Here is a 56,567-nt window from a genome sequence, read left to right on the forward strand (position 1 = left end):
TCGCGTCCGGCGAGGTGCCGAGGATGGGAATGCCGGCCTTCTCGAGGGCGTCGGCAAGCTTCAGCGGCGTCTGGCCGCCGAACTGCACGATGACCCCGTGCAACGTCCCCCTGGCCTGTTCGATCTTCAGGATCTCCAGCACGTCCTCGGCCGTCAGCGGCTCGAAATACAGCCGGTCCGACGTGTCGTAATCGGTCGAGACGGTCTCGGGATTGCAGTTGATCATGATCGCCTCGAAGCCCGCGTCCTTGAGGGCGAAGGCCGCGTGGCAGCAGCAGTAGTCGAACTCGATGCCCTGGCCGATCCGGTTCGGACCACCGCCGAGGATGACCACCTTCTTGGCGTCGCTGACCTGGGCCTCGGATCGCAAAGCGCCGGCGAAGGGCCGCTCGTAGGTCGAGTACATGTAGGGGGTCGGGGAGGCGAACTCGGCCGCGCAGGTGTCGATCCGCTTGTAGACCGGATGAATGTCGAGCCGGTCCCGCAAGGCGGCGACATCGGCCTCATCCTGACCGACGAGCTTTGCCAGCCGGGCGTCGGAAAAGCCGACCGACTTCAAGAAGCGCAGATTGTCCGCGTCCTTGGGCAGGCCGTGCTCGCGGACCCGCGCCTCGAGGTCGACGATCGCCTTGATGCGGGCGATGAACCACGGGTCGATCCTGCAGGATTGATGAACCTGCTCCGGACTGGTGCCCATGCGCAGCGCCTGCGCCACCATCAGCAGACGGTCGGGCGTCGGCGTGCCGAGCGCGGCGCGGATCGCGTTCTTGTCGTCGCCTTCGCCGATGCCGGGAATTTCGATTTCGTCGAGTCCGTCGAGCCCGGTTTCCAGGCCCCTGAGCGCCTTCTGCAGGGATTCCTCGAAAGTCCGGCCGATCGCCATGACCTCGCCGACCGACTTCATCGCCGTGGTCAGATACGGTTCGGCGCCGGGGAACTTTTCGAAGGCGAAACGCGGGATCTTGGTGACGACATAGTCGATCGAGGGCTCGAAGGAGGCCGGCGTCGCACCGCCGGTAATGTCGTTGTCGAGCTCGTCGAGCGTGTAGCCGACGGCGAGCTTCGCCGCGATCTTGGCAATCGGAAAGCCGGTCGCCTTGGAGGCCAGCGCCGAGGAGCGGGAGACGCGCGGGTTCATCTCGATGACGACGAGGCGGCCGTTTTCCGGGTTCACCGCGAACTGCACGTTCGAGCCGCCGGTCTCTACCCCGATCTCGCGCAACACCGCGATCGAGGCGTTGCGCATGATCTGGTATTCCTTGTCGGTCAGCGTCAGCGCCGGGGCGACGGTGATGGAATCCCCGGTGTGGACGCCCATCGGGTCGATGTTCTCGATCGAGCAGACGATGATGCAATTGTCCGCCTTGTCGCGAACGACCTCCATCTCGTACTCTTTCCAGCCGAGCACGCTCTCCTCGACCAGCACCTCGGTGGTCGGGGAGGCGTCGAGTCCGCCCTCGACGATCTCGAAGAATTCCGAGCGGTTGTAGGCGATGCCACCGCCGGTGCCGCCGAGGGTGAAGGACGGGCGTATGATCGCCGGCAGACCGACCGCGTCGAGCGCCTCCGCCGCGGCCGCCAACGCCCGCGTCATGTAGCGCTGCTTGCGGTCGGCTTCGCCGAGCTGCCATTCGTCCTCGAGCGCGGTCAGCGCCGCGTCACGCGCCTCCGGGTCGGCGGTCGTGCGGATGATCTCGGCCTTCTTGTCGTCATGGATGCGCCGATCGGCGGCCTTGGCGTCGGTGGCGTTGGCCAGCACCGAGCGCGGCGTCTCCAGGCCGATCTTGGCCATCGCCTGGCGAAAGAGCGCGCGGTCCTCGGCCTTGTCGATGGCGTTGGCGTCGGCGCCGATCATCTCGACGCCGTATTTTTCCAGGACCCCCATGCGCCGCAGCGACAGCGCCGTGTTCAGCGCCGTCTGCCCGCCCATCGTCGGCAGGATCGCGTCCGGCCGTTCCCTGGCGACGATCTTGGCGACCACCTCCGGCGTGATCGGCTCGACATAAGTGGCATCGGCGAGATCGGGATCGGTCATGATCGTCGCCGGGTTCGAATTGACCAGGACGATCCGGTAGCCTTCGGCCTTCAGCGCCTTGCAGGCCTGGGTGCCGGAATAGTCGAATTCACAGGCCTGGCCGATGATGATCGGACCCGCACCAATGATGAGGATCGTCTTGATGTCGGTGCGTTTGGGCATGGGAAACTGTCGTCCGGTCTGGTTGCGCGCCAAAATTCCGCCCGCGGGCAAGGCTGCGGCCGGTCGCTACTGGTTCTGTCGAGGCTGAGGCCGGCTTATAGGCAAGCCGAGCGAAATCCGAAAGGGCCGGCGGCGCGGAATCTCGCGACTTGCCGCAAATTCAGGTGGTCGAGCCCGCGGCGGCGGGATGACCGCCGCCGGCGCTCCCTTACGATCGCGCGTCCTTCGTCCGGGCCTGGCCGATCTCGTGGCCGTCATAGCTGTCATAGCCGAGCGACAAGGCGAGGCAGGCGAGTTCGACGGTCTTGGGGATTTCCACCGCCTTGCCGTCGCGGTGACCCTTTTCGTAATACTGGATGACCCGCTTTTTCAGCCCGAGCCGATCGGCGGCGTCCTTCTGCTTCAGCCCGAGCGACTTGCGCCAGATTCGAAAAGCCTCCGGCTTCATCGGAACTCTCCTTCCTACAGTCACGTCCCGCGGCAACGATGCCGGTGACCAGCTTCGGCAAAGCCGGGTCTGCTTAGATCGTTGGCTTGGCAAAGTCGATTCAACGGGCGCGCCGCACTCGCGAACCGGCCGGAACGGCATCGGCAAAAAATGCACATCGTGCGCAATATGGTCTTGACTTACCGCACGGAGTGCGCATTATCAGATGGATTGCAATCATGCGGCGATCCTTCCCTCCGGTTGAAATTAACCGCATGGAAGTCTTCTGTCGCTAGATTCTCACCTTCGAACGAGGAGCGCGAACATGTTAGCGGATATCATCGTCGGCCGCTCTTCCTATGGCGGCGACCGGGGCAGGGACGATCTGCACCGCCACGCCACCTTCAGCTGCGGCTTCCGCAGCTGGATGAAGCGGCTCTTGGTTCGGTTCCGCGCGGCGTAGGCCGCGGGCGGGCCAACCAACCTAAGGAAGACAGCACGAAGGCGCCGGAGCGATCCGGCGCCTTCGTGCGTTCGGGCTTTGAGGGCGAGCGGCCGCGGCGCTCAGGCGGCGATCCTGCCGGCCTTGTGATCGTCGATCATCCGGAAGAACCGCTGGAACAGATAGTGCGAATCCTGCGGGCCGGGCGAGGCTTCGGGATGATGCTGCACCGAGAACACCGGCTTGCCGGCAACGCGCAGTCCGCAATTGGAGCCGTCGAACAGCGAGCGATGGGTCTCCTCGACGCCATCGGGCAGGGAATCGGCGGCGACCGCGAAGCCGTGGTTCATCGACACGATCTCGACCTTGCCGGTGGTGAAATCCTTGACCGGATGGTTGGCGCCGTGATGGCCCTGATGCATCTTCTCAGTCCGCCCGCCGAGCGCCAGCGCCAGCATCTGGTGGCCGAGGCAGATGCCGAAGACCGGCACGCCCTTGTCGATCAGAGTCTTGATCGTCGGCACGGCGTAATCGCCGGTCGCGGCCGGATCGCCGGGACCGTTCGACAGGAACACCCCATCCGGCTGGTGGGCGAGAATCTCCTCGGCGCTCGCCGTCGGTGGCACCAGAACCACCCTGGCGCCCTGGCCGGCCATCAGCCGCAGGATGTTGCGCTTGGTGCCGTAGTCGATCGCGACGATCGTGTAGCGCGGCGCGGCCTCGGCCGCGTAGCCCTGGTTCCACACCCACGGCTTTTCGTCCCAGACCGCGCTCTGACCCGTGCCGATCTCCTTGGCCAGATCGAGCCCGACGATGCCGCCCCAGGCGGCGGCGCGGGCCTTCAGCGCGTCGATGTCGAAATTACCGTCCGGATCGTGGGCGATCACCGCGTTGGGCATGCCGGTCTCGCGGATCAGCGCCGTCAGGGCGCGGGTGTCGACGCCCGACAGCGCGATGACGCCGCGCTCCTTCAGCCAGGCGTCGAGATGGCCCGACGAGCGATAGTTCGACGGCTCGGAAATATCGGCCCGGAAGATCGCGCCGACCGCGCCGGCGGCCCGTTCCGGGGTCAGGTCTTCCTGGTCCTCGGCATTGGCGCCGACATTGCCGATATGCGGGAAGGTGAAGGTGACGATCTGGCGGCTGTAGGAGGGGTCGGTGAGGATTTCCTGATAGCCGGTCAAGGCGGTGTTGAAGCACACCTCGCCCTCGATCGCGCCGGTCGCGCCGAGGCCGAAGCCCTCGATCACGGTGCCGTCCGCGAGCACGAGAAGCGCGGTCGTCTTGCGCGTCGTCCAGCCGTCGGTCATGCTCTCACCTTTCAGTCGTCGGATAGGGCGGCATTGCCTGGGTCGCGGGGCGATCCGCCAGACATTGCCTCGGTTCGCCATGATATCGGCGCATGGCAGCCTTGGCGCAACCGCCCTTGCGCGCCGCCCGGCAATTCTCTACATCCGCGCCGCATTGCACTGCAAGAGGCGGCGTCGGCATTGGCGGACGGTCGCCGGTGCGGGAAATCCGGGCGCCACGTCCGATGCAAACGAGAGACAGGCCCGGTCAAGATCGAAGCCCGCCCCGGCTTGCAGGGGCCAGGGGGCTTTACCTACGTGAAGAACAGGTGTCGATTACGCCCCACGCTGGCCGGTTCCGGTCCGCGCGGGGGGATTGACGAAACGCGAAAGTCACGACCATGCGCGAGCATCTCGCGGACGCTCTGAACACGGCGACCCAAAACCAGGACAAACGCCGCATCTCGACCCTGCGGCTGATCAAGGCGGCGATCAAGGATCGCGACGTCGCCAATCGCAATGCCGGGCGCGACCCGGTGAGCGACGACGAAGTGCTGCACATCCTCGCCAAGATGATCAAGCAGCGGATCGAATCGGCCAAGGACTACGAAGACAGGGGCCGGCTGGAACTGGCCGAACAGGAGCGCGAGGAAATCGCGGTGATCCGCGATCTGTTGCCGCCGCAGCTCGACTCCGGCGAGATGGAACAGGCCTGCCGCCAGGTCGTCGAGGAGACCGACTCCAAGGGCCTGCGCGATGTCGGCCGCTGCATGAACGCCCTCAAGGAGCGATTCCCCGGCACCCTCGACATCGGCAAGGCCTCGACCGTGGTGAAAGGTCTGCTGCGGTAGGGAGCGGGGCGTTTCCGACTTCTGTAAGACGTTTAACGCTTTCGGCACCAAACCCAAAAGCTGTTATTCTTTCACGTATTTTAGCGTCAGCATTGCTGAACGTCACGGTTATTTAGCCTTTGGCTGGAATGTCTGCGGCTGACGCGTCGTGACACGTCACACCAAATGATTGATCCGAGCCTATTAAGGCCCCCCTTACTCCTCCTCCAGCTTGGCCTTGTGTTCCGCCGCATGCTCCCGAAGGGTCTTCTTCTTATCCATCCTTTGGGAGAGGCGCGCCAGTTCCAGTTTACCAGCAGTGTTGCGGCCCGTCCTCCAGCTCCGCCTCGTCCAATAAGTTCCTCCAGCCTTGGAATGGTCTTCGGCCGTGAGAGCCAAATCGGCTGCGCCGAGGTGTATCTCTTCGTCTGTTGCCGCGTGGTTCGGCGTTTGCTGCTCATAGACGTAAGATAGGTGAATTTGGCCGGTGTGCTGATGACGCCAAGGCTTCGCGGTGATCGAGTGGGACTCTCCGCCCGTAGAGCTCAGGCTAGCGCAGATACGCAAGGTGAAGAGCGAGTTCGTTATCCGGACAGCTATCGCATCACGCTGCTCTGGGAGGTGATGTAGTTCCTTCTCTGTCGTCTTGTCGTGGGATTGCGCAGTCTCAATCAACTTTTTGATCGTGGGCCAGTTTGAGTTCGTGCTCCCCACCCACACTCCGTTCAGGTCCGGGAACCAGCCGTTCAGCGTAGGAAACATGCGCCAAACGAATCGCCACGGCGCCCAGAAGCTCGTGGGTCCGAAGAAGCCACTGAACAGCGTGAGCAGGATCACGGGCAGAAGGCGAACCACTAAGCCGTCTGGAATCTCCACGTCGAACCAGCCGAACAGATCGTCCGCGTAAACGGCGCCGGCGACCGCCGCCGCAAGCAGCGAGGTGAGCCACTTCCAACGCAGCAATGGGTACACGATTCTGCTCCGATCCGATTTCTGGTTCATAACCCTTGAATAGACAGGCCCGAACCACAACATTTAGACATTATCTCGAGCGGGGATGCTACATGTATAATTTTGGGAAGCAGATTGCGACGTTCCACGAAGACCATGTGCGGCTTACTAACGCCCAGCGGGCAAACATGCGGAATCGGCGCCAGACGAACTTGGAGCGTATCGATAAGGGGCTGGAAGAACTCGACAAGCCAGCCGTCATCGAGACAATCAATCAAGGTGGCTACGCCCAAAAGACCATGACCCAGCCTCCAGAGGCAGACCAAGAGAGCCGATACGATATCGACCTCGGCGTGGTGTTCGAGGAGGAAGACGCGGCGGGGCCGAGAACGACGCGTGGTTGGGTGCGTGACGCCATCGCCCGTAAGGCTACAAACCTGAAAAACGCGCCCGAGACCAAGAAGAAGTGTGTCCGGGTCATTTACGCGGATGGCTACCAGTGCGACTTTCCCGTGTTTCGTCGGCGCTGGACCGAGTCGGGCTGGTCATACGAGTTGTCCTCCGGCGATGAATGGATAGTTTCTGCCCCCCGATCGATGAATACATGGATCGATCAGCAGGTCTCAGTGACGAGCCCCGAGACTTCTGGGAGCTACCAGCTCCGGCGCGTGATCCGCATGGGTAAGTTCTTTGCCAAGATCCACGCGAACAGACTGAACCGCAAGTTTCCAAGTGGATTGGTCGCAACCGCGTTGTTCATCGAGGCGTACGTAGTCATTGACGGCCGCGACGACGAGGCGTTCAGGGAGACACTTCGGGCAATTTCCTGCCGCTCCAAGTACAGCCCAGTCTATGCGAACGGCGTGCAGGTCTCGGACGACAAGGATATAGACCGTATCGACAGGCTCATCGTCGAGGCTAAGACGTCTTTGGAGGAGCTCGACAAGCTCGATGATGACGACGCGACAGAGTCCGACGCGCGCAAAGCGTGGAAGAAGGTCTTCCGTCATAGCTTCTTCGACGCGGTGGTCAAGGAGACCGCCAACAGCGTATTCGCTCCTTTGGAGAAGAAGAGCGTGCTAGGGGGCCTGGGGCTCGCGGCCCCCTTTGTCGCATCGCAGGCCGCGGCGGCTCTGTCGGACGGGGAGAGAGCGGAACGGATGGAGTCGGCCGTCCGTGCCCGCAACGAGAGCGGAGGCGGCGGTAAGCCTTGGTCGCACTGACCGTATCGGAAGATCTTCTCGCGGACGTCCAGCAGGCGGTGGCTGCATATCAGCCTGAGTTGAATGTCACTACCACTAAGGACATCATCATCTTGGACGGGCTGTTCGTGGTCTCTGGGCCGCAAGGGCCGTTCGACTGGTACCAGGTGAGAGTCGGCATCACAGCTGGATTTCCTTGGGAGGAGCCGTGCGTAGTCGAAACCGGTGACAGGATTCCCAAGGTGGTGGACAGACACGTCTTCCCAGATCACGGTGACTGTTGTCTCGGGGTCTGGGAGGAGTGGTTGATTACTGCATCCGACCACACATTCGAAGCTTTTATGACGGGTGTCATGCACGACTACTTCGTCAGCCAGACATACTTTGAGGCCAAGGGCGAGTGGCCGTTCGGAGAGAGGTCCCATGGCGATGCCGGGGTCGTGGAAAGTTTTGCCGACCTGTTGGGTGTCGGGAACGACAAGGCTATAATCGTGGAATACTTGAGGCTCATGTCCTGGAAGCACGTAAAGGGGCACGCCTCATGTCCCTGCGGCAGCGGCAGGAGGCTGCGCCAATGCCACAGGGACAAAGTGGACCAGCTGAAGAAACGGATACCTCTAGCGCTGGCCAGACGTATGTTCAACCGCGTCAGGGGTTAAGAAGCAAAGAGAGGCGGCCTGCAGCTCGTTGTTCGTTTGGCCTGGGCCTGTTGCCAGTGCCGCACTCCGCCCCATCAAAACAGCAGCGCCCAGATCAGCGGCAGGATGATCGCGGTCGCCAGCGCGTTGAGGCCCATGGCAAGGCCGGAAAACGCCCCCGCCACCTCGCTTTCCTGCAGCGCCCGCGCCGTGCCGATGCCGTGCGAGGCCGTGCCCAGGGCAAAGCCGCGCGCCGCCGGATCGCGAATGCCGAGCGCATCGAGCAGCACCGGCCCGAGCGACGCGCCCAATATGCCGGTGGCGATGACCAGCACCGCGGTCAGCGAGGGCAGGCCGCCGAGCTTTTCGGCAATGCCCATGGCGACCGGCGCGGTCGCCGATTTCGGCGCCAGCGCGATCAGGCTGATCGGGTCGGCGCGCAACAAGAGGCCGAGGCCGACCGCCGAGATGATCGCCGTCAACGAGCCGGTGAGAAGGCTGGCGGCGATGGCGGCGGCGCTATGGCGGACCTTGTCGAACTGGCGGTAGAGCGGAATGGCCAGCGCCACCGTCGCCGGGCCGAGCAGAAAGTGGATGAACTGCGCCCCCTCGAAATAGGTCTGGTAGCTCGTCCCGGTCAGCGTCAACGCCGCGACGACGAGGATCACCGTCACCAGCACCGGATTGAGCAGCGCCGTCGATCCGACCTTGCGATAGACGAAGCTCGCGCCCTGATAGGCGATCAGCGTCATGGTCAGCGACAAGAGCGGGCTCGCCGCCAGATAGACCCAGACGTCGGTCAGCCGCTCAGGCATCGTTCGGCCCCCTGCGGCCGGGACCGAGGCGGTTCATCACGACAGCGGTGACGGCGATGGTCAACAAGGTCGAGACGATCAGCGTGGCGCTTATCGCCAGCGCTTCGCCTTCCAGCCGGGCGAGATGCACCATGATGCCGGCGCCGGCCGGCACGAACAGGAGCGAGAGATTGGCCAAAAGCCCGTCGCCGACCGCGCCGAGGCTTTGCGGCACATTGCGCCTGATCAGCAGCGCGGCGAACAGGATCGCCATGCCGATGACCGGGCCGGGCAGCGGCAGGCCGGTGGCGACGCTGATCGCCTCGCCGGCGAGCTGGCAGACGAAAATGGCGGTGAGGGCTTGCAGCATGGCGGGCTCCCGGCTTTGCGGACGCCAAGCTATCGCCGAATTGCGCGTCCATCCGCAAGCGCGACCGAATGGCGACGCGATTGCTGACGGACGTCCGCAATGGGGGCTATGATCGGGGACGAGTCCGACCTATCAGGCAATCCATGCGCTTTCCGCCTTCCTTCCTCGACGACATTCGCGACCGGGTTCCGATCTCGGAGGTGATCGGCCGCCGTGTCACCTTCGACCGCCGCAAGTCGCAGCCGGGGCGGGGGGACTACTGGGCCTGCTGCCCGTTCCACGGCGAGAAGACGCCGTCCTTCCACTGCGAGGACCAGAAGGGCCGCTACCATTGTTTCGGCTGCGGCGTCTCGGGCGACCATTTCCGTTTCCTGACCGAGCTCGAGGGCCTGTCCTTTCCCGAGGCGGTGGAGCGGCTCGCCGGGGAGGCGGGGCTGGCCATGCCCGACCGCGACCCGGCGGCGGAGCGGCGCGAGGAGGCGCGCGCGACCATCCTCGACGCCATGCGCCACGCCGCGGCGTTCTTCCAGACGACGCTGCATGAATCCGACGGCGCCAGGGCGCGGGCATACTTGCGTGATCGCGGCCTCCATCCGCAGACCCAGAAGCAGTTCGGCCTCGGCTACGCGCCGAATTCGCGCAACCGGCTGAAGGAGCATCTGGCCGCCAGGGGTGTCGGCAAGGCCGAGATCGAGGCCGCCGGGCTCGTCGTCCACGGCGAGGGGATCGCCGTTTCCTACGACCGTTTTCGCGACCGGATCATGTTCCCGATCACCGATCTGCGCGAGGCCGTCATCGCCTTCGGCGGCCGGGCGATGGCGGCGGACGCCCAGGCGAAATACCTGAACTCGCCGGAATCGGAGGTCTTCCACAAGGGCCAGGTGCTGTTCAATCACGCCAGCGCCCGGCGCGCGGCGCGGGCCGCCGAAACCCTCGTCGTGGTCGAGGGCTATATGGACGTGATCATGCTCGCCCAGGCCGGCATCGAGCACGCGGTCGCCCCGCTCGGCACGGCGCTGACCGAACGCCAGCTCGACCTGTTGTGGCGGACCACCGGTGAGCCGATCCTGTGTTTCGACGGCGACGCGGCGGGGCTGAAGGCAGCGCACCGCGCCGCCGAGCTGGCGCTGCCCGCACTGAAGCCCGGTCGTTCGTTGCGTTTCGCGCTGCTGCCCGAGGGCAAGGACCCTGACGATCTGGTGCGCGAGGGTGGTCCGGACGCGGTGCGCGACCTGCTCGGCGCGGCGCGGCCGCTCGCCGATCTGTTGTGGATGCGCGAGACCGCCAGCGGGTTGTTCGACACGCCCGAGCGCCGCGCCGATCTGGAACATCGGCTGAAGAGCCTGCTGCGCCAGGTGGGCGACGAGAGCGTGCGCCGGCATTATCTGCAGGACGCCGACGAGCGGCTGCGCTCGTTTTTCGCGGGCAGCGGCGCTCATGGCGGCGGTAGGGAACGGGGCACTACGCGTGGCCGCCGCGAGGACCGCACCGCTCCGTCGGGCCGCGGCGCGGCGGGGGGAGGGCGGCGTTCGGCGATCTCGGACCGGCTGGCGCGCTCCAGCCTGACCAGGCCGCGGCGCGTGCCGGAGCCCTCGCTGCGCGAGATCGCGATCGTCCTCGGCTTCGTGAACCATCCGGTCCTGATCCACGAGGCGTTCGATTATTTCGCCGATCTGGACTTGCCGGAGGGCGATCTCGACCGCCTGCGGTCCTCGGTCCTCGACGTCTATGCCGAAGCGCCGCCCGCCGATCGCGAGGCGCTGCTGGCGGAACTGGCCCGGCGCGGCACGCGCGAAATTTTCGATGTCCATGAAGCCAAGGCCCGGCAGGTCCGGCTCTGGCCGTTCCTTGCCGATGCCGCCGCCGAGGATGCGCGCGAAGCGGTACGCCAGGCGCTGCACTTGCAACACCGCTCGCGATCCCTAAGTCTGGAGTTGAAGAATGCCGAGGAGGCGCTCGGCCACGATTCCTCGGAGGCGTCCTTCGCCCATCTGCTCGAGGTGAAGCGCGAGATCGAGCGGGTTGACGGCACCGAGGCTCTGATTGATGGGTTTGGAACCTTGTCCGGGCGCCCCGCCAAGGCGATCTGACGACGATCGCGAGAACTCTCTCGAACCCCGTCCCGGGGCTCGCTGGGCGGCGAACCATTGCCTTCAAGCCATTGACGTATCATATGACGGCGATCGGTCGGGTCGCTCCGTGATCCCGGAACTTGAATTTCTTGCTACGCGCCCCTTTTTGAGGGCGCCGGGTCGCCGAGCTGGCGTCATGTCGGGCCCGGTCCGGACATGGTTAAGCGAACGTTTACGGCTGCTGCCGCATAAGGGTAGCCAAGATGACCGCAGCGTCGACGGTCCGCGTGGAGCGGTGCGTCCCCGGCTTGCGAACTGGAGAAGATAACGCATGGCGACCAAGGCCAAAGAAAGCGAGGCGCCGGTCGAGGAGCGGCCAGATGCCGTTGCAGCCGACGGCCCTTTGCTCGATCTGTCCGACGATGCCGTCAAGAAGATGATCAAGGCCGCGAAAAAACGCGGCTTCGTGACCATGGACAAGCTGAATTCGATGCTGTCGGCCGACGACGTTACGTCGGAGCAGATCGAGGACATGATGTCGATGCTCAGCGACATGGGCATCAATGTGGTGGAGAGCGACGAGGACGGGGAAGCCGAGGACAACGCCGAGTCTTCCGAATCGACTGAGGTCGCCGGCACCGGACGCACCCAGGTCGCGACCACCACCAAGAAGGAAGCGGGCGACCGCACCGACGATCCCGTGCGGATGTATCTGCGCGAGATGGGCTCGGTCGAACTGTTGTCGCGCGAGGGCGAGATCGCCATCGCCAAGCGCATCGAGGCCGGCCGCGAGACGATGATCGCCGGACTTTGCGAAAGCCCGCTCTCGTTCCAGGCGATCATCATCTGGCGCGACGAACTCAACGACGGCAACATCATGCTGCGCGAGATCGTCGATCTCGAGGCGACCTATGCCGGGCCCGAGGCCAAGACCCCGACACCGCCGCCGCCTTCGGCCGACGGCACCACGCCGCAGCCGGTGCGCACGCCCCAGCCCGGCGCCCGGCCCCCCGGCGAGGAGGAGGAAGAAGAGGACGACGACCTCGACAACACTCTCTCGCTCGCCGCCATGGAAGCCGAGATCCGGCCGCAGGTCATGGAGATCTTCGACCAGATCGCCGACGCCTATCGCCGGCTGCGCAAGCTGCAGGACCAGCAGGTCGAGAACCGTCTCGCCGCGCAGGGCACCCTGTCGCCCAGCCAGGAGCGCTCCTACAAGAAGCTGAAGGAAGAGCTGATCACGGCGGTCAAGAGCTTGTCGCTCAACCAGAACCGCATCGACGCGCTGGTCGCCCAGCTTTACGACATCAACAAGCGGCTGGTCGGCAACGAGGGCCGGCTGCTGCGCCTTGCCGAATCGCACGGCGTCAAGCGCGACGAGTTCCTGCGCGAGTATCAGGGCTCGGAGCTCGATCCCAACTGGACCCGCCACATCGCGAATCTCTCCGGCAAGGGCTGGCTCAAGCTGGTCCAATCGGAGAAGGACCAGATCAAGGCGCTACGTCAGGAGATCCAGAATCTCGCCACCGAGACCGGCCTCGAGATCACCGAGTTCCGCCGCATCGTTCACATGGTGCAGAAGGGCGAGCGCGAGGCCCGCCAGGCCAAGAAGGAAATGGTCGAGGCGAATCTGCGCCTGGTCATTTCGATCGCGAAGAAATACACGAACCGCGGCCTGCAATTCCTTGATCTCATTCAGGAAGGCAATATCGGCCTGATGAAGGCGGTGGACAAGTTCGAGTACCGGCGCGGCTACAAGTTCTCGACCTACGCGACCTGGTGGATCAGGCAGGCGATCACCCGCTCGATCGCCGATCAGGCCCGCACCATCCGCATCCCGGTGCACATGATCGAGACGATCAACAAGATCGTCCGCACCTCGCGCCAGATGCTGCACGAGATCGGCCGCGAGCCGACCCCGGAGGAGCTGGCCGAAAAGCTCGCCATGCCGCTCGAAAAGGTGCGCAAGGTCCTCAAGATCGCCAAGGAGCCGATCTCCCTCGAAACGCCGGTCGGCGACGAGGAAGATTCCCATCTCGGCGATTTCATCGAGGACAAGAACGCGGTGCTGCCGATCGACGCCGCGATCCAGGGCAATCTGCGCGAGACGACCACCCGCGTCCTTGCCTCGCTCACTCCGCGCGAGGAGCGCGTCCTGCGCATGCGCTTCGGCATCGGCATGAATACCGACCACACGCTGGAAGAGGTCGGCCAGCAGTTCTCGGTGACCCGCGAGCGCATTCGCCAGATCGAGGCCAAGGCGCTCAGGAAGCTCAAGCACCCCAGCCGCTCGCGCAAGCTGAGGAGCTTCCTCGACAGCTGACGCCGGGGCTTGGCCGTGCTAGGATCGACGCGATGACCGTGCACCACCGTCAGTTGCTCGACGATCCGCCCGAACCGCGCACGACACAGGCCGCCGAGGGCCTGCGTCGGCGGCCGTTCACGGTCGCCGAGATCGAGGCCTTCGTGGCCGCCGGGGTGATCGACCCGCGTGAGCGGTTCGAGCTGATCGGCGGGGAGGTCGTGCCGATGTCGCCCAAGGGAATCCGCCACGAGCGGCTGAAGACCTTCGTGATGATGGAACTGGCCCGCCAGCTGCCCGATGACCTCGCCTTTACGCCCGAGACGACTTTCCGGCTGTCCTCCGACACCTTCCTTGAGCCCGACTTCGTCGTCTACGACAAGTCGGTCGGCCTCGAGGGGCTGAACGGCACAACCTGTCTCCTGGCAATCGAGATTGCCGACACGAGTCTGCCCTGGGATCGGGGCCGCAAGGCGGGCATCTACGCCGCCTTTGGCATCGAGGAGCTCTGGGTCGTCGACGCCGTGCGGCTCGAAACCCGCGTCCACCGCCAGCCGACGCCGACCGGCTACCGCCTCGTCAGCGATCATGCCGCCGCGTCCGCGCTACAGGCGCTCCACGTCCCGCGGCTTCGCCTCGACCTGTCCGGCCATGTCTGATCGACCGGCGCGCAAGCGGCCGGTTCGCCCGCTATCCACGCCGCTCTCCCGAAAACGGAACCCCAGCCGATGTCCTTCCTGAAGAAGCTTTTCGGCGGCGGCTCCGCCGAGCCGGCGGCGCCGCGTGTCGCGGCCGAGGAAACCTATGAAGGGTTCGCCATCGCCGCGACCCCGATGGCCGAGGGCGGGCAGTACCGGCTGGCCGCGACGATCACCAAGGAGATCGGCGGCGAGACGAAGACCCACCGGCTGATCCGCGCCGATCTGTTTCCCTCCGAGGAGGAGGCCGCGCGCTTTGCGCTGATCAAGGCGCGCCAGGTCATCGACGAGCAGGGCGACAAGCTGTTCGGCTGAGGGGCGCATCGTCTCCTTGCGGGGGCAATCGCCGCGCACGCCCAATCGGGCGGCGATCAAATCCGCCGACGCGCCAAAGGAGTATGGGCACCCCGACTCCTGGCCGAAGATCACCCGCGACGCGCTAGAACTGGCGTGTGCGGACCGCGGCCAATCAACCTGCATGAGCTGCCGCCGGCTCGCCGGCTCGCCGGCTCAGGGCTGGCTGGCAGCGCGGTCATTGTCAGGCCGACCTGCAGCGCGACGGCGAGATGCCCTGCCAGGGCGACCGGACCCACGCGGCCGATCTCGCCGTCGTCGGCATGTTCGCCTTTCTCCTCCACCTGATCCGGCACTGGTGGGAAGACTGAACCTTGGATGAACGCCGGGTTCCGGGGGCATTCAGTCGCCGGCTCCTAGGATCTTCCCATTCACCGGCGAAGTGTTGGCGAATGATCGCCGGACCGGCTCGACCGGCGGCGATCGCCCCCCCGCGAAACCGTGGTCCGCGACAGACGAAATCGCGTCGACCCGAATGGAGACGAAGCCATGTTCCAATCCCTGACCCGCTCGATCGTCGTCGTGGTCGCGCTTGCCACTGGCGGCGTCGCCACCACCGCCGCGCCGGCCGCCGCCGATGGTTTCCGCTTCGGCATCACCATCGGCGAGCGCGCCCAGCCGGTTCACGGCCGCGGATATCGCGATTATCGCGGATACCGTGAATATCGGCCGACCTGCGCGCCCCGCCGGGCGGTGCGCAAGGCCCGCCGCATGGGCGTCCACCGCGCCCGCGTGATCCGCGCCAACCGCCGCGCCGTCGTCGTCGCCGGCCGCTCGCGCGGCGATCGCGCCATCGTGCGCTTCGCCCGCGAGCCGGGCTGTCCGGTGCTGACCTTCCGCCGCCGCTGAGCCCTGGGCCCGGCAAGGGCGTCCGCAGGCGAATTTCCCCCGTCGCCCGGACGCCCACGCCGCCTCAGTCGCTGATGTCGTAGACCATCCGGACGCTGGCGCTGAAGGTGCTCTCGCCGGTTTCGACGGGAACGACGCTCGGTGCCGCTTCCGCCGCCATCATCTTCATCGACCGGTTGAGCGGCATCGGCGGCAGAACCGCGACATCCTCGCTGATTTCGCGCACCGGGCCGAGCGTCACGCCAGCCGCCTCGGCCAGAACGCTCGCCGTTGCGATCGCATCGGCGACGGCCTTTTTGCGGGCCGCGTCGCGGGCTTGACGCGGTTCGGCGACGTCAAAACTGATCTCGCCGCCCTGATTGACGCCGAGCGTGACGGCCCGGTCGAGGATCTGGCCGAGCGCGGCGATGTCGCGGACCCTGACCGTCAGCGTGTTGCGGACCTCGTAGCCGACGATCGCCGGCGGGTTCTGCGTGCCGTCCTGGCGGTCGTTGTCGTAGCGATATTGCGGCGCGATGGAAAAGCCGGAGGTCTGCAGGTCGCGGTCCTCGACGCCGAGCTGCCGCATCCCGGCGGTGACCTCGCGCATTGCCGCGTTGGCCTGATCGAGCGCCGCACGTGCCGTCTTGGCAGAGCGCAGCACCGTGAAGGACGCGATGGCGAGGTCGGGTTTCATCGTCGCCTCGCCAGTGCCGATGACGACCAATGTCCGCGGCGCCGGCGTGGCGGGCTCCTGCGCGGCGGCGAAGACCGGTGTCGCCAGGATCAGGAGGGCGGCGATCAGATGGCGGTAATGGCTGCGCATGGGGGCGGAACTCCGGTTCGAAGGGTGTCGCCGATCTTGCTAGGTCGCCATTGCGGCGTCAAAGCGGAGATTGCGAGAAAAGCCGGAGCCGCGGCGTCAAGCGCCTTGAGGCGCCGCGGCGTATGCGCTAGGGCAGGGCGCGTGGGGCCTGTAGCTCAATTGGTTAGAGCCGGCGGCTCATAACCGCTTGGTTGCAGGTTCGAGTCCTGCCGGGCCCACCAACATCTCAGCGCACCATCCTGCTCGCCGGTAAGGCGTGGGCCAGGCAAACGCACATTGCCTGGCCACCTTGACTAAGGCGGAGGGCTGGAACGCACGACGCATGGGATCGCTCGCCCGCGCCGCTCAGCCCTTGCGGGCCGTGGCGATCGCCGCTTTCATGTCGTTCGGCGCGACCACGCCCGGATAGATGGCGGTTCCGATGACGTAGGCGGGCGTTCCAGGAAAGCCGAAGGTTTCGGCCTGCGTGCTATTGCGCTGCAGCAATGAATTGATCCGGTCCTTGTCCCGATCATAGGCGGCGTTGAGCTTGGGCACCGAAAAGCCGGCCTTGGTCAGGATCGTTTCGATCATGTCGGGCGTCAGCTTGCCCTTGGTCGCCATCAAGGCGGCCATTGCCTTGGCGTGGCCCGTGCCCGCGGCGAGCGTCAGACGCGCCGCGTAGAGCGAGGGCGGCCCGAAGATCGGCCAGTCCTTCATGACGAAGCGGACATTGCCGTCTTCATTGACCACCCGCATGTCGTCCGGATGGGCCTTTTTGCAGTAGGGGCACTGGTAATCGAAATATTCGACGATCGTCACGTCGCCCTTCGGGTTGCCGAGGACGGGAGCCTGCGGATCGAACAGCACGGCCTGCTTCGACATCGGGTCGGCCTCGGCAAAGGCGGTCCGGGACAGGAAAGGCGTGCCGGCGAGGACGGCCGAGGCGACGATCAGCCGGCGTCGGGAGATGGATGGGGCAGTCATGAGGGGTGTTCCTTTCTGGTTGGGCAATCAGATCACGACGATTCGGGTATCCTTCGGGACACGGCTGTTGAGATCGATAACGTCCTGGTTGAGCATCCGGATGCAGCCGGACGAGACGGCCTTGCCGATCGACCATTCCTGGTTGGTCCCGTGGATGCGGTACAGCGTGTCTCTGCCGTCCTTGTAGAGATACAGGGCCCGGGCTCCGAGAGGGTTGTCGATGCCGCCATCCATGCCGTCGCGCAGGGCGCCGCCGTATTTGTCGGGCTCGCGCTTGATCATGTCCTGGGTCGGCGTCCAGTGCGGCCATGCCGCCTTGCGCCTGATGACGCCGCTGCCGGTGAATTCCAGGCCCGCCTTGCCGACGCCGACGCCGTAGCGCATGGCCTTGCCATTCTCCATGACGAGGTAGAGGAAGCGGGCGCGGGGATCGACGACGATCGTTCCCGCCGGCTCCTTGGTTTCGTAGTCGACCACCTGGCGAATGTTGCGCGGGTCCATGTTCTTCGGATCGACAGCCGGAATCTGCCAGCCATCGTCGGTCACCGCGCCATACATCCGGGCGACGCGCGGGTCGACGGGCGGCTTGGGCGCGGCATAGGCCAGTTGCTGGGTCGGCTGCGACGATGTCGAGCAGGCGGCCAGCGTGAGCGTCGCCAGCGCAATGGCGCCGATGCGCAGAAGAGTTGCAGACAAATCGAAAGACCTTTTGGTTGGCATGGGTGATCGGCTTTGACGCGCCGCCGGTGGTGGTGGAGCGGCATCCGACGCCGCAATTCGCGGCTGGGGCGCTGCTGCGTGTGCTGGGGCTGGCAGGTTGATTACACGGACCCCGGAGTCTCGCTTCCGTCGAGCACCACGACGCGGGTGCCGACCGGAGTCCTCTGTTCAAGGTCGATGACATCCTGGTTGACCATCCGGATGCAGCCCGACGACACGGATTGACCGATCGTCCAGGGCTCGTTGGTCCCGTGGACGCGGTAGAGCGTGTCGCGGCCGTTCCGGTAAAGATACATCGCCCTCGCGCCGAGCGGATTTTTGAGACCGCCAGAAACACCGCGCGCATGCGGGCCATATCGCTCGGGATCGCGCCGGATCATGTTGGCCGTCGGCGTCCATCCCGGCCAGCTCGCCTTCCGGGCGATGGTGGCCGTGCCGGAAAAGGCATAGCCCGCCTTGCCGACGCCGACGCCGTAGCGCATGGCCTTGCCGTCCTCCATCACCAGATAGAGAAAGTGGTTCTTTGGATCGACGACGATGGTGCCGGCCGGTTCCTTGGTCTCGAAATCGACCACCTGACGGATATTGCGCTGCTCTACCAGGTCCGGCTGGATCGCCGGAATCTCCCGGCCTTGATCGATAACGCTGCCGTAGTAGCGCGAGATGCGCGGATCGCCGTCGGAGCCGCCTGCATAACCGAGGGCGAGGCGCGAAGGATCGCTCGTCGTCGAGCACGCGGACAAAAGCGCCGCCGCGCCGAGGAGGCTTCCTCGAATGGCGATCGTCCAACCGGGCATGTCAGTCATCCTTCTGTGCGATGTCGGAAAGGGTCGAGGCCAGGATTTCCCGCGAGATTTCCCCGAAATGCATCGTTCGAAGGGTTCCCGTCTCGTCCAGAAACAGGGTCGCGGGATAGCCGGCAACGCTGTAGTGGCGGGCGAAACTGTTGGCCTGGTCGAGGAGGACGTTGTCGATCTGCACCCCGGTCTGTTCGAGATAGCGGCGGACCGTATCCGCGCCTTCGCCCTGATTGGCGAAGACGAAGAACGCATCGCCGCGCTCCTTGGCCATTTGCGCCATCATCGGCATTTCCCGGCGGCAGGGCGGACACCAGCTGGCCCAGAGATTGAGCACCACGGGTTTGCCCTCGAAGTCGGACAGGCGCGCCTCGCCGCCATCGAGCGTGGCGAAGGCGGCCATCGGAGCGGCGACCGCGCTGGTCGTGGCGGTCAATTGCCAGGCGGTGTTCCAGATGACGAACGCGATCGCCAGCGTTCCGAACGACCAGGCGCGCAGTTTGGCGCCGCGGCAGGCGTAGAGGGTGTAAAGGGCCGCGGCCGCGATGGCGGCGATCCAGGAAAATCCACCCTCCTGAACTGAGAGAATCCGCAAAGGTTCGTCGGCGAAGCTTTCCCAGTTCGCGGCGACATGGCCGAGGCGCGCCGCGACGAAGCCGACGACCACCACGGCCAGCGACCAGTTGCCGATACGCGGGTCGACCCGGCCGGCCACGATCGCCGCGATCACGAGAAAGGCGACGATGGCGAGGATCGCGGCCAGCCGGTCGCCGGCGAAGACGAGGGGGCCGAGGCTGATGGCCGTCATATCAGCTACCCTCGGCCAGACGGGCCGCGGCGAGAAAGCCGCTGGCCGTGATATCGCCGATCAGCCGGGAACCGGGCACCTCGCGCGCTTGGTTGTCGACGAAGAGCATGGTGGGCGGGCCGACGACATCCAGCTCGCGCATCAGTTCGGTTCGGGCCGGATCGTCCTCGGTGAGGTCCAGTTCGAGCAGCTGAAATCCGGCAAGCTCGGCTTGGACGGTCGGATCGCCGAAGACGTTCCGTTCGATGACCTTGCAGGTCACGCACCATTCGGCGGTGGTGTAGACGAGCGAGGGGCGGTCGGCGGCGCGAACCAACGCTGCCATGTCCGCCGAGTCCCGGACCTTGCGGAAGACCGGCTTTTGGCTTGGCGCAGCTGGCCCGGCTGTGGCCAGACTTGCCAGCGGCCGCAGCGGATCGTCCGCCCCGGCGGCGGCGCCGACGGCCAGAATCGCGCCATAGAGCATCGCGGCGAGGCCGCCGGCCTTGGCCAACCGCCGCGGAACCCCGGCTTCGCTGCCGAGGACGTCCAATGCCCCGAGGAACACGCCGGCACCCAGAAGCAGCGCCGACCAGAGCCCGAGCGTGGCGGTCGGCGGCAGGATCCGCGACATCATCCAGATCGCCATGCCGAGGAAGGCAAAGCCGAAGGCTCGCGTGACCAGCACCATCCAGCGGCCGGCTTTCGGCAGCGCTTTTGACCCGATCGTGCCGAAGATGATCAGGGGAATGCCCTGGCCGAGTCCGAGCGCGGTGAGGGCGATCGCGCCGAGGCCGACATCGCCCGTCTGGGCGATGTAAAGAAGACCGCCGGCGAGGGGGGCCGTCACGCAAGGGCCGACGATGAGCGCCGAGGTGAAGCCGAGCGCGGCGCTGGACGACAGGCTTCCGCGCGATCCCGGCGCCTTTCGGGCGATGGCGTTTGTCCAGACGGCGGGAAGCCGCAGTTCGAACAGCCCGAACATCGACAGCGCCAGGACAACGAAGATCGCCGAGACGAACAGGATCGCGGCCTTTGATTGCAGCGCGATCTGCAGATTCTGGCCGGACCACGCAGCGGCAACGCCGAGAAGCCCGAACGCGGCTGCCATGGCTCCGACATAGATGGCGGAGACCACAAAGCCGCGACCGGCCGACAGCCGCTCGCCGCCACGGCTGAGCTGTCCCGCCAGAATCGGATACATGGGCAGGACGCAGGGCGTGAACGCCAGTCCGAGACCGAGGACGAAGAACATCGCCACCACCCAAGCCGCGCCGCCATCGGCAAGCAGGTCGGCGACGAGGCCGCGGTCCGACCGGTCGATCGTGAAGCCGGGTGTGGCCGCGGTGGCTTGCGGAAGGTTGCTGATCGTCTTGGCCGCCGGCGTTCCGGCCTGCGGGCCGGAGGTGTCGGCGCCATCGACGGCGGCAACGCTCGCCGCGTCACCCGCCGCAGGCACCGACGAACGCTTCCAGACGCTGTCGCCCTGGACAAGGCGGTTCAGCGCGTCCTCGGCCTTGCCGGGTGTCGTCCCTTGCGCCGACAGCGCCGCGAGGTCGAGCGTCTTCGTCTGTGGCCGGTAGCAGATGCCGTCGTCCTGGCAGCCTTGGTAGCTGACGGTCAAGGCCGGCGCATCACCGAGATCGGCGAGGACGGCGGGCTCGGCGGAGGCCTCGGCCGAGCGGTGATACACCTCCATTCGCCCGAAATAGGGATCGTCCTTCGGCTCTCCGGCCGGCGTCGTCATCGGTAGATCGCGGCCGTCGACCGTTTGCGCCGCGATGCGATCACGATAGAGATAATAGCCGTCGGCGATCTCCCACCGCAGCTCGAGCCCGCCGGACGGAGTCTTGCTGGCGAAAAACGCGAACGCACTGTCCGCCGGCAGCGGCGTCGTCTGGGCCAGAGCCGATGCCAGAGGCAGGAAAAGCCAAAGCGAAAAGAAGATCGTCATCGATCTCATGGGCGACCCCTCATTGCGTCGTTTCGGCGGTGAGATCGGTCGCCCAGCTTAAGGCAGCCTTAAGCTGGGCAGGCGAGCAGGAAAAACGACGCTCCGTTCAGCACGAGAAGGACGACGCATGCGCATTCTGATCGTCGAGGACGACGAGATCCTCGGTAACGGCCTCACGGTCGGCCTCCAGATGAACGGGTTCACCGCCGATCTGGCGACATGCCGCGAGGAAGCGGATGCAGCGCTGCTCTCCGGCGGCTTCGATGCGGTCGTCCTCGATGTCATGCTGCCGGACGGGTCCGGCCATGAATTGCTGGCGACGAGGCGCGGGCGCGGCGACGCGACGCCCGTTCTCCTGCTGACGGCGCTCGATACCGTGGCCGACCGCGTCGAGGGACTTGATGGCGGGGCCGACGACCATCTCGGCAAGCCGTTCGATCTCGACGAGGTCGCGGCCCGGTTGCGTGCGCTGGTGCGACGCGCGGCGAACCGCCCGACGGCCTATCTGGAGTGGAACGGCGTACGCCTTGATCCAGCCAGGATGCTCGCCATGCGCGGCGGCGAGGACATCCGTTTGTCGCGCCGCGAATTCAAGCTTATGCATGCCCTCATGGAGCGGCCCGGCACGATCCTGTCCAAGGCCCAGCTCGAAGAAAAGCTCTACGGCTTTCAGGAAGGCGTCGAAAGCAACGCCGTCGAGGTTCATATCCACAATCTGAGGGCCAAGTTTGGCAGAAGCGTCGTCGAGACGGTACGGGGCGTCGGTTACCGGCTGAGCGAGGCCGGCCGATGATGCGATCTCTCAAGGGCCGGCTGTTCATCATCCTGGTCGCGATGACGGGGCTCGTCTGGCTGTCCGCGACGGCGTGGATCTATCTCAACACGCGCGCCGAAGTGGAGCGGGTTCTGGATGCCAGGCTCATGGAGGCCGCGCGGATGGTGTCCTCGCTGATCGACAGCCAGGAGATCGATGTCGCGATCGCCACCCTCGATCCTCCCACGATCGCCGCCGATCCGCACAGCCCTTACGAGCGGCAATTGACCTGTCAGATCTGGTCGCTGACCGGTTCGCTGATCGGGCGTTCCGACGGCGCACCGAACCAGCGTCTCTCCGATCATGCCGATGGCTTCGCCGAACGGGTCATCGATGGGCGGGCTTGGCGCGTCTATGCGGTCACCAACACCAAGCTTGGCGTGCAGGTGCTAGTCGGCGATAATCTCGACATAAGGGCACGACTGGTCCGTGACGTGGTCAAGGGTCTGCTGCTGCCGATGGTGCCGATCGTACCGGCCCTTGCCGCGCTGATATGGTTCGGCGTCGGTCGCGGCATGCGCCCCCTCGACCAGCTGGCCGAGGGGCTGGAGCGACGCGAGGCGGAGGATCTGCATCCCATCGCCGCCGATCACGCGGCGTCGGAAATCCGCCCGGTCGCCGCCGCGCTCAACGGCCTATTCGGGCGCGTCCAGGAGGCACGGGAGCGCGAGCGGCACTTTTTGACCTATGCAGCCCATGAATTGCGCACGCCGCTCGCGGGGCTGAAGACGCAAGCGGAAATTTCGCTGAAGACCGATCAGGAAACGGTTCGGACCGCCGCGCTGAAGCAGATCGTCACGGCGGTGGAACGGACCTCGCGTCTGGTCCGGCAGTTGCTTGACACGGCGGAGGCCGAGGCTGCCGCAGCCGGTGCGCGTTCGGGGACGGTTCATTTGTCGAGCTTCCTGCGCGATACGGTCGCCGATCAAGCGGGGCGGCTTGAGGCGACGGGCGGCCGGCTGGTCTTCGACGCGTCGCTCGACGGCGTCGAGATCGTCTCGAAGGAGATTTTACTGGCCCTGGCGGTGCGCAATCTGGTTGAAAACGCCATCAATCATTCGCCGAAAGGCGGCGTCGTTGTTCTGCGGTGGTCGCCCGAGAACGCCATTGTGGTCGAGGACGAGGGGGCCGGAATGCCGCCCGGCGAGATCGAACGGGCCACCGATCGGTTCTTTCGCGGCTCCAATCGCTCCCCTGTCGGCAGCGGCCTTGGTCTGTCGATCGCAAAGCTCTGCGCGGAACGGCTCGGTGGTGCGCTCGAACTCGCCAGCCGGGCGCCGCGCGGTTTTCGCGCGTCGCTGCGGTTGGCGTAGATCGCGCAGACTTGCCGGAGGCGTTCACGCTTTTCGGGTTCTGAATCGCTCGCGAGATGACCATCGCATCGATGCTGCGCCAGCCACCGAAGTCGTCCGGACAGACGAAGAGGATGTGCTGCCGCTAATCGGCTTGCGATGGCCGATCTCTCCGCCCGATCGTATAGGCCTCGTCGAACCAATATTCCTCGAGATTCGCCCCGTCCCCGATCCGATCGACGACGGCGAAGAGGCCGGGCTCATGGAGCGGGGTCAGGACGCCGTGCCAGGTGCCGCGGTGAAAATTGACGCCCTGGCCGGACCGCGTGACGAACGCGCGCGGGCGTCCCGGCCGGCCGCCGTCGTCCGCCGCGACGATGACCAGGAACGGGTGCTCGGACATCGGCAGGAACGCCTGCGAGCCGTCCGGATGCCGCTCGACCATTTCCAGCGAATAGGGCAAGGCGCGAGGCTCGGCCTTGAACAGGCTGATGCCGGCACGGCCATCCGAGAAATCCAGCCGGGCGCGGTCGTGCCAGCGGCCGCAAAGCCCCTGGTTGATCAGCCTGTCCGGCTCGCCGGACGCCTCCAGCACGTCGCCGAAGGGCGCGAAGACGTCCGCCGCCAACGGCTCGATCGCGATTCGCCGGCTCATCGGCGCTGTCCGCCCAATCCATCAGGCAGGCCGAGTCGCGCGTGGCGGTTGACGTCCTTGTAGAGCAAATAGCGGAACGGTCCGGGCCCACCCGCATAACAGGCTTGCGGGCAGAAGGCGCGCAGCCACATGAAGTCGCCCGCCTGGACCTCGACCCAGTCCCGGTTCAGCCGGTAGACGGCCTTGCCTTCCAGCACATAGAGCCCGTGCTCCATCACATGCGTCTCGGCGAACGGGATCAGCCCGCCGGGCTGGAAGGTAACGATGGTCACATGCATGTCGTGGCGCATGTCGGTTGGGTCGACGAAGCGGGTCGTGGCCCAGGCGCCGTCGGTGTCCGGCATCGGCGTCGGGGGGATCGCCGTTTCGTTGGTGACGAAGGCCTCGGGCGCCGCGAGGCCATCGACCGGCTCATAGGCCTTGCGGATCCAGTGGAAGCGGACGGCGGAATCGCCGCGGTTTTGCGCCTTCCAATCGCTTGCGGGCGGAAGGTAGGCGTATCCGCCCGGCTCCATCACATGCTCGGTGCCGTCGAGCGTCAGCGTCAGTTGTCCCTCGACGACGAAGATCACGGCTTCGGCCCCGGCGTCGGGTTCCGGCCGGTCGCTGCCGCCCCCCGGCGCGACCTCAACGATGCATTGGGAGAAGGTCTCGGCGAAACCGGACAGCGGCCGCGCCAGCACCCAGGCCCGCGTGCCGTTCCAGAACGGCAGATAGCTGGTGACGATGTCGCGCATCGTGCCGCGCGGGATCACCGCATAGGCCTCGGTGAAGACCGCGCGGTCGGTCATCAGCTCGGTCTGCTTCGGCAGGCCGCCTTGCGGCGCGTAGTAGCTGCGTTCGGCCAAGGGCCTCTCCTTCATTCGGGTAGCATGGTCGAAAGGCGAAGGCGGGCGATGCGCTCGACCTGCCGGCACGCCTCGGCGAATTCGGTGTCGCGGTCATTGTCGACGCGCCGCTCGAAAGCGGCAAGGATGCCCGCCTTGTCGTAATCCCGCACGGCGATGATGAACGGGAAGCCGAATTTTTCGACATAGCGCCGGTTCATTTGCGTGAAGGTTTCGCGCTCGGCATCGGTCAGGGCGTCGAGGCCGGCCGAGGCCTGCTCGGCGGTGGATTCGGCGGTCAGCCGCTTCGCCTCGGCCAATTTTCCGGCGAGATCGGGGTGGGCCTTGAGAACGGCCAGACGTCGGTCTGGCTCGGCGGCGCGGAACACACGGGCGAGGGCATTGTGCAGCCCGCTTGCGCTGTCATGCGCGGGCCCGAGTTCCAGCGCGTGCGCGCCCTCGGCGATCCAGGGCGAATGCTCGAACACGCCGCCGAAGGCCGTAACGAAGGCCTTGCGATCCATCTCGGACGGCCGCTCGAAGGAAACGGGTGGGTGATGCTGCGCCCAATGCCGGGCGATGTCGATGCGGCGGGCGAACCAGACATCGGCATGGCCGGCGGCGTAGTCGAGGAAGCGCTTCAGCGCCATCACCCGGCCCGGTCGCCCGACCAGGCGGCAATGCAGCCCGATCGACAGCATCTTGGCGCTGCCGGCCTCGCCCTCGGCATAGAGCGCGTCGAAGCTGTCTTTCAGATAGGCAAAGAACTGATCGCCCGAATTGAAGCCCTGGGGCGTCGCGAAGCGCATGTCGTTGGCGTCGAGCGTGTAGGGCACGATCAACTGCTCGCGCCCGCCGGTACGCAGCCAGTAGGGCAGGTCGTCGGCGTAGCTGTCGGCGACGTAGTCGAAGCCGCCTTCCTCCGCCGCGAGCCGCACGGTGTTCACCGAGCAGCGGCCGGTGTACCAGCCGCGCGGCCGCTCGCCGGTCACTTCGGTGTGGAGACGGATCGCCGCGTCCATGTGGGCGCGCTCGTCCTCGGGGCTAAAATCCTTGTACTCGATCCATTTGAGGCCGTGCGAGGCGATCTCCCAGCCGGCTTCCTGCATCGCGGCGACCTGGTGCGGCGAGCGCGCCAAAGCGGTCGCGACGCCGTAGACGGTCAGCGGAATATCCATGCCCGTAAACAGCCGGTGCAGCCGCCAGAAACCGGCCCGCGCGCCATATTCGTAGATCGATTCCATGTTCCAGTGGCGCTGGCCCGGCCAGGCGGCCGCACCGACGATCTCGGACAGGAAGGCCTCGGAGGCCGCGTCGCCGTGCAGGACGTTGTTCTCGCCGCCCTCCTCGTAATTGAGGACGATCTGCACGGCGATCCTGGCGCCGTTCGGCCAGCGCGGGTCGGGCGGCGTCGGCCCGTAACCGGCCATGTCGCGGGGGTAACGTATCAAAGGCGGCTCCTTGGCTCGGTCGCGATTTCCATCCTTATGCCGAAACCGCGGGGCGTATCCTCAAATAATCCACGCAACAGCCTACGCATACGCCGCACGCCGCGGCCGCTCGTTCGTTGCCACGCCTCAATCGCTCTCTAAAGCCGGCGCCCGGCCGCCGATCTTGGCGGTGACCTCGTCCGCCGCGCGTTTCACCACGGGCCCGATTTCGGCGATCTTGCCATCGGGAAACCTGACCGTGGGGCCGGACACGGAGATTCCGGCGATGGCCTCGCCGAAGCCGTTGAAGACCGGTGCCGCGATGCAGCGCATTCCGAGATAGCGTTCCTCGTCGTCGAAGGACCAGCCGCGCGCGTGCGTCGCTGCGAGATTGGCATAAAGCGCATTCGGAGAGGTGAGGGTCTTCGGGGTGAATTCGGGCAGGCCTCGTCTTTGCAGGATCGTCTCGACCTCGTCGCGGCCCATGTTGGCGAGCAGCGCCTTGCCGATGCCGGATGCGTGCAAATGGCCGCGGGTACCCGGCCGGAAGAAGGCCCGGATCGGATTATGCGATTCCACCTGGCTGAGAAACACCACCTCGCCATTGTCGGCAATGGCGAGGTTGGCGGTCTCCCCGGTCTCGTCCATCAGCCGCCGCATGAACTCGCGCGCCGCCTCGAGTAAATTGGTCCCCACCAGGTACGCGTTGCCGACCCGGAAGGCCTCGATGCCGACCGACCACTCCTGGGCGGAGCCATCGAATTCGGCAAATCCATGTTTCTGCAAGGTCGCCAGGATCCGATGCGCGGAGGAGGGCGGCATGCCGAGCCGCAGCGCGATATCGGTCAGCGTCAGGCCGCTGTCCTTCGCCAATGTCCGCAACACCGTCAGCCCCCGGTCCAGGGCCTGAACCGGAGCGGCCTGCTCGTCGATCGGCTGGGTTCGCGGCCGCCCGCGCGAGCGTCGTGGGAGGTCATCGGCCTTGCTCATGATCGCTTCCTTGCCGCCCACCTTCCGTAATCCACCCCCATCCTGCCATGAAAAAAATTTCCGGCAAAAATAATTCTGCTACGGATGAAAAAATGTAAAGCGCTGATAGATATATGAAAAAATCAATAAATTGGCATTAACGGAAATAATTTTCAGAAAAATTGCAAATTCGGCAGGCGTCGCTACCTTGTGGTAAGCCGATTATCAGGGAGAGAAATATGACCGGTCAAAACCCCGTTTTCATACCCGGTCCGACCAATATTCCGGATCGCCTGCGGTTCGCGCTGTCGGGTCAGACCGAGGATCATCGATCGCCGGATTTCGTCGGCATTCTCGCCCCTGTCCTGAGCGACCTGAAGAAGGTCTTCAAGACCACGAGCGGCACGATCATCACCTTTCCCGCCAGCGGCACGGGCGGGTGGGAAGCGGCCGTCACCAACACGCTGTCGCCCGGTGACAAGGTTCTCGCGGCCCGGCACGGGATGTTCTCACACCGCTGGATCGATCTGTGCCAGCGTCACGGGCTCGACGTCGAGATCATCGAATGCGAATGGGGCGAAGGCGCGCCCGCCGATCTTATCGGTCAGCGTCTCGCCGCCGACACGCGCAAGGAGATCAAGGCGGTGCTCGTCACCCATAACGAGACCGCGACCGGCGTCGTCAGCGATGTCGGGGCGGTTCGCCGGGCGATGGACGACGCGGCGCATCCGGCCATGCTTTATGTCGATGCCGTTTCGTCACTGGCCTCGATGGATTTCCGTATGGACGAATGGGGTGTCGATCTCGCCGTCTCGGGTTCGCAGAAGGGGTTCATGCTGCCGACCGGCATGGCGATCGTCGGCGTCAGCAGGAAGGCCATGGAGGCCGTCGCGGACGCCCAGTGTCCGCGCTGCTTCTTCGACTTCCGCGACATGGCGGGCGCCAACGCCAAGGGCGGATTTCCCTACACTCCGCCGGTGCAGTTGATCCAGGGATTGCGCAAGAGCCTCGACATGCTGCTCGAGGAAGGGCTGGAGAACGTGTTCGCCCGCCATGCCCGCATTGCCGAGGGCGTGCGCCGGGCGGTCGACGCCTGGGGACTGCAGGTCTGCGCCAAGGAGCCGAGGCTTTATTCCGATACGGTCACGGCGGTGCTGGTTCCCGCCGGCTTCAACAGCGACACGCTGACCAATCATGCCTACGATGCCTACGACGTCTCTTTCGGCGTCGGTCTCGGGCAGATGGCCGGCAAGGCGTTCCGGATTGGACATCTGGGCTCGCTGACCGAGGTCATGGCGCTGTCGGGGCTTGCCACGCTGGAAATGGCGATGAAGGATCTCGACTACCCGATCAAGCTCGGCTCGGGCGTCGCCGCGGCGCAGGAATATTATCGGTCGACGAAGAGCGCCGCGCTCTCCAAGGCGGCGTGAGGACAGGCGATGGACATGAAAACGGACACTCAAGAGATCGACATTCCGACATTCGACGACGTCAAGAAGGCCCGGGAGCGGATCGCGCCCTATGTCCACCGTACGCCGGTGCTGACCTCGAGCTATTTCAATGAGCTGAGCGGCGCCGAGCTGTTCTTCAAATGCGAGAATTTCCAGAAGGCCGGGGCCTTCAAGGCGCGCGGCGCGTCGAATGCGGTGTTCAGCCTGTCGGAAGCCCAGGCGGAAAAAGGCGTTGCCACGCACTCGTCCGGCAATCATGCCCTGTCGCTCTCCTATGCTGCCGGCCGGCGCGGCATCAAGGCGATCGCCGTCATGCCGCGCACCGCGCCCGAGGCCAAGAAGGCCGCCGTGCGCGGGTATGGCGGCGAGGTGCGCGAATGCGAACCTTCGACGGCGGCGCGCGAGGCGATGCTGGAGGAGGTCGTGGCCAGCACCGGGGCGGACTTCGTGCACCCTTACAACGACGCCCGGGTGATCGCCGGGCAGGGCACCTGTTCGCTGGAACTCAACGAGGATGTCGGACCGCTCGACGCGGTGGTCGCGCCGATCGGCGGCGGCGGCATGATCTCCGGGACGTGTCTCACCATGTCCCACATGTCGCCATCGACCAAGATCTACGCGGCCGAGCCGAAGAACGCCGACGACGCCTATCGCTCGTTCCATGCCGGCGAGATCATCGAGGACGACGCGCCGCAGACGGTGGCCGACGGGCTGAAAGTGAGCCTTCGCCCGCGGACCTGGCATTTCGTCTCGAATTACGTCACCGACGTGCTATTGGCCACCGAGGAAGAGATCATCGAGGCCATGTATCTGACGTGGCAGCGCATGAAGATCGTCATCGAACCGAGTTGCGCCGTGCCGCTGGCGACGATCCTGAAGAACCGGGACGTGTTCGCCGGCAAGCGGGTCGGGGTTATCCTGACCGGCGGCAATGTCGATTTGAAGAAGCTGCCCTGGATGCAGAGCTGAGGGAGAGAAGCCATGAACGCACCGATCAAGATCGACGACTTCGAGGTCGGCTACAACATTCCGGCGGCGGTCGGAATGTCCGAGAACGAGATCCAGACGCCCTGCCTGATTCTTGATCTCGACGCGCTGGAGCGCAACGTCGAGAAGATGGGCAAATTCGCCAGGGACATGGGCGTGCGCCATCGCAGCCACGGCAAGATGCACAAGTCCGTCGACGTACAAAAGCTGCAGGAGAGCCTCGGCGGCTCCTGCGGCGTGTGCTGTCAGAAGGTGAGCGAGGCCGAGGCTTTCGCCCGCGGCGGCATCAAGGACGTGCTGGTGTCGAACCAGGTTCGCGACCCGGCCAAGATCGATCGCCTCGCCCGCATCCCGAAGCTCGGCGCGCGCACGATCGTCTGCGTCGATGACGTCGCCAATGTCGCCGATCTCTCGGCGGCGGCGCAAAAGCACGGCACGACGATCGAGTGCCTCGTCGAGATCGATTGCGGCGCCGGCCGCTGCGGCGTCACCAAAACCGAGGATGTGGTCAAGATCGCCAAGGCGATCGACGCGGCGCCCGGCCTGAAGTTCAGCGGCATTCAGGCCTATCAGGGCGCGATGCAGCACATGGACAAATACGAGGACCGCAAGGCCAAGATCGACATCGCCGTGGCGATGGTGAAGGACGCCGTCGACGCGCTGAAGGCCGAAGGACTCGAGTGCGACATCGTCGGCGGTGGCGGCACCGGCAGCTATTATTTCGAAGGCAATTCCGGCGTCTACAACGAGCTGCAGTGCGGCTCCTACGCCTTCATGGACGCCGATTACGGCCGCATCCTCGACAAGGACGGCAACCGGATCGACCACGGCGAATGGGAGAACGCGCTGTTCCTCCTCACCTCGGTGATGAGCCACGCCAAGGCGGACAAGGCGATCTGCGACGCCGGGCTGAAGGCGCAGTCGGTCGACAGCGGACTGCCGTTCATCTACGGGCGCGGCGACGTCAAATACGTCAAATGCTCGGACGAGCATGGCGTCATCGAGGACCCGAACGGCGTGCTGAAGGTCAACGAGAAGCTGCGTCTCGTGCCGGGCCATTGCGACCCGACCTGCAACGTCCACGACTGGTATGTCGGCGTGCGCAACGGCAAGGTCGAGACCCTGTGGCCGGTCACCGCCCGCGGCCTGGCGTACTGAGGACGAGGCATGTTCATCGTTTCGGAGGACACCTGCAAGAAACTGGTCGGCCGCGCCGATGCCTTCAAGGCGGTCGAAGCGGTGTTCGCCGCGATGGCCAAGGGCGACGCATATAACTTCCCGGTCATCCGCGAGGCGATCGGCCATGCTGACGCGCTTTATGGCTTCAAGTCGGGTTTCGACCGCTCCGGCCTCGTGCTCGGCCTGAAATCCGGCGGCTATTGGCCGGGGAATGCCGCCAAGGGACTGACCAATCACCAGTCGACGGTCTTCCTGTTCGACGCCGATACCGGTCAGCTCAAGGCGCTGGTCGGCGGCAACTATCTGACGGCGGTTCGAACGGCGGCGGCGAGCGCGGTTTCAATCGCCCATCTCGCGCGCCGCGACGCCAAGGTGCTGGGCATGGTGGGAGCGGGGCACCAGGCCGCCTTCCAGCTGCGTGCCGCGGCCGAACAGCGGTCGTTCGAGAAGGTGGTCGCGTGGAACTTCCACCCAGAGATGCTGCCAGGGCTGGCCGGCGTCGCCGAAGAGATCGGCCTGCCCTTCGAGGCGGTGGAGCGCGAACGGCTCGGCGCCGAGGCCGACGTCATCGTCAGCATCACCTCCGCCCATGAGCCGTTGATGATGCGGGAGTGGGTGAAGCCGGGCACGCATATCGCCTGCATGGGCACCGACACCAAGGGCAAGCAGGAGCTCGATCCGGCGCTGGTGGCGGCGGCCACGCTTTTCACCGACGAGATCGCCCAATCGGTGACGATCGGCGAGTTGCAGCACGCTATTGCCGCCTGCCTCGTCAGGGAGGAGGCGATCACCCCGATCGGGGCCGTGATCAACGGCACCCATCCGGGACGGACGTCCGACGACGAGATCACTCTGTTCGATGGCACCGGCGTCGGTCTGCAGGATCTCGCGGTGGCCTCTGCAGCGGTCGAGCTCGCCCAGCAATCCGGCGAAGCCACCGAGATAGCGATTTGAGAGCTGATCTTCGCGGAACATGAGACGGGCGGACGTCTTTGATGAAGATTCTGGTCACCGGCAATGCCGGTTTCATCGGCTTTCATGTGGCCTCGCGCCTGCTTGAACGGGGCGACCACGTCGTCGGCTTCGATGTCGTCAACGACTACTACGACCCGGCGCTCAAGCAAGCGCGGCTGGGGGTTCTTGAGGAGGCGGCCGGACAATCTAAGGGCAACTACGTCTTCGTGCGGGCCGATCTCGCCGACCGCGAGGCGGTGAACGCCTGCTTCGCGGAGCACCGGCCGGACCGGGTGATCCACCTCGCGGCGCAGGCGGGCGTACGCTACTCGCTGGACAATCCGCTCGCCTATGTCGAGAGCAACGTCGTGGCCTTCACCAACATCCTGGAGGCTTGCCGGTACAATCAGGTTCGGCATCTGACCTATGCCAGCACCTCCAGCGTCTACGGCGCCGATACGGCGATGCCGTTTTCCGAGCATCAGAGCGTCGATCATCCCCTGCAATTCTACGCCGCCACCAAACGCGCCAACGAATTGATGGCGCATTCCTACAGCCATCTGTTCCGGCTGCCGACGACCGGGCTTCGGTTCTTCACCGTCTACGGTCCATGGGGCCGGCCGGACATGGCGCTGTTCCTGTTCACCCGGAACATCCTTGCGGGCAAACCGATCAAGCTTTTCAACGGCGGCAACCACACTCGCGACTTCACCTTCGTCGACGATATCGCGGAGGGCGTGATCCGGGCGAGCGACGACATCGCGCGGCCCAATGCGGACTGGAACAGCGATCAGCCGGACCCGGCGACCAGCAACGCGCCGTTCCGCCTGTTCAACATCGGCAACAACGCGCCGGTGAAACTCGTGGATTATGTCGAGGCGCTGGAGGAGGCGCTCGGCCGCAAGGCGGAGCGCGAGCTTTTGCCACTGCAGCCGGGCGACGTGCCCGACACCTTCGCCGACGTCAGCGAACTGGAGCGGACGGTCGGCTACCGGCCGGCGACGCCGGTACGCGAAGGGGTCCATGCCTTCGTGGACTGGTACCGGCGCTACTACGACGCTGGCGCGGGAAGATGACGGGATCAGGCGGCGGACCGATGGTTCGCGCTATCCCTTCAGGCGGCGGTCGGTGAAATTGCGGCGATTGGCGGCGATGGCGCGGGTCGCGGCGAGGGCGTCGGCGTCGGCGTCGCCGGCGAGGGCGTCGATGCGGTCGACCTGGTTGATAGCGACGAGCCGCAGCAAGTCCTCGCGCACCCGTCCGCTCGCGTCGCGGGGGAGACGCTCGACCGCCTGGACGACGTCCGGACGCGGCGCGGCGGCGGCGAGCAGCCGCTTTTCCAGCGCGGGCGCGTCATTGCCGGGCGCGGTCTCGACGAAAGCGTAGATCCCGACGCCCTGACGCTTGGGATAGGGGAAGGGCGACAGGGCATGGGCGAGGATCGCCGGGTCGGACGCCAACCGCGCGCCGATCGCCTTGCCCTCGGTATCCATGCGGTCTTGCGTGCCTTCGCCGTCGGACCAGTTGAACAGGCCACGGGTGACGGCGTTGTAGATCGGCTTGAAGGTCCGCATCCACAGCCGCGCCGGCAGGCTCTTGGTCGCCAGGAGCTTTTTTTCCGCCGGTGTAAGGGCTTCTCGGCAGAAGCTGCGTTTCTGCTTGAGGAGATGGCGCAGATCCTCGCGGGCCAGGAGCCGGAACAATCTGGTGCGGCGGGCGAAGACGGTGGCGAGCTGCATGTCGATCAGCGCCGCCTTGCCATCCGGGGTGATCAACCAGTTCTGCGGCTTGGCGAGGTCGTTGTGGGTGATACCGGCACGGTGAATCTGCCGCAAGAGCCGCTTGGCGTCGCGGAAATAGGCGACATTGCCGACCGGTTTGGCGACGTGCAGCGGCGTGCCCTCGATCCAGGAACGGTAGAGCGCCTCCTTGTCGACGCCGATGAGCTTCGGCGTCCCCGCCACCGCGTCAAGGGCCTCGAGAGCCCGGATTTCACGGCCGGCCAGGTGCCAGGCGAGTGGCCGTGCCCAGCGCGCCGAGCGGTCGACGCGGCGGCGCGTGACGACGGTCTGCGGCGCGCCTTCCAGATGGCCGAAGGCGATCTCGCCGAAAATATCGCGCTTGAGAACCGTGTCGGCGACGAAGGCGGAGGGAAGACGGGGGTGAGATCGCTGCATGGGCCTCATCAAACCGGAACGCCGCGAACCGGCGCCAGGCTCACCGGATAGCACGTTCGACAGGGGCGCATTATCGACCGCGTATCGTGGAAAGGAAAGCCGGCCACCGCCATCCTCAACAGCCAATTCGCCGTAAGCGGCATTCTCCGCCGGCCGCCCCTTCCCATCGCGGGGCGACAATGAAATACAGGACGGACTTGCCGCCCGCCCCTTGCAACACCCGTCAGCCGTCAGTCGAAGCCATGTCCGTCGAGAGCGTCACCGATGCTGCCGCCGCGCCAACCGCATCGCAGGCGGAGGCGCCGGGCGAGCGCGAGGTCGCGCTGCCGGTCATGCTGCTGCTGGCGCTCGCCGTCGGCATCGTCGCCGGGCTTGGCGCCATCGCGCTCAAATATCTGATCACCTTCATCGTCAACCTGACCTTTTACGGCGGGCTCGGCCTCGGCCTGGACCTGAATGCCTATGGGCCGCCAAGTCCCTGGGGCGCCGGGATCATCCTGGTGCCGGTGGTCGGCGGGCTGATCGTCGTCTGGCTGGTCAGGAATTTCGCTCCCGAAGCCCGCGGCAGCGGCGTGCCGCAGGTGATGTACGCGATCTATCATGACAATGGCGACGTGCGCGGCCGGGTCGCGGTGGTCAAGTCGCTGGCCTCGGCGATCTCGATCGGCACCGGCGCCTCGGTCGGACGGGAAGGGCCGATCATCCAGATCGGCTCGTCCTTCGGCTCGGCCTTCGCGCGCAAGCTCAGGTTGGTGCGTCACCAGAAGATCACGCTGTTGGCCGCCGGCGCGGGCGCCGGCATCGCGGCGACCTTCAACACCCCGCTCGGCGGCGTCCTATTCGCCTCCGAGGTGCTGCTGCCGGAGGTTTCGGCCCGCACCTTCCTGCCGGTGGGCGTCGCGACGGCGACGGCGACCTATGTCTACAGCCTGGCGCTCGGCGTCGACGCGGCCTTCATCGTGCCGCTCGGCGGCCTGCCGCAGGTCGAGGCCGTCAGCGGCGTCGTCCTCCTCCTCGCCGCGCTGCTCGGGGTGGTGATGGGCTTTGCCACCTTCGCCCTGATCAAACTGCTCGCCGCTTCGGAGGATTGGTTCGCCGCGACCAAGCTCAACCCCTATTGGCAGAACGTCGTCGGCATGACCATCGTTGGGGTGACCGGCTATCTGTTCCTGCTGGTCACCGGCCACTACCATGTCTACAGCGCCGGCTACGCCACCATCCAGGACGTTCTCGACGGCGGCTACACCAGCGCGCTGCTGTTGCTGGCGCTGTTCCTCGGCAAGCTTCTGGCGACCTGCGCCAGCCTCGGCTCGGGCGCCTCGGGCGGCGTCTTCACGCCGAGCCTGTTCATGGGCGCGGCGCTCGGCGGCGCCGTCGGCGCGCTCGGCATGGCGGTGGCGCCGGATGCCGGCATTTCCGTCGAGACCTTCGCCGTCCTCGGCATGGGCGCGATGATCGGCGGCGCCACCAGCGCGGCGATGACCGCGATCGTGATGATCTTCGAGATGACCCGCGACTATCAGATCGTGCTGCCGCTGGTGCTGGCTGTCGCCTTTGCCATGGGCACGCGGCGCTGGCTGATCGTGACCGACGTCTACACCAACAATCTGAAGCGGCAGGGCCGGGCGGTGCCGACCGACCGGACCACCAACATGTTCCTCGTTCAGCCGGTCACCGAGGTGATGGCGACGAATTTCGAGATCCTGCCGGGGGCGATGAAGGTGAGCGACGCGCTGAAGCAGCTCGATGTCGAGACCAGCCGGGTGATCCTGACCGACGGCGGCCGCATCAGCGGCTTCGTGCGCTTCGGCACGATTCCCTATCGCGCCGACCGTTTTACCACGCAGACCCTCGCCGACATCGGCTCGACCGAATTCATCCTGGCCTCGACCCAGCACAATCTCAACACCGTCGTCACCCGCATGAACCGGCGCAGCCGCTCCTATGCGATCGTCGTCAAGGAGGTGCGCGGCCTGCCGCGGCCCGAGGACATCGCCGGGATCATCAGCCGCGAGGAAATCGCCCAGGCGGTGGTGCAGAACCATTACGGGTGAGGGGGAAATTCGCTAAAACGCTTGACCGTATAGCGCCCATTTTTCCCCTTCGAGGGCTCCGATACTCGTTCCGAAACCGATCACTCGTCGGTTTCGGACGTGGGTGACGGCAGAACGACATACGAGGTCGCCGGCTACGAGGGCGAGTTGGAGCAAGCCGTCGGCGGCCATGCTTAGACCTTTTCCTCGGCAGGCAGTTGATGGGCAGGCTTCAGGACCTCGTTGAGGGCTTCAAGCGCGATTTTTCGCAGCTCGGTGCCTTTCGCGATTTGGTCAGTGGCGCCGAGCTGCTCATAGATTTTCCATATCTCATCCGCCGCCTCCTCGACCGACGTGTCACTTACCGTCTTCACATCGATCTTTGCGACGTCCGCAGGATTTGGGTTCGTCTTCCCGGTCAGGACGCAACTGAGCCAAAAGAGCACGTAGAACCGGAGATTAGACCGATCCCGCGCACTCAGCTCTGATCGGCTCTTGAGAACCCGATCCACAATTCGGGTCAGCGCCGCAGCATGAGAATACATACTGATTGGATACGCTTCCGAGAACACCTGAGAGTAGACTGCGTTGTCCTTTATTAGGGACGAAGGTCGGGCGCGTGCGGTGTCTGGCCTTCGAAGTATTATCGACATAACAGCCTGCGCCATCAAGGGAATGCTAATTATTGTGTCGGCAGGTTTGCCTTCGTTCTTGTAGTAATTCTTCCGGCGATCGTAGTAGAGACCTGTCGACTTCAACGTTTCCTCAATGTCTCTTTGTACCTTATCCGTAGCTCTAAGTGTTGCTGGTTGGACTGCATTCTGGCTGTTTGTTGCCTTGATGATCTTATCGCGAGTCTCCTCATTGTCGGAGGAGACAATCTTGACCATGACGTTCCGGTTATCGTCGCCCTCAGCGGTCTGAAAGTGCCTTGCGATCTGGGTTGACGTCTGAAGACCGTTCACAATCTGAGGATTCTCAATTGTCACCGTGTCTCCGTTAAGCGTCGCGCGGCTGGCGAGGATCGTTACTCCGTTGTTCATCCACCAAAACTCGACGGCTTTTTCGTTTCTCAGCGTGTTGACGATTTCGGCGTTCACTTCGGTGTTGCCTTGGAAGTCGCGCACGTTGGATTCAAAAAGCTCTGCCTTCACCTTCTCGCCATCACCTCGCAAGAACCTGTTGTACTCGGTCAGCGTGCTCAGGACGACGTGCCCGTTGACCGCGCTGAGGCTCTTGCTCACTCGAAGTTCGTAGGTCGTCTTGGGTCGGCGTCGTGCCAAGTCGAGCAGCCTCCTTGCCCCGAGAAACTCCACCGTCACTTCCGCGTCCTGAAACAACCCCTCTGCAGCTTGCTTCAGCTCATCGGCCTTCATTTTCAAGTTATCATGGACATGGGTGTCAGCCTTCTTGGAGGCATAGTAGTAGCAAATTTTCAAGCTGGGGAAGCGCGAGGCGAGGCTTCGATAGGCCGTTCGAAAGTTATCGACGGCTGCCTTCACTGCAGCGTTGTACTGAGTGATTTGTGAGAAATCCGCATCGAGCTTCAGCAAGTGCCTAGTTAAAGAAATTAGTTTGTTGATCGGGATCTCACTAAATCCACCGGAGGTCTTCGACTGTATGATATGCAATTCGATTCTAACGTCCTTCTTGAAAGGCGTGGTATCGAAATCCTCATATATTAACTCCCCGTTGACGAAAGCATAGACCGAGTCCACCCCGCCATCGTGCTCCCCATCTACGATCCCCGCTTGTATCTCGTCGTAGGAGAGATCGAAATCCTTTAAAACCTGTTCAGCACAGAACACCTCGAAGTAGTCCTGCTCGGAGACGTCCGGAATTACGTCTTGGCGCTGCTGAGACAGCACGTCGTTAAGAATCTGCTGTGAATTGTCCGCCATTATTCCTACTCCCGCTCGTCGCTGCCAATATGGAGGTTTCGCCTTCGCCTGAACAGTGGTCGCTCACTCGGTCCACCGGAGTGTCTGCTTTTCGCACTTCGTCTCTGAGAGCTGACCGCCCTCTTTCGACCCCTACGCGAAAAACTTATCCCCACCCCTTTCCACCTCCGGCATCATGCCCTCACCGCCGGCCCACGGAACGGGCGCGAATGATCACCGGGATCGTTCGGGGGCCAGCGGGCGGTGTCCGCGACGGGGCTTCTTCCGGAGAAGTGCCCGGCCCGGACGACCCTTTGCTCCGCCGGACCGTCCCCCACTAACGAGGGGTCTGCGGATCGGTCCGCTTGAGGCCCCGCAAGGGCCGAAGAGCCGGCAGCGCACGGGAGCCCACTCAAGGCAAGGGCGCCCGTGTCGAAGGGTTGGTCAAACGCCGCGCGGGATGCCGGAGGCGGACCGTATGACGTAAAACAGTCGGAGGGTTCGCCTCCGGCGTCCCGCCGCTCGTGAGAGCGGCAACAGGGGCCCGCCAGCGACGAGCTTCGCGAGGAGCTTAAGGGCGGGACAAGAAATGCTGGCCCCTCAGCGAGCCGCAAGGCGAAGCTTAAGGAGGGGACAGAGAATCGAAGAAGGAAGGAGGCGAAGCCACTGTCGGGGAATGCATACGCCGGCCGCGTCAGCGGTGCGGGCGGTGACGTGCGCCCTCTGCCTCGTGGAAGGAAAAGGGCGGCCCTCCCCGCTTCGTCATCCTCGCGCTTGCGCGGGGATCCATGCCTCCGCGCGGGTCGTGGCCGCTCGGGTGACGAAAGAGACGCGTATTTCCGGCGAGGGTTTGGCGGCGGCAACGACTTGGCATGGATCCCCGGCCTGCGGCCGAGGATGACGAAGGCGGTGATGTGGCGGCGCCGAGCCCCTGGCTCACCGACCCTCTAGGCCTTTCCGCCAACGACCGCCCTTTGCCTACCTCCGTTCCATCCCGATCGCCCGCCCCAACCGGTCCGGCGTCGGCAGCTTCGCGTGCTCGGCCGCCATGTCCGCCACCCTGGCGAACACGTCGGCCGGGAAGGGCGCCACCTTCGGCCCGCCGGACGGGTGGTTCTGGTCGATCGAGAGGCTCAGGCCCTCCAGCGTCGCCGCACGCCAGCCGTCGGCGTGGAACAGTTCCTGAAAAATGTGCAGCCGCTTTGCGTCGAGCCCGACGATCTGGGCGGTGACATAGACGCGCGCGGACGGCGGCACCTCGCGCAGATAGCAGACATGGGTCTCGGCGGAGTAGGTGGTGTAGCCGCGCGTGGCGCGATAATCCTCGCCGAGACCGATCGTGTCGAACAGGGCGTCGATGCCCCGGTCGAACAGAACGTGATAGTACGCCAGATTGAGATGGCCGTTATAGTCGATCCAGTGCGGTTCGAGATCCATCAGGGGCGAACGGAACGGCTGCGGCTCTGGCGTCATCGGGGCTCATCGTCGCGGGTGGCATCGGGGCAAGGGAAAGCCGCCAGGCCGGGCAAAGTCAAATCCGGCGGTCGGCCGAAGAGGGTGCATGGCACGGGTGGCGGACGGGAAGGGAGACAGACCATGGCGTTAGCGGACATCCTGGCGGAACGGCCGGCGCGGCGTGCGGGAATCACTAGCGCGGTGTCGGTGCTCAAGCAGCGATTCGGCGAGCGGCTCGTCACCGGCGAGGATGTGCGGCGCGCCCATGCCCATTCGACCACCTACATCCCGACCCAGATGCCCGACGCGGTGTTCTTCGCCGAGAGCGAGGACGAGGTGGCGACGCTCGTCCAGCTCTGCGGCGAGTACGCCACCCCCATCGTCGCCTTCGGCACCGGCTCGTCGCTGGAGGGCCATGTCAACGCGCCCGAGGGCGGCATCTCGCTCGACCTGTCGCGCATGGACAAGGTGCTCGCCGTCAACGCAGAGGATCTCGACTGCACGGTCGAGCCGGGCGTCACCCGCGAGGCGCTGAACGCGCATCTGCGCGACACCGGCCTGTTCTTTCCGATCGATCCGGGCGCCAATGCCAGCCTCGGCGGCATGGCCGCCACCAGAGCCTCGGGCACCAACGCCGTGCGCTACGGCACGATGCGCGACAACGTCATCGGGCTGACGGCGGTGATGGCCGACGGCAAGATCATCCGCACCGCGCGGCGGGCCAAGAAGACCTCGGCCGGCTACGACCTGACCCGGCTGCTGGTCGGCTCGGAGGGCACGCTCGGCATCATCACCAAGCTCAATCTCAAGCTCTACGGCATCCCGGAATCGATTCGCGCCGGCGTCTGCCCGTTCCCGGACGTGAAAAGCGCCTGCGACGCGGTGATCCAGACCATCCAGGCCGGTGTGCCGGTGGCGCGGATCGAGCTGTTGGACGCCTTGTCGATGCAGGCGGCGATCGCCCATTCGCAGCTCGATGTGGAGGCCCGGCCGTCGCTGTTCCTCGAATTTCATGGATCGCAAAGCTCGGTCGCCGAGCAGGCCGAACTGTTCGGGGCGATCGCCGAGGATCATGGCGGCGGGCCGCTGAAAAGCGCGGCGCGGACCGAGGAGCGGGCGCTGTTGTGGAAGGCGCGCCATCAGTTCTACTGGGCGGCGCTGGCGCTGCGTCCGGGCGCCAAGGGGATCGCCACGGATGTCTGCGTGCCGGTCTCGCGGCTGGCCGAATGCATCGCGGAGACGCAAGGCGACATCGACGCCGCCGGCCTGATCGCGCCGATCGTCGGCCATGTCGGCGACGGTAATTTTCATGTGACGCTGCTGCTCGACATGGACAGCGCCGAGGAGATCGCCGCGGCGGAAGCCTTCATGGCGCGGCTGGCCGAGCGGGCGGTCGCCATGGACGGCACCTGCACCGGCGAGCACGGGGTCGGCCAGGGCAAGCGCGGCTATCTGCGCAAGGAGCTCGGTGACGCCGTCGACGTGATGGCGACGATCAAGAAAGCCCTCGATCCCGACAACATCCTCAATCCCGGCAAGATACTGCCCTGATCGGAACGAGGTAAGTCCTCGACATCGGCGCGCGGTTCTGGCCTATCCTGCGACAGGCTGGCGACGGTCAGCGCGAAGCAAGCGGCGCCTGGCAGCATCGATGCGCCGGCTCGCCGCAATCGGGATCAAGAGAAGAGGAGCCCTATCCTGGTCAGAGCCTTCGTTCTCTTCGGCGGCCTCCTGGTTCTGGCGCTTATCGGGGCGCTGGTGGCGCCGTATTTCATCGACTGGACGGCCTACCGCGACGATTTCCAGCGCGAGGCTTCGGCGATTCTCGGCCGCGACGTGGTGGTCAGGGGCGAGGCCTCGGCGCGGCTGCTGCCGTTTCCGTCCGTCACCGTCGGGGACGTCGAGGTGCTGGACGAATCGGGCGCGGCGCTGGCGACGATCGGCCGGTTCCGGATGGACGCGGAGCTCGCGCCCTATCTCTCCGGCGAGATCTTCATCTACTCGATGTCGCTGGACCGGCCCGCCATCCGCATTCCGATCAGGCCGGACGGTTCCATCGACTGGGTGGTGGAGAAGCCGAAGATACCGACCGGCGCGACGGTCGTCCTCGACAATGTCGCGATCACCAACGGCACGGTCCGGATCGAAAACGGCCTGACCGGACGCAGCCACGAACTGTCCGGGGTCGAGGCAGTGCTGTCGGCCGGCTCGCTGGCCGGGCCGCTCGACGGAAGCGGACGCTTCCAGCTGGGCGGCGAGGCGGTCGCCTTCACGCTTGCGGCCGGAACGCGGCAGGCGGATGGGTCGGTGCCGGTCCGTTTCGTCACCGCCAATGAAACGCTCGCCACCCAGATTTCGCTCGACGGTTCCGCGCGGTTCGTGGAGGGACGGCCGCAATTCGCCGGTAACGCCATCCTCAGGCGACCCTTGCCGGGGGCGGCGACGGAGGGTGTCGCGATGGTCGACGGCAACCCGTTCGCGGCGGCTGGCGATGCGTCGCCCGATACCGCGGCGACGGCGGCGAGCGAGCCGGATGTCCTGCCGATCCGGGCGGTCGGGGCGGTGACTCTGACGCCCACGGCCGCTGAAGTGCTGGACCTCAGGGTCCAGGCGGGCGGCAGCAAGCAACCCTATCTCCTGACCGGCCAAGGCCGCCTCGACTTCAAGGCGGTGCCGCATTTCGCGCTGGATCTCGAGGGCGAACAGGTCGATGTCGACATGATCGCGTCCGGGGGTGCCGGGACAGGCGAGGCGGGGGCGGCCACCGCCGCGATCGGATTTGCGGAGCGGCTCGAGGCGGTGCGCGCCGTCCTTGCCGACATTCCGCGGCCGACGATCCCCGGAACGGTGGTCATCTCCCTGCCGGTGGTCGTCGCCGGCGACACCACGATTCGCGATGTCGCGTTTTCGGCAAGTCCGACCGATTCCGGCTGGTCGCTGGCCCGCTTCGCGGCGGAACTGCCGGGCCGGACCCGACTGGAAGCGAGCGGCGTCGTCGAACTCGACGAGAACTTCGGCTTTCGCGGGGATCTTCTGGTCGCATCCCGCCAACCATCCGGCTTTTCCGACTGGCTGACCGGTAAAATCGACCCCTCGGTGCGCGCTCTGGCCGGCGCCGGGTTGGCGGCGAAGACGGTGCTGACCGCCGAACAACAGGTCTTTACCGACCTGGAGCTCGATATCGGCGGCGATCAGCTCACCGGCAGGCTGGAGCGCTCCAAAACTGACGGGCAAACGACGATCACGGCGGATTTGGAGGGGGGAAAGGTCGATCTCGACGCGCTTCAGGCCCTGTCTCGGCTGTTCACAGGCCCGTCCGACGCCTTGGCGAACGCCGATCAGTTCGACGTCGCCTTGACGGCGGGCCCGGTAACGTTGCGCGATGCGTCGGCCGAGCGCATCGACGGCGATATACGCTACGACGGCGACACGCTGGCGATCGGCAAGCTCGACATCGAGGGGCTTGCCGGCGCAAGCCTGTCGGCCTCGGGCAGATTGTCGGAACTTGCCGGCGATACGCGCGGGCGGCTTGCGGTGTCGCTCGATTCCGGGAAGCCGGACCAATTCTTCGAATTCCTTCGCTCGCGATTTCCCGGAGTTCCCCTGCTCGACGCGATCGGTGGGCAGGCGGAGCGCCTGGCGCCGCTCGCCCTTGCTGGCGCGGTCGAGACGATCGAAGGCGAGGCGGGAAAGCGGCCGAGCCTGTTCGTGCAGCTCGACGGAACCGCCAATGGCAGCAAGATCGATCTGTCGACGTCGATCGAGAACGGCCTGCATGCCCGCAGCGAAAGCGGCCGGTTCGGCCTCGATCTGCGCTTGGAGAACGACCGGCCGGCGGTGTTGCTCGGTCAACTCGGATTGACAGCCATGGACGTCGGCGCGCCTGCTCCGCTGGAGACGGAGCTGTCCCTGTCGGCCTCTGCGACCGGCCCCATCGTCGCTTCGGCGACATTGCGCGCCCCGGGAAGCGAAATCAGTCTGGATGGGACCCTCGATATAGCGCCCAAGGGAATTACGGGCGGTGACGTCTCGCTCTATATCAAGAGCGGTGACGCGCTGCCATGGCTGCGTACCGGCGGCATCGAACCTGGCGCGTCGCTCGAGGCCGCCCCGCTCGATCTGACGGGGAAGATCGCCTACGAACAGGGTGACCTGACCATCCGTAACCTGGACGGCCAGATCGCCGGCTCGGCGATCGAGGCGTCCTTGCGAAAACGGGGCGAGCGACCCTTCGAGGGGACGGTGCGTCTCGATACGCTGTCGATGCCGTGGCTGGCGGGCCTTGTTTACGGACGGGCCCTCGACGGCGGCGAACCGACGAAACCTTGGCCGGGGGAGGCGTTCCGGCCGAGTTCTCTTACCGGCGTCGATTTTTCGGTGGCGCTCACCGCCGCCAAACTCGACCTCGGTGGCCCGGTGATGACGGATTTCGCGGCCCGGATGTCGGCAAACGCGGGTAATCTGACCTTCGATGACGCCAGCGCCGCGACGGCGGACGGACGTCTCGACGGCCGGCTGATGCTGCGCAATGCCAACGGCATTGGCGGGTTGACGCTGGAAGCCGAGGCGAGCGGCTTCGATCTCGCCAAATTCTGGCCCGAGCTTTCGGTCGATGGGGAAACGGCGAGTCTTGATGGCAACATCCGGCTCGACAGCACCGGCCAGTCCTATGAGGCGCTGGTATCGGGGCTGACAGGTGCCGGTCAGGTCGCGATTGCCAATGCGCGGGTGCCCGGCGTGCCGCAGCGGGTCTTCCGACCGCTGCTTGCGGCGGCGGATCGGGAGGGCTTCAAGCCCGACGCCGAAACCGGCGCGACGCTTCGGGGGCTCTCGGGGGAAACCAGCTTTGCCATTCCGGCCGCGACAAGCGCCTTCTCGGTGACGGCCGGACGCGCCCGTTTCGCGCCGGTCAGCATCCAGGACGGCAACGAGGAATTGACCCTGGATGGGACCGTGGATCTGACCGATCTCACGGTCGCCGCAGACCTCACACTGGCTATCGACCCAGGCGACGATCGCGTCGAAGGGGCCGAGCCGACGGTGTTCTATTCCCTGACCGGCCCGCTCGCCGACCCGACCCTTTCGGTCGATGCGACGGCGCTCGCCAATTACCTTTCGGTGCGCGCGCTGGAGCGTGAACAGGCCCGTGTGGAGGCAATGCAGGAGAGCCTCCAGGAGACCCTGCGGCTGCGGCGTGAAGCGCGATTCTATCGCTGGCGGATGGCGGAGGCGACGCGGATCGAGCAAGAGCGGCGCGTCGCTGAAGAGGCCGAACGGTTACGGGCGGAGCAGGCGGCGGCCGAAGCGGCGCGACTGCTGGAGGAACAGGAGGCAGCGCGCCGCGCGGCGGAGGAAGAGGCCCGCAAGGCGGCCGAGGAAACGCGGCGTCGAGAGGCCGAGGAAGCACGCCAGCGTGAGGCCGAGGAAGCGCGCCAGCGTGAGGCGGAAGCCCAACGCCAACGTGAAGCGGCGGACCAGCGGCGTCAGCAGCAAAGCCAGCCGCCGCCGGCTCCGAGCGCCAGCGCGCTCCCGAGACTGGATTTCGACCGGCCGCTTTCCAGCGAGTCGTCCGATGACAAGACCCGATTTCCTTCGTTGCCGGGCGTCCACAATCCGCTGGAATTCTGATTCCGGCCTGCGCTGACAGGGATCGATCCGCTGCCGCTGAACGGGCTTGTCGGCCAAGAGCCACGGGCAGCGTCAACGCGGCGCGGATCGGCATGGCGCCCTATGGAGTCAGCCGCGACCTCCGGGTGAAGGATCGGCGCGCGACAACGCCTCGTCCAGAACGAACAGCCGGATGGCGGAGGAAAGGTTTGTGGTCGGCGCGCGGGATTCGTCGATTTCCGCCACCAGCGCGGCGAGCGGCAGACCGCGCGCCGCGGCGATCGCGCGCAGGCAATTCCAGAATTTGTCCTCGATGCTGACCGACGTGGCATGGCCACGAATCGCCAGCGAGCGCTTGACGATCACGACGGCTTGCCGGTTTCGTCCGGGATACTACGGACAGGTACGGACGGTTCGGTATCCGCTGGCGCCGCGCGGTCGAGCTTGAGCCCGTTCAGCGTGCTGAGCGCGCGCGCTCGTTCGGCGCGGGTTTCGTCGCGTAACGCCTTTGGCGTTCCGTGCCGAACCCGATTGGCATCGGCATCTCGCTCCGCCGCGCCGCGCCGCCGCCGTTTTCGGGCAAGCCGCAGATTGACGATCTCGGCGGGCATCGGCGGGGCTCAGGTCTTCTTGCGGAACGCATCGAGAGAGACGACGTCGGCTTCTTTTCTTTCCGCCGCCTCGTCCCCGGCCTCGCCGCTCTCGACCGCCGTTGCCGACGTTTCCCTGGACGAGGTCTTCTTGCCCTTCGGCTTCGTGGCCGGCTTGGCCGGCGCTATGGGGGCCGGCGAGCCGACCAGAACCGGGCCGTTCGATTCGCCCGCTTCCGCCGCATCCACTTGCTCATTGGCGGCGTCGATCCCCCGAACGTCGAATTCGAGCTCGAAATTCACCGCCGGGTCATAAAAGCCGCGGATCGCGGCAAAGGGGATCAGCAGGCGCTCGGGGATGTCGGAAAAGGACAGCCCGACCTCGAAGGCCGTGTCGGTAACCTGCAAGTCCCAATATTGATGCTGGATGACGATGGTCATCAGCTCCGGATATTTTTCGCGCAACCGTGAGGAGATTCGTACACCCGGCGCCGAGGTCAGGAAGGTGATGAAGAAATGGTGTTCGCCCGGAAGACCGGTCTTGACGACCTCGCCGATCACCTTGCGGATCACGCCGCGCAGCGCCTCCTGCGCGAGAACATCGTAACGGATAAGATCCTGGCCCATTGCGGTGTCCCGAATTCTCGAAGCTGCGGAGGGGCAGACGGTCGCTACGCGCCCCATAAAAAAGTGGAGGCTTCTGTTGCCAGGTGCCTCCGAACCCCGCCTAGAAGTGCGAACCCCCAGGGCTTGATTTGAAGCGATCACACTGCTTACGCAGCGAGACGTGCTTCCGCATAGTTGTCGTTTGCAACTATAAAACAGCCCGATAACGGTGGTACCATGCCGAGCAAAAGTCCGATCTTTACGCCCTCGTCGATCCTATTTCGCCCCCGCCTGGAGCCATCGCTCGCGCACACTCGATGATGGGTCCAGGTGGAGGCGCCGGGTACCGCCCCCGGGTCCGAAAGGTTTATTACATCGGCCGTTTATCGCCATAGCCGACCCGAAAGCCGGCACCCGCAATATAAGGGGATCGTTCCGGCATGAAAAGGGCAAGACGCTTCCGAAACTTGCGGGAATCGGTCAAAGTCGACCGACCGTACGGCGACGCAACAGCGGCGCGGAGAATTTCCGTTCGAACAATGCCTTACCGGGCATTCGGCAGGGCGCCGCCGCCAAATGTCGCTTCGCCGTGATCAAACCTTGAGAATGCGCGCTCCCCGCCGCGGGGGCCGCGAGAGCAAAACGCCGAGAGCCGGTCTTGTCTGAGCCGGAGGAAATGTTGCCATGCGCCAGTATCTGAATCTTCTCGCCCATGTCCTCGAACACGGAACCGACCGCACCGACCGGACCGGCACCGGTACCCGTTCGGTTTTCGGCCACCAGATGCGCTTCGATCTGTCCGCCGGCTTTCCGATGCTGACGACGAAGCGGCTGCACTGGAAGTCGATCGCCCACGAACTGCTTTGGTTCCTGCGGGGCGACACCAACATCGCCTATCTCAAGCAGCATGGGGTCCGCATCTGGGACGAGTGGGCGGACGAAAACGGCGATCTCGGCCCGGTCTACGGGGCGCAATGGCGCTCCTGGCCCGACTATGACGGCTGCCATATCGACCAGATCGCCAAGGTCGTCGACGAGATCCGGCGCAATCCGCATTCGCGCCGGCTGATCGTCACGGCCTGGAACCCGGCACTGGTCGACGAGATGGCGCTGCCTCCCTGTCATTGCCTGTTCCAGTTCTACGTCACCGACGGGCGGCTCTCGTGCCAGCTCTATCAGCGATCCGCCGACATCTTTCTCGGCGTGCCGTTCAACATCGCCTCCTATGCGCTCTTGACCGCGATGGTCGCCCAGGCGACCGGGCTTAAGCCAGGTGAGTTCGTGCATACGCTCGGCGACGCGCATCTTTATGCCAATCATTTCGAACAGGCGCGGCTGCAATTGACCCGTCAGCCCGGACGGCTGCCGACGCTCTGGCTCGACCCGGAAATCGACGATCTCTTCGCCTTCCGCTTCGAGCATCTCAGACTCGACGATTATGAGGCGCATGGGCACATCAAGGCGAAGGTGGCGGTCTGATGCGCCGGCCCGAACTCGTCGCCATCGTCGCGATGGCCCGCAACGGCGTCATCGGCAAGGATGGCGCGATGCCGTGGCGCATGCCGAGCGATCTCAAGCGCTACCGTCATTTGACCATGGGCAAACCGATGATCATGGGGCGCAAGACGCTCGATGCGATCGGTCGGGTGCTCGACGGACGCGACACGATCGTGCTGACCCGTTCCGCCGATCTGCCTTACAAGGGAGCGTTGCTGGCGCATTCGCCGGAGACGGCGCTGGACCTTGCGTTTCAATGCGCGCGAAAGCGCGGGGCCGATGAGGTCGCGATCGTCGGCGGCGCCGAAGTCTATCGCCTGCTTCTTGATCGAACCGATCGGCTGATGGTGACGGAGATCGACACCGTGGTGGAGGGGGACGCGGTATTCCCGGCGATCGATCCCGCCATCTGGCACAAATTTCACGAAGAAACCTGCTCACGCGCCGAGAACGACAGCGCCGACAGCCGCTTCCTCATCTACGAGCGGCGCCGGGATTGAGCCCGTTTTTCGGCGAACGCCGGCGATCCGCGCGGTCTGTCGCGTTCACCATCATGACTCCTCCGGGTACGAAATGGCCGCGCCCGCGTTGAAAGCGGATTTCGCAGTTCCTATAAGGGCTACAGCATATCGCGCGCGGATCGCGGGAGGCGGATACCGCGCTTTTTCTCAAGACCGGAAGGACATCGATGCCCTGGAGCAATCAGACCGGCGACGGCGGCGGCTGGAAAGGCGGCGGTAACGGCGGCAACGGAGGTCCGTGGGGCCAACGTCCGCAAGGCCCACGGCCAACGGGCGGCGGCGGTGGCTCTCCCGATCTGGAAGACATTCTGCGGCGCGGCCAGGACCGGCTGCGGCGGGCGATACCCGGCGGCGGTGGCGGCGGTGGGTCAGGCGTGCCGGGCTTCGCGGCGTGGGGCGTCCTGATCGTCGCCGGCCTGTTGGTGCTGTGGCTCTTCAAGGCCGTCTACACCGTCCAGCCGGACGAGGTCGGAGTGGAGATGCTGTTCGGCAAGCCCAAGCAGGAATTGTCCCAGCCGGGTCTGCATTTCCTGCTCTGGCCGCTCGAGACGGTGGACACGGTACCTGTCGTCGAAAGCCAGATGACGCTGGGCAGCGGCCAGCGCGGCGAGAATTCCGGCCTGATGCTGTCGGGCGATCAGAACATCGTCGATGTCCAGTTCGCCGTCCTCTACCAGGTCGACAATCCGGCGAACTATCTCTTCGACGTTCAGGATCCGATCGCCATGCTTCAGCAGGTCTCGGAAAGCGCCATGCGTGAGGTGGTCGGACGTCGTCCCGTCCAGGACGTCTTCCGCGACGACCGTGCCGGCATCGCCGAGGAGGTGCGCCAGATCACCCAGGATACGATGAACGAATACGGGGCGGGCCTGCGGATCAACGGGATATCGATTGAGGACGCGGCGCCGCCGAGCCAGGTCGCGGATGCTTTCGACGAGGTGCAAAGAGCCGAGCAGGACGAGGACCGTTTCGTCGAGGAAGCCAACCGCTACAGGAACCAGCAGGTCGGCCAGGCTCGCGGTGAGGCGGCGCAGATCCGTGAGGACGCGGCCGGCTACAAAAACCGCGTTGTCCAGGAGTCCGAAGGTGAGGCGCAGCGCTTCTCCTCCATCCTCAAGGAATTCGAGGCCGCTCCGGCCGTGACGCGCAAGCGCCTGTTCCTCGAAACCATGGAGGGAGTCTTGCGCGATTCCAACAAGGTAATCGTGGAGCAGGGTGCCAGCGGCACACAGGGAATCGTGCCCTACCTGCCGTTGAACGAACTGCAGCGTCCGGCGCGAACAGACACTGGAGCGAATTCCGGCCAGTCGGCAACACCGACCCCGCAGCAGGGAGCGAACTGATGAGCAACCGCGCTTACGTCCTCATCGCCGCTGTCGCGATTGTCGCGCTTCTGCTGTGGAATTCGATCTTCATCGTCAATGAGAAAGAGCAGGCGGTCGTCCTGCGCTTCGGCGAAATCCAGCGCGTCATCGACGAGCCCGGACTGAACCTGAAGCTGCCGTTCTCCTTTGCCGGTGCTGATACAGTGCGGAAGTTGCCGGACCGGTTGCTGCGCTTCGATCTCGACAACATCCGGGTGCAGGTTTCCGGCGGCAAGTTCTACGAGGTAGATGCGTTTCTCGTCTATCATATCGCCGACGCGGCGCGATTTGCGCAGACAGTCTCTGGCTCGATCGAACAGGCCGAACAGCGACTGCGCACGCGTCTCGACGCGGCATTGCGTCGGGTCTACGGTCTGCGCGGGTTCGAGGCCGCCTTGTCGGAGGAACGGGCCGACATGATGCGCCAGGTCCGCGACCAGATCCGGCCGGATGCCACCTCGCTCGGGCTCGAATTGACGGATGTGCGGATTCGCCGCACCGACCTGACGCAGGAGGTCTCGCAACAGACCTACGAGCGCATGCAGGCCGAGCGTCTCGCCGAGGCCGAGCGCCTGAGGGCGCGCGGTCAGGTTGCGGCCCGCCGCATCCGCGCGGCCGCCGACCGCGCGGTGGTCGAGACCGTCGCCTCGGCGCGTCGCGAGGCCGAGATCCTGCAGGGCGAGGGCGACGCCGAGCGCAACCGCATTTTCGCGGAGGCCTTTGGTCGCAATCCGGAGTTCTTCGATTTCTATCGGTCGATGCAGGCTTATCGGGAAGCGATGTCGAATTCGGGAACGACCCTCGTGCTCTCACCGGAGTCGGAGTTCTTCCGCTATTTCAGGGCCGATGGCGGCTCGGAGGCGGCAGTCGGCATGTCCGGCGCCAATCTTTCCGGGGCTCAACCCAGCATGGCGTCTCCGTCGTCGACCGCAACGCCGGATACCGCGGCGCCGGCCGAGGACAGTACCGCACAGGATGGCGATGCGACGTCCGCGCCGTCACCCGAGGCGGTTCCGGGGTTGCTTTCCGACGACACGGCCCAAGCCCCCGCCGAGGCCGCGCCGACGACAGGTTCGGCGTCGGCGGCCGAACCGGGCGGGGCGAATGAGGCCGGTCAGCCGGCTCCCGCAATCCAGTGACGGACTTCGTCGTCGCCCTCGGTCTCCTTCTGGTGATCGAGGGCGTCGTCTATTGCCTGTTTCCGGACGCGATCCGGCGGATCGGCCGGATGGCCGAGGCGATGCCCGATGCGTCTATGCGCGCCAGCGGGTTGCTCGCCATGATCATCGGGGTCGGTCTGGTCTGGCTCGTACGCCACTGAGACTCTCGACCGCACCGGCACAGGTGGCCGTCCTGAACGCGGTTGACGATGCCTGACATGGCCGCCAAAGATCGTGGTTCGGAATCATCACGACGTCGCCCCGGTTGCTGCCGCCAACGGCGAGTGCCCATGCCATCTGGAGAGCACCGGAAAGCGATCCGCGCTGCCTGGCATCGTTAGGGCGGAAATGGCAGTCGATCGGACGCCGAGCCGATAGCGGGAGGGGCGACATCGGCGCTGGCGGAACGTCGCCGGATGGGGGCGGCTCGAATGCGGTCACACCCACTTCACCTTGCCGTAGGCTTCTTGATTCCGGCGCGTTTTGCGGTCACCTCTTAGAACAAGGTCGCGTGTCCCGCAAAGGTGCAGCTGGGCCGCGTCGATGCGAAAGGATTTTCGATGATCGTCTGCCTGCGACGCTCTTTGATTGCCGCCACGGCTGGATTTGCGCTTGTGACCCTGTCGATCGTGCCGACCACCGCGACGAGGGCCCAGCCGGTCGATCCGGTGCCCGAGCCCGATGCGGCGGTGCCGGCGCTGCCCGTCCCTCCGGTCGATGACCCCGGCGCCGCCAGGACCGCAATCGCACCGTCGCCTCAGATGCCCGGTTCGTCGCCCTACAAGGGGCCGGAATCGGTCGCGGATCTGGCCGAAAAGCTGCTGGACGCGGTGGTCAACATCTCAACGTCCCAGAATGTCGAAATGCCGGGACGCGGGATACCGAAACTGGAGGCACCCGAAGGCTCTCCGCTAAAAGAATTCTTTGACGACCTGCTGAAGGAGGACAACGGCGCCGGTGAGCGGCGCCTGCAATCGCTCGGTTCCGGCTTCGTTATCGATCCGAGCGGAATCGTCATCACCAACAACCACGTGATTGCCGACGCCGACAAGATTACCGTCAATTTTCCCGACGGCACGCAACTCGAGGCCGAACTGCTCGGCACCGATCCGAAGACCGATCTTGCGGTCTTGACGGTCAAGCCGGAGGCGCCGCTGACGGCAGTTCAGTTCGGCGATTCGGAAAGTCTGCGGATCGGCGACTGGGTGATGGCGATCGGCAACCCGTTTGGTCTCGGGGGCTCGGTTTCGGTCGGCATCGTCTCGGCCCGAGGCCGCAATATCAACGCCGGACCCTACGACAATTTCATCCAGACGGATGCGGCCATCAACCGCGGCAACTCCGGCGGTCCGCTGTTCGACTTGTACGGCAATGTCGTCGGCATCAACACCGCGATCATCTCGCCGACCGGCGGATCGATCGGTATCGGCTTCTCCATACCCTCCAAGCTTGCGGTCAATGTCATCGACCAGTTGCGGGAGTTCGGCGAGACGCGGCGCGGCTGGCTGGGAATCCGTCTGCAGGCGGTGACTGACGACATCGCCGACGGTCTCGGCATCGGCAAGGCGAGGGGCGCGGTCGTGATGGGCATCGTTCCGGGCGGTCCCTCGGACAATGGTTTGCTGAAAGTAGGCGACGTTATCGTCAGCTTCGACGGTCGCGATATCGAAACATCCCGCGATCTGCCGCGCATCGTCGCCGAAACGCCGGTCGGCAAGACGGTGCCGGTCGAGATTCTCCGCAAGTCCGATGCCGCCGATCCCGCCCAGCCGATTTCAGTCGAGGTCACGCTCGGCCGGCTGGAGGATGGCGAGAAGCTGATGGAAACGGCCGAAAACTCATCCGGGAGTTCGGCCAAGCCGCTCGGCGACAAGGACGCAGGGATGGCCAGCATCGACATACTGGGCATGACGCTTTCCGATCTGGACGGTGCCTTGCGCGAACAATTCAGCCTCGCCGATGACGCGGAAGGCGTGGTGATCACCGCGGTCCAGCCGAATTCAAACGCTTCGGAAAAAGGCATCGAAGCGGGCGCGACGATACGGGAAGTCGCCCAGGAGGAAGTCACCAGCGCCAAGCAGGTCGAGAGCAAGATCGCCAAGCTGAAAGAGGACGGCCGCAAGAACGCCCTCTTGCTGCTGGCCTCGGCCAATGGCGATCTGCGCTTCGTGGTGGTGCCGATCGACTGAGGCGGTGCCGGGATCTATTGCCGGAACAAGTCCCGCCGGTAGCCCTGTACGAACAGCAGCGCCGTCAAATCACCATGGTCGACGCGGTGGGGCGCTTGCGCGGCGACCGCCGGCTTGGCGTGCAGCGCGATGCCGGTGCCGGCGCGCTCGATCATCCCGAGGTCGTTGGCTCCGTCGCCGACCGCGATCGCCTGATCGGTGCCGATATCGTGCCGCGCGGCAATCTCTTCCAACGCCATCACCTTGGCGCGGGCTCCCAGAATCGGCTCCTCGACGTGGCCGGTAAGTTGTCCCGCCTCGCAAAATAAGCGGTTGGCACGGTTCTCGTGAAAGCCGAGGCGGGCGGCGATCGGCCCGGTGAAGACCGTGAATCCGCCGGAAACGAGGGCTGTGTAGGCGCCGTTGGCCCGCATGGTTGCGACCAGCGCGGCGCCACCCGGCGCGAGCGTGATGCGCTCGGCGATGACCTTGTCCACGACCGCCTCCGGCAGGCCCGCGAGCAGGGCGACGCGCTCGCGGAGAGCCGGCTCGAATTCGATCTCGCCATTCATCGCCCGGGCGGTGATCGCGGCGACGCGGTCCTTGATTCCGACCTCGGCAGCGAGTTCGTCGATGCATTCCTCGCCGATCATCGTCGAATCCATGTCGGCGATCAAAATCCGCTTGCGCCGCCCCGCGCGCTGCTGCACCACGCAGTCGAAGTGCCCGGCAGCGGCGATCTCGGCGACGGCGCGTCGCCGCTCAGGCGAGGGGGCGGTCTCGAAGCCAATATCGGCCGCGAACTCGGGGTCGAGCCAAGCGGCCGTCTCAGGTCGAACTCCGAGTTCGCGGGCAATGTCGAGCAGGGCGTGCGCCGGCAGGCCGGCCCCGGTCGGTGCGGCAATGAGCGTTGCGACGAACATGATATGGCGATCCGAGATGGCGGAAAAACAGGCAATCCTGATAGCTGGGCCAACCGCCAGCGGCAAGTCGCGCCTGGCGCTCGAACTCGCCGAGCGGCATGACGGAATCATCGTCAATGCCGACTCCATGCAGGTCTATTCTCACCTGAAAATCCTCACGGCGCGGCCGGCACCGGCCGAGATCGAGCGGGTCCCGCATCGCCTCTACGGCCATGTGGCACCCCATGAGACCTACTCCGCGGGAAGGTATTGGGGCGACGCGGCTGCCATTCTCGATGAACTCCGCGCGACCGGGAAGACGCCGATATTCTGTGGTGGAACCGGTCTTTATTTCAAGGTTTTGCTCGGGCTTCTGGATGTCATGCCTGAGGTCTCGCCGGAGCGGCGCGAGACCTGGCGGCGGCGGCTGGCAGAGGAAGGTCCGTCGGCGCTACACCGACTTCTCTTGTGCCGGGACCCTGTTGCGGCCGACCGCATCAAGCCGGCGGACGGGCAGCGGATCGTCAGGGCGCTGGAGGTCGGCGAGGCGGCGGGCGTGCCGTTGTCATCCCTGCAGGCGGGACGGGGCGAGGGGCTGCTCGACGGCGGGCGATGCGTGAAGATCGTCCTTGCGCCAGAGCGAAGCCGACTGCGCGAGACGATCGCGCGACGGTTCGATACGATGATAGCGACCGGCGCGCTCGAGGAGGTCGCGGCTTTCCGCGCGCTGCCCGGTGCGCTCGCGGGGTCCGCGGCCAAGGCAATCGGAATCGTCGAGCTCGCGGCGGTACTCGACGGTCGCATGACTCTCAGCCAAGCCACGTCGCGCGCGGTGACACGCACCCGGCAATACGCCAAGCGCCAGGAAACCTGGTTCCGGCACCAGTTCGGTGCCGACTGGGAGCGCCTGGCGACACCCGATGCCAAGCTGATTTCGAGCATTTGACCGACGCGGTTAAGCCGATGGTCAAGCTATTCGCTTAGTGATTCGGAGAGACAAGAGCGGGCGTTTCTACTGCATGAAAATCAGCAAATCGGAATTGTCGGTCGCGTTGTTTCTCTGCACGATTGGCGTCGCCGCAGCTGGCACCTATGCGGGGCACAGTGTCGTTGCGCCGGCGCTGGCGGAAGCGGGAATGCGCGAGCATCAGCGGATCGAAGCCATTCTTTTCGTGGCGACGTTTTCATCCCTGGTCGTCGCGCTGCTGGCCGGACTGTTCTGGATCCTGCCGATGGTCCGTCAGCAGGCCCGTGAGCAAGGCAAGCTGCACTCGCTGGCAAGACTGTTGCGTAAACGCTCGCAGGATTTCGAACGCGCCGCGCTGACCGATCCGTTGACCGGCATGAACAACAGGCGCTTCTTCGATGAATCTCTGCGGCAATATCTGCTGGAGTTCGACCGGATCGGGCGTCCGCTGGGGCTGATGCTGATCGATCTCGACCACTTCAAGGCGATCAACGACACCCACGGGCATGACGTAGGCGACCAGGTTCTGAAATCCGTGGCGGCCTGCCTGTTCGAGCGCGCGCGCTACCATGACATTGTCGCCAGGGTCGGCGGCGAAGAATTCGCCCTCGTTGCGCCGAACATGGAACCGGTCGAGTTTCGACGATTTGCCGATGAGGTCCGTGAGGCAATCTCGGCATTGGCCATCGAGGTCGGCAATGTGAGCCTGCGCATAACGACTTCGATCGGCATGACCGTCTCGGAGCCAGGTGATGAGAATGCCGCGTTTCTCAAACGCGCCGACATCGCGCTCTACCGCGCCAAACAATCCGGCCGCAATCGGGTCCATGCCTATTCCGACGGTGTAACCGCGACGGATCGGGAACTGAAAGAGGCCGTCTAGCGTATCGTCCTAGTGAATTGAATTCGACATTTGATACCGACGTGGGGTGGGCCCCAAACTAAATGGCAAATTTGAAGTCCACGAGGGTCAAAATGTTGCTAGTGGTCCTTTGATTTCGACAATTGCTTACCGGGACGTTCAAGCGGGATGCGAAAGTCGAAATCGGACCACTAGTGCAATAAGGCGAGGCTGATGGCAGACACCCACGAACTGGCTCCCGATAACCGCGATTGGCTTCGGCACGCCGCAAGAGCGGGCTATGTGGCCCGCGGCGCCGTCTTCCTCATCATCGGCTACTTCGCGTTCCGCGCCGCCTTCGCCTCCGGCGAGGCGATGGACAGCAAGGAGGCGGTCGGACAAATCGCCGGGTCGTCGTTCGGGACCATTCTCCTCGGCCTGCTGATTCTCGCTCTTTCGTCCTTTGCCGCCTGGCGGATCGTGCAGGTCGTCTTCGATGTCGACCACCACGGTACCGATACGAAGGGGCTTTTCGTACGGGCCGGTCTGATCTTCAGCGCTTTTGCCTACGGGGCGCTCGCCTTTTACGCAGCTACCCTGCTGATCGGCATCGCAGGTGGTGGCGGCGGCAACGGATTTGTGGCCAAGGCCTACGAGGCGGGCTACGGCGTCTGGCTGACCTACCTGATCGCAGCCGGCATGGCCGCGGCCGGCGCCGCCCACATCTACAAGGGCGCCAAAGCCGGATTTGAAAAATACATGGAGATTCCCGAGGGAGTCCGCGGTTGGTTGGCCCC

At 65.2% G+C, this 56,567-nt stretch carries 51 protein-coding genes, 1 tRNA gene and 1 other RNA gene (1 of these 53 running past the window's edge); 29 read left to right on the forward strand and 24 right to left on the reverse strand.

Annotated features, from left to right (window positions below; translation table 11 throughout):
* Both carB and MJ956_RS07780 read right to left on the reverse strand, forming a co-directional pair.
* On the reverse strand, nt 1-2,197 hold a 2,197-nt coding region (gene carB / locus MJ956_RS07775; RefSeq protein ID WP_253963915.1), incomplete at its 3' end, for a carbamoyl-phosphate synthase large subunit.
* A gap of 208 nt (nt 2,198-2,405) precedes the next feature.
* Nucleotides 2,406-2,645: a helix-turn-helix domain-containing protein gene (locus MJ956_RS07780; RefSeq protein ID WP_253963916.1), complete on the reverse strand. Its 240-nt coding sequence runs from the start codon at nt 2,643-2,645 to the stop codon at nt 2,406-2,408.
* A gap of 304 nt (nt 2,646-2,949) precedes the next feature.
* Between MJ956_RS07780 and MJ956_RS07785 the strand changes: the two genes are divergently transcribed.
* Nucleotides 2,950-3,087 carry a hypothetical protein gene (locus MJ956_RS07785; RefSeq protein ID WP_253963917.1) on the forward strand — a complete coding sequence of 46 codons (138 nt, stop codon included), beginning with the start codon at nt 2,950-2,952 and terminating at the stop codon, nt 3,085-3,087.
* Between the two features lie 101 nt (nt 3,088-3,188).
* Here the strand turns inward: MJ956_RS07785 and carA are convergent, their stop codons facing one another.
* Nucleotides 3,189-4,376: a glutamine-hydrolyzing carbamoyl-phosphate synthase small subunit gene (gene carA, locus MJ956_RS07790; RefSeq protein ID WP_253963918.1), complete on the reverse strand. Its 1,188-nt coding sequence runs from the start codon at nt 4,374-4,376 to the stop codon at nt 3,189-3,191.
* Between the two features lie 380 nt (nt 4,377-4,756).
* Between carA and MJ956_RS07795 the strand changes: the two genes are divergently transcribed.
* On the forward strand, nt 4,757-5,206 hold the full coding sequence (locus MJ956_RS07795; protein WP_253963919.1) for a GatB/YqeY domain-containing protein: 450 nt from the start codon (nt 4,757-4,759) through the stop codon (nt 5,204-5,206).
* A 195-nt stretch (nt 5,207-5,401) separates the two neighbouring features.
* On the opposite strand, the gene MJ956_RS07800 is transcribed toward MJ956_RS07795, so the two are convergent.
* Nucleotides 5,402-6,157 (reverse strand): Cap15 family cyclic dinucleotide receptor domain-containing protein, encoded by a 756-nt coding sequence (locus MJ956_RS07800; RefSeq protein ID WP_253963920.1) that lies wholly within the window; start codon nt 6,155-6,157, stop codon nt 5,402-5,404.
* A gap of 92 nt (nt 6,158-6,249) precedes the next feature.
* Here MJ956_RS07800 and MJ956_RS07805 point away from each other — a divergent pair, with 92 nt between their 5' ends.
* Nucleotides 6,250-7,359: a cyclic GMP-AMP synthase DncV-like nucleotidyltransferase gene (locus MJ956_RS07805; RefSeq protein ID WP_253963921.1), complete on the forward strand. Its 1,110-nt coding sequence runs from the start codon at nt 6,250-6,252 to the stop codon at nt 7,357-7,359.
* Nucleotides 7,347-7,997, forward strand: coding sequence for an SEC-C metal-binding domain-containing protein (locus MJ956_RS07810; RefSeq protein ID WP_253963922.1), 651 nt, complete (start codon nt 7,347-7,349; stop codon nt 7,995-7,997). Before MJ956_RS07805 ends, MJ956_RS07810 begins: the two co-directional genes overlap by 13 nt.
* 74 nt (nt 7,998-8,071) lie before the next feature.
* On the opposite strand, the gene MJ956_RS07815 is transcribed toward MJ956_RS07810, so the two are convergent.
* Nucleotides 8,072-8,791 (reverse strand): LrgB family protein, encoded by a 720-nt coding sequence (locus MJ956_RS07815; RefSeq protein ID WP_253963923.1) that lies wholly within the window; start codon nt 8,789-8,791, stop codon nt 8,072-8,074.
* A complete protein-coding gene (locus MJ956_RS07820; RefSeq protein WP_253963924.1) occupies nt 8,784-9,140 on the reverse strand; it encodes a CidA/LrgA family protein in 357 nt (118 codons plus the stop codon). The genes MJ956_RS07815 and MJ956_RS07820 overlap by 8 nt, the downstream gene beginning before the upstream one ends.
* Nucleotides 9,141-9,283: 143 nt before the next feature.
* Here MJ956_RS07820 and dnaG point away from each other — a divergent pair, with 143 nt between their 5' ends.
* The 5 genes from dnaG (at nt 9,284) to MJ956_RS07845 (ending at nt 15,415) form a co-directional block, all read left to right on the forward strand.
* Nucleotides 9,284-11,230: a DNA primase gene (gene dnaG / locus MJ956_RS07825; RefSeq protein WP_253963925.1), complete on the forward strand. Its 1,947-nt coding sequence runs from the start codon at nt 9,284-9,286 to the stop codon at nt 11,228-11,230.
* A gap of 418 nt (nt 11,231-11,648) precedes the next feature.
* Complete coding sequence (gene rpoD / locus MJ956_RS07830; RefSeq protein ID WP_423724821.1) at nt 11,649-13,535, forward strand: RNA polymerase sigma factor RpoD; 1,887 nt, start codon at nt 11,649-11,651, stop codon at nt 13,533-13,535.
* 32 nt (nt 13,536-13,567) lie between these two features.
* Nucleotides 13,568-14,173 (forward strand): Uma2 family endonuclease, encoded by a 606-nt coding sequence (locus MJ956_RS07835; protein ID WP_253963927.1) that lies wholly within the window; start codon nt 13,568-13,570, stop codon nt 14,171-14,173.
* Nucleotides 14,174-14,242: 69 nt separating this feature from the next.
* The gene (locus MJ956_RS07840) at nt 14,243-14,527 is read left to right on the forward strand and encodes an HlyU family transcriptional regulator (protein ID WP_253963928.1); all 285 of its coding nucleotides are present in this window, start codon (nt 14,243-14,245) and stop codon (nt 14,525-14,527) included.
* A 528-nt stretch (nt 14,528-15,055) separates the two neighbouring features.
* The gene (locus MJ956_RS07845) at nt 15,056-15,415 is read left to right on the forward strand and encodes a hypothetical protein (protein WP_253963929.1); all 360 of its coding nucleotides are present in this window, start codon (nt 15,056-15,058) and stop codon (nt 15,413-15,415) included.
* A 64-nt stretch (nt 15,416-15,479) separates the two neighbouring features.
* Here MJ956_RS07845 and MJ956_RS07850 read toward each other — a convergent pair whose 3' ends face one another.
* Nucleotides 15,480-16,220, reverse strand: coding sequence for an SIMPL domain-containing protein (locus MJ956_RS07850; RefSeq protein WP_253963930.1), 741 nt, complete (start codon nt 16,218-16,220; stop codon nt 15,480-15,482).
* Nucleotides 16,221-16,364: 144 nt separating this feature from the next.
* Here MJ956_RS07850 and MJ956_RS07855 point away from each other — a divergent pair.
* A tRNA-Ile gene (locus tag MJ956_RS07855) sits at nt 16,365-16,441 on the forward strand.
* A 124-nt stretch (nt 16,442-16,565) separates the two neighbouring features.
* Here the strand turns inward: MJ956_RS07855 and MJ956_RS07860 are convergent.
* The 5 genes from MJ956_RS07860 to dsbD form a co-directional block, all read right to left on the reverse strand.
* Nucleotides 16,566-17,186 (reverse strand): DsbA family protein, encoded by a 621-nt coding sequence (locus tag MJ956_RS07860; RefSeq protein WP_253963931.1) that lies wholly within the window; start codon nt 17,184-17,186, stop codon nt 16,566-16,568.
* Between the two features lie 27 nt (nt 17,187-17,213).
* Complete coding sequence (locus MJ956_RS07865; RefSeq protein ID WP_253963932.1) at nt 17,214-17,906, reverse strand: L,D-transpeptidase; 693 nt, start codon at nt 17,904-17,906, stop codon at nt 17,214-17,216.
* Between the two features lie 101 nt (nt 17,907-18,007).
* Nucleotides 18,008-18,703, reverse strand: coding sequence for a L,D-transpeptidase (locus MJ956_RS07870; RefSeq protein WP_253963933.1), 696 nt, complete (start codon nt 18,701-18,703; stop codon nt 18,008-18,010).
* A gap of 1 nt (nt 18,704) precedes the next feature.
* Nucleotides 18,705-19,511: a TlpA family protein disulfide reductase gene (locus MJ956_RS07875; RefSeq protein ID WP_253963934.1), complete on the reverse strand. Its 807-nt coding sequence runs from the start codon at nt 19,509-19,511 to the stop codon at nt 18,705-18,707.
* A 1-nt stretch (nt 19,512) separates the two neighbouring features.
* Nucleotides 19,513-21,453 (reverse strand): protein-disulfide reductase DsbD, encoded by a 1,941-nt coding sequence (dsbD, locus tag MJ956_RS07880; RefSeq protein ID WP_253963935.1) that lies wholly within the window; start codon nt 21,451-21,453, stop codon nt 19,513-19,515.
* A 118-nt stretch (nt 21,454-21,571) separates the two neighbouring features.
* Between dsbD and MJ956_RS07885 the strand changes: the two genes are divergently transcribed.
* Together MJ956_RS07885 and MJ956_RS07890 are read left to right on the forward strand one after the other, a co-directional pair.
* Nucleotides 21,572-22,237, forward strand: a complete 666-nt coding sequence (locus MJ956_RS07885; protein ID WP_253963936.1) for a response regulator transcription factor — start codon at nt 21,572-21,574, stop codon at nt 22,235-22,237.
* The gene (locus MJ956_RS07890) at nt 22,234-23,571 is read left to right on the forward strand and encodes an ATP-binding protein (RefSeq protein WP_253963937.1); all 1,338 of its coding nucleotides are present in this window, start codon (nt 22,234-22,236) and stop codon (nt 23,569-23,571) included. Before MJ956_RS07885 ends, MJ956_RS07890 begins: the two co-directional genes overlap by 4 nt.
* Nucleotides 23,572-23,695: 124 nt before the next feature.
* Here MJ956_RS07890 and MJ956_RS07895 read toward each other — a convergent pair whose 3' ends face one another.
* The 4 genes from MJ956_RS07895 to bhcR form a co-directional block, all read right to left on the reverse strand.
* Nucleotides 23,696-24,205, reverse strand: coding sequence for an ureidoglycolate lyase (locus tag MJ956_RS07895; protein WP_253963938.1), 510 nt, complete (start codon nt 24,203-24,205; stop codon nt 23,696-23,698).
* Complete coding sequence (locus tag MJ956_RS07900) at nt 24,202-25,068, reverse strand: bifunctional allantoicase/(S)-ureidoglycine aminohydrolase (protein WP_253963939.1); 867 nt, start codon at nt 25,066-25,068, stop codon at nt 24,202-24,204. The genes MJ956_RS07895 and MJ956_RS07900 overlap by 4 nt, the downstream gene beginning before the upstream one ends.
* On the reverse strand, nt 25,065-26,480 hold the full coding sequence (puuE, locus tag MJ956_RS07905; RefSeq protein ID WP_253963971.1) for an allantoinase PuuE: 1,416 nt from the start codon (nt 26,478-26,480) through the stop codon (nt 25,065-25,067). Before puuE ends, MJ956_RS07900 begins: the two co-directional genes overlap by 4 nt.
* A gap of 129 nt (nt 26,481-26,609) precedes the next feature.
* Nucleotides 26,610-27,452, reverse strand: coding sequence for an HTH-type transcriptional regulator BhcR (bhcR, locus tag MJ956_RS07910; protein ID WP_253963940.1), 843 nt, complete (start codon nt 27,450-27,452; stop codon nt 26,610-26,612).
* 218 nt (nt 27,453-27,670) lie between these two features.
* Between bhcR and bhcA the strand changes: the two genes are divergently transcribed.
* Genes bhcA through MJ956_RS07935 form a run of 5 tightly spaced genes read left to right on the forward strand, consistent with a single transcriptional unit; the run spans nt 27,671 to nt 33,078 of the window.
* Entirely contained in the window at nt 27,671-28,861 is a 1,191-nt protein-coding gene (bhcA, locus tag MJ956_RS07915; protein ID WP_253963941.1) for an L-aspartate--glyoxylate aminotransferase BhcA, read from the forward strand.
* A 15-nt stretch (nt 28,862-28,876) separates the two neighbouring features.
* A complete protein-coding gene (gene bhcB, locus MJ956_RS07920; protein ID WP_253963942.1) occupies nt 28,877-29,851 on the forward strand; it encodes a beta-hydroxyaspartate dehydratase BhcB in 975 nt (324 codons plus the stop codon).
* Nucleotides 29,852-29,863: 12 nt separating this feature from the next.
* Nucleotides 29,864-31,027, forward strand: a complete 1,164-nt coding sequence (gene bhcC, locus MJ956_RS07925; protein ID WP_253963943.1) for a 3-hydroxy-D-aspartate aldolase BhcC — start codon at nt 29,864-29,866, stop codon at nt 31,025-31,027.
* A gap of 9 nt (nt 31,028-31,036) precedes the next feature.
* On the forward strand, nt 31,037-32,002 hold the full coding sequence (gene bhcD / locus MJ956_RS07930) for an iminosuccinate reductase BhcD (RefSeq protein ID WP_253963944.1): 966 nt from the start codon (nt 31,037-31,039) through the stop codon (nt 32,000-32,002).
* A 41-nt stretch (nt 32,003-32,043) separates the two neighbouring features.
* Nucleotides 32,044-33,078, forward strand: coding sequence for an NAD-dependent epimerase (locus MJ956_RS07935; RefSeq protein ID WP_253963945.1), 1,035 nt, complete (start codon nt 32,044-32,046; stop codon nt 33,076-33,078).
* Between the two features lie 30 nt (nt 33,079-33,108).
* Here MJ956_RS07935 and MJ956_RS07940 read toward each other — a convergent pair whose 3' ends face one another.
* On the reverse strand, nt 33,109-34,179 hold the full coding sequence (locus MJ956_RS07940) for a serine/threonine protein kinase (protein WP_253963946.1): 1,071 nt from the start codon (nt 34,177-34,179) through the stop codon (nt 33,109-33,111).
* A gap of 242 nt (nt 34,180-34,421) precedes the next feature.
* Between MJ956_RS07940 and MJ956_RS07945 the strand changes: the two genes are divergently transcribed.
* A complete protein-coding gene (locus tag MJ956_RS07945; RefSeq protein ID WP_253963947.1) occupies nt 34,422-36,233 on the forward strand; it encodes a chloride channel protein in 1,812 nt (603 codons plus the stop codon).
* Between the two features lie 173 nt (nt 36,234-36,406).
* On the opposite strand, the gene MJ956_RS07950 is transcribed toward MJ956_RS07945, so the two are convergent.
* Together MJ956_RS07950 and MJ956_RS07955 are read right to left on the reverse strand one after the other, a co-directional pair.
* Entirely contained in the window at nt 36,407-38,113 is a 1,707-nt protein-coding gene (locus MJ956_RS07950; protein WP_253963948.1) for an AIPR family protein, read from the reverse strand.
* Between the two features lie 957 nt (nt 38,114-39,070).
* Nucleotides 39,071-39,565 (reverse strand): thioesterase family protein, encoded by a 495-nt coding sequence (locus MJ956_RS07955; RefSeq protein ID WP_253963949.1) that lies wholly within the window; start codon nt 39,563-39,565, stop codon nt 39,071-39,073.
* A 123-nt stretch (nt 39,566-39,688) separates the two neighbouring features.
* Between MJ956_RS07955 and MJ956_RS07960 the strand changes: the two genes are divergently transcribed.
* Together MJ956_RS07960 and MJ956_RS07965 are read left to right on the forward strand one after the other, a co-directional pair.
* Entirely contained in the window at nt 39,689-41,098 is a 1,410-nt protein-coding gene (locus MJ956_RS07960) for an FAD-binding oxidoreductase (protein WP_253963950.1), read from the forward strand.
* A 147-nt stretch (nt 41,099-41,245) separates the two neighbouring features.
* Entirely contained in the window at nt 41,246-45,175 is a 3,930-nt protein-coding gene (locus MJ956_RS07965; protein ID WP_256477779.1) for an AsmA family protein, read from the forward strand.
* Nucleotides 45,176-45,283: 108 nt separating this feature from the next.
* On the opposite strand, the gene MJ956_RS07970 is transcribed toward MJ956_RS07965, so the two are convergent.
* The 4 genes from MJ956_RS07970 to ssrA form a co-directional block, all read right to left on the reverse strand.
* Nucleotides 45,284-45,520 (reverse strand): ribbon-helix-helix domain-containing protein, encoded by a 237-nt coding sequence (locus MJ956_RS07970; protein WP_253963952.1) that lies wholly within the window; start codon nt 45,518-45,520, stop codon nt 45,284-45,286.
* Nucleotides 45,517-45,765: a DUF4169 family protein gene (locus MJ956_RS07975; RefSeq protein ID WP_253963953.1), complete on the reverse strand. Its 249-nt coding sequence runs from the start codon at nt 45,763-45,765 to the stop codon at nt 45,517-45,519. The genes MJ956_RS07970 and MJ956_RS07975 overlap by 4 nt, the downstream gene beginning before the upstream one ends.
* A gap of 9 nt (nt 45,766-45,774) precedes the next feature.
* Nucleotides 45,775-46,371: an SspB family protein gene (locus MJ956_RS07980; protein ID WP_253963954.1), complete on the reverse strand. Its 597-nt coding sequence runs from the start codon at nt 46,369-46,371 to the stop codon at nt 45,775-45,777.
* A gap of 62 nt (nt 46,372-46,433) precedes the next feature.
* Nucleotides 46,434-46,801, reverse strand: a transfer-messenger RNA (tmRNA) gene (gene ssrA / locus MJ956_RS07985).
* A gap of 233 nt (nt 46,802-47,034) precedes the next feature.
* Between ssrA and MJ956_RS07990 the strand changes: the two genes are divergently transcribed.
* The 6 genes from MJ956_RS07990 (at nt 47,035) to MJ956_RS08015 (ending at nt 53,081) form a co-directional block, all read left to right on the forward strand.
* Entirely contained in the window at nt 47,035-47,829 is a 795-nt protein-coding gene (locus MJ956_RS07990) for a thymidylate synthase (protein WP_253963955.1), read from the forward strand.
* The gene (locus tag MJ956_RS07995) at nt 47,829-48,347 is read left to right on the forward strand and encodes a dihydrofolate reductase (protein WP_253963956.1); all 519 of its coding nucleotides are present in this window, start codon (nt 47,829-47,831) and stop codon (nt 48,345-48,347) included. The genes MJ956_RS07990 and MJ956_RS07995 overlap by 1 nt, the downstream gene beginning before the upstream one ends.
* Before the next feature lie 188 nt (nt 48,348-48,535).
* Entirely contained in the window at nt 48,536-49,711 is a 1,176-nt protein-coding gene (hflK, locus tag MJ956_RS08000; protein WP_253963957.1) for an FtsH protease activity modulator HflK, read from the forward strand.
* Nucleotides 49,711-50,871 (forward strand): protease modulator HflC, encoded by a 1,161-nt coding sequence (hflC, locus tag MJ956_RS08005; protein ID WP_423724817.1) that lies wholly within the window; start codon nt 49,711-49,713, stop codon nt 50,869-50,871. Before hflK ends, hflC begins: the two co-directional genes overlap by 1 nt.
* Nucleotides 50,868-51,053 carry a DUF2065 domain-containing protein gene (locus tag MJ956_RS08010; RefSeq protein ID WP_253963958.1) on the forward strand — a complete coding sequence of 62 codons (186 nt, stop codon included), beginning with the start codon at nt 50,868-50,870 and terminating at the stop codon, nt 51,051-51,053. Before hflC ends, MJ956_RS08010 begins: the two co-directional genes overlap by 4 nt.
* Nucleotides 51,054-51,452: 399 nt before the next feature.
* A complete protein-coding gene (locus MJ956_RS08015; protein WP_423724818.1) occupies nt 51,453-53,081 on the forward strand; it encodes a Do family serine endopeptidase in 1,629 nt (542 codons plus the stop codon).
* A 14-nt stretch (nt 53,082-53,095) separates the two neighbouring features.
* Here the strand turns inward: MJ956_RS08015 and serB are convergent, their stop codons facing one another.
* Nucleotides 53,096-54,112, reverse strand: coding sequence for a phosphoserine phosphatase SerB (gene serB / locus MJ956_RS08020; RefSeq protein WP_423724819.1), 1,017 nt, complete (start codon nt 54,110-54,112; stop codon nt 53,096-53,098).
* Here serB and miaA point away from each other — a divergent pair.
* From miaA to MJ956_RS08035, 3 genes are all read left to right on the forward strand, one after another.
* Nucleotides 54,000-54,908 carry a tRNA (adenosine(37)-N6)-dimethylallyltransferase MiaA gene (miaA, locus tag MJ956_RS08025; protein WP_253963960.1) on the forward strand — a complete coding sequence of 303 codons (909 nt, stop codon included), beginning with the start codon at nt 54,000-54,002 and terminating at the stop codon, nt 54,906-54,908. The two genes, serB and miaA, sit on opposite strands and share 113 nt — an antisense overlap.
* 73 nt (nt 54,909-54,981) lie before the next feature.
* Entirely contained in the window at nt 54,982-55,812 is an 831-nt protein-coding gene (locus MJ956_RS08030; protein ID WP_253963961.1) for a GGDEF domain-containing protein, read from the forward strand.
* 192 nt (nt 55,813-56,004) lie between these two features.
* Nucleotides 56,005-56,567 carry the 5' portion of a DUF1206 domain-containing protein gene (locus MJ956_RS08035; RefSeq protein WP_253963962.1) on the forward strand. It continues 247 nt past the right edge of the window, so the window shows 563 of its 810 coding nt (coding positions 1-563); its start codon is at nt 56,005-56,007; the stop codon falls past the right edge of the window.

This window comes from Aurantimonas marianensis (assembly GCF_024195285.1).
Lineage (GTDB): Bacteria > Pseudomonadota > Alphaproteobacteria > Rhizobiales > Rhizobiaceae > Aurantimonas > Aurantimonas marianensis.

Excerpts from the sequence above, each read along its gene's own strand:
- dsbD (WP_253963935.1), bottom strand. The coding sequence starts at position 21,453 with ATGAGATCGATGACGATCTTCTTTTCGCTTTGGCTTTTCCTGCCTCTG.
- hflK (WP_253963957.1), top strand. The coding sequence starts at position 48,536 with ATGCCCTGGAGCAATCAGACCGGCGACGGCGGCGGCTGGAAAGGCGGC.
- bhcB (WP_253963942.1), top strand. The coding sequence starts at position 28,877 with ATGAAAACGGACACTCAAGAGATCGACATTCCGACATTCGACGACGTC.
- MJ956_RS07900 (WP_253963939.1), bottom strand. The coding sequence starts at position 25,068 with ATGAAGGAGAGGCCCTTGGCCGAACGCAGCTACTACGCGCCGCAAGGC.
- MJ956_RS07860 (WP_253963931.1), bottom strand. The coding sequence starts at position 17,186 with ATGACTGCCCCATCCATCTCCCGACGCCGGCTGATCGTCGCCTCGGCC.
- rpoD (WP_423724821.1), top strand. The coding sequence starts at position 11,649 with ATGATCAAGGCCGCGAAAAAACGCGGCTTCGTGACCATGGACAAGCTG.
- MJ956_RS07780 (WP_253963916.1), bottom strand. The coding sequence starts at position 2,645 with ATGAAGCCGGAGGCTTTTCGAATCTGGCGCAAGTCGCTCGGGCTGAAG.
- MJ956_RS07895 (WP_253963938.1), bottom strand. The coding sequence starts at position 24,205 with ATGAGCCGGCGAATCGCGATCGAGCCGTTGGCGGCGGACGTCTTCGCG.
- MJ956_RS07935 (WP_253963945.1), top strand. The coding sequence starts at position 32,044 with ATGAAGATTCTGGTCACCGGCAATGCCGGTTTCATCGGCTTTCATGTG.
- MJ956_RS07995 (WP_253963956.1), top strand. The coding sequence starts at position 47,829 with ATGCGCCGGCCCGAACTCGTCGCCATCGTCGCGATGGCCCGCAACGGC.
- MJ956_RS07875 (WP_253963934.1), bottom strand. The coding sequence starts at position 19,511 with ATGACGGCCATCAGCCTCGGCCCCCTCGTCTTCGCCGGCGACCGGCTG.
- MJ956_RS07820 (WP_253963924.1), bottom strand. The coding sequence starts at position 9,140 with ATGCTGCAAGCCCTCACCGCCATTTTCGTCTGCCAGCTCGCCGGCGAG.
- serB (WP_423724819.1), bottom strand. The coding sequence starts at position 54,112 with ATGGAGTCGGCATTGACGATGATTCCGTCATGCCGCTCGGCGAGTTCG.
- MJ956_RS07955 (WP_253963949.1), bottom strand. The coding sequence starts at position 39,565 with ATGACGCCAGAGCCGCAGCCGTTCCGTTCGCCCCTGATGGATCTCGAA.
- MJ956_RS07975 (WP_253963953.1), bottom strand. The coding sequence starts at position 45,765 with ATGCCCGCCGAGATCGTCAATCTGCGGCTTGCCCGAAAACGGCGGCGG.
- bhcD (WP_253963944.1), top strand. The coding sequence starts at position 31,037 with ATGTTCATCGTTTCGGAGGACACCTGCAAGAAACTGGTCGGCCGCGCC.
- miaA (WP_253963960.1), top strand. The coding sequence starts at position 54,000 with ATGGCGGAAAAACAGGCAATCCTGATAGCTGGGCCAACCGCCAGCGGC.
- MJ956_RS07960 (WP_253963950.1), top strand. The coding sequence starts at position 39,689 with ATGGCGTTAGCGGACATCCTGGCGGAACGGCCGGCGCGGCGTGCGGGA.
- MJ956_RS07890 (WP_253963937.1), top strand. The coding sequence starts at position 22,234 with ATGATGCGATCTCTCAAGGGCCGGCTGTTCATCATCCTGGTCGCGATG.
- hflC (WP_423724817.1), top strand. The coding sequence starts at position 49,711 with ATGAGCAACCGCGCTTACGTCCTCATCGCCGCTGTCGCGATTGTCGCG.
- MJ956_RS07835 (WP_253963927.1), top strand. The coding sequence starts at position 13,568 with ATGACCGTGCACCACCGTCAGTTGCTCGACGATCCGCCCGAACCGCGC.
- MJ956_RS07865 (WP_253963932.1), bottom strand. The coding sequence starts at position 17,906 with ATGCCAACCAAAAGGTCTTTCGATTTGTCTGCAACTCTTCTGCGCATC.
- MJ956_RS07950 (WP_253963948.1), bottom strand. The coding sequence starts at position 38,113 with ATGGCGGACAATTCACAGCAGATTCTTAACGACGTGCTGTCTCAGCAG.
- MJ956_RS07870 (WP_253963933.1), bottom strand. The coding sequence starts at position 18,703 with ATGCCCGGTTGGACGATCGCCATTCGAGGAAGCCTCCTCGGCGCGGCG.
- MJ956_RS07885 (WP_253963936.1), top strand. The coding sequence starts at position 21,572 with ATGCGCATTCTGATCGTCGAGGACGACGAGATCCTCGGTAACGGCCTC.
- MJ956_RS07785 (WP_253963917.1), top strand. The coding sequence starts at position 2,950 with ATGTTAGCGGATATCATCGTCGGCCGCTCTTCCTATGGCGGCGACCGG.
- MJ956_RS07945 (WP_253963947.1), top strand. The coding sequence starts at position 34,422 with ATGTCCGTCGAGAGCGTCACCGATGCTGCCGCCGCGCCAACCGCATCG.
- MJ956_RS07815 (WP_253963923.1), bottom strand. The coding sequence starts at position 8,791 with ATGCCTGAGCGGCTGACCGACGTCTGGGTCTATCTGGCGGCGAGCCCG.
- dnaG (WP_253963925.1), top strand. The coding sequence starts at position 9,284 with ATGCGCTTTCCGCCTTCCTTCCTCGACGACATTCGCGACCGGGTTCCG.
- MJ956_RS08015 (WP_423724818.1), top strand. The coding sequence starts at position 51,453 with ATGATCGTCTGCCTGCGACGCTCTTTGATTGCCGCCACGGCTGGATTT.
- MJ956_RS07980 (WP_253963954.1), bottom strand. The coding sequence starts at position 46,371 with ATGGGCCAGGATCTTATCCGTTACGATGTTCTCGCGCAGGAGGCGCTG.
- carA (WP_253963918.1), bottom strand. The coding sequence starts at position 4,376 with ATGACCGACGGCTGGACGACGCGCAAGACGACCGCGCTTCTCGTGCTC.
- MJ956_RS08030 (WP_253963961.1), top strand. The coding sequence starts at position 54,982 with ATGAAAATCAGCAAATCGGAATTGTCGGTCGCGTTGTTTCTCTGCACG.
- MJ956_RS07850 (WP_253963930.1), bottom strand. The coding sequence starts at position 16,220 with ATGCGCAGCCATTACCGCCATCTGATCGCCGCCCTCCTGATCCTGGCG.
- MJ956_RS07990 (WP_253963955.1), top strand. The coding sequence starts at position 47,035 with ATGCGCCAGTATCTGAATCTTCTCGCCCATGTCCTCGAACACGGAACC.
- MJ956_RS07805 (WP_253963921.1), top strand. The coding sequence starts at position 6,250 with ATGTATAATTTTGGGAAGCAGATTGCGACGTTCCACGAAGACCATGTG.
- MJ956_RS07840 (WP_253963928.1), top strand. The coding sequence starts at position 14,243 with ATGTCCTTCCTGAAGAAGCTTTTCGGCGGCGGCTCCGCCGAGCCGGCG.
- bhcA (WP_253963941.1), top strand. The coding sequence starts at position 27,671 with ATGACCGGTCAAAACCCCGTTTTCATACCCGGTCCGACCAATATTCCG.
- bhcC (WP_253963943.1), top strand. The coding sequence starts at position 29,864 with ATGAACGCACCGATCAAGATCGACGACTTCGAGGTCGGCTACAACATT.
- bhcR (WP_253963940.1), bottom strand. The coding sequence starts at position 27,452 with ATGAGCAAGGCCGATGACCTCCCACGACGCTCGCGCGGGCGGCCGCGA.
- MJ956_RS07795 (WP_253963919.1), top strand. The coding sequence starts at position 4,757 with ATGCGCGAGCATCTCGCGGACGCTCTGAACACGGCGACCCAAAACCAG.
- MJ956_RS07940 (WP_253963946.1), bottom strand. The coding sequence starts at position 34,179 with ATGCAGCGATCTCACCCCCGTCTTCCCTCCGCCTTCGTCGCCGACACG.
- MJ956_RS07845 (WP_253963929.1), top strand. The coding sequence starts at position 15,056 with ATGTTCCAATCCCTGACCCGCTCGATCGTCGTCGTGGTCGCGCTTGCC.